56 protein-coding genes and 1 tRNA gene (2 of these 57 running past the window's edge) are annotated in these 57,288 nt (G+C 50.0%); 32 read left to right on the top strand and 25 right to left on the bottom strand.

The genetic code is table 11. The features are described 5' to 3' along the window. The 3 genes from BMW93_RS18810 to BMW93_RS18800 form a co-directional block, all read right to left on the bottom strand. Nucleotides 1–559: the beginning of an arylsulfatase gene (locus BMW93_RS18810; RefSeq protein ID WP_218147709.1), read on the bottom strand. Its footprint begins 1,214 nt before the window's first position; 559 of the gene's 1,773 nt are visible here — the first part of the coding sequence; it begins with the start codon at nt 557–559; its stop codon lies beyond the left edge, outside the window. Between the two features lie 8 nt (nt 560–567). Further along, nucleotides 568–2,055 carry a sulfatase-like hydrolase/transferase gene (locus tag BMW93_RS18805; RefSeq protein WP_229240579.1) on the bottom strand — a complete coding sequence of 496 codons (1,488 nt, stop codon included), beginning with the start codon at nt 2,053–2,055 and terminating at the stop codon, nt 568–570. Nucleotides 2,056–2,180: 125 nt separating this feature from the next. Next, nucleotides 2,181–2,852 carry a CAP domain-containing protein gene (locus BMW93_RS18800; RefSeq protein ID WP_090379677.1) on the bottom strand — a complete coding sequence of 224 codons (672 nt, stop codon included), beginning with the start codon at nt 2,850–2,852 and terminating at the stop codon, nt 2,181–2,183. A 129-nt stretch (nt 2,853–2,981) separates the two neighbouring features. Between BMW93_RS18800 and BMW93_RS18795 the strand changes: the two genes are divergently transcribed. After that, on the top strand, nt 2,982–4,916 hold the full coding sequence (locus tag BMW93_RS18795) for a pectinesterase family protein (RefSeq protein WP_090379674.1): 1,935 nt from the start codon (nt 2,982–2,984) through the stop codon (nt 4,914–4,916). A 9-nt stretch (nt 4,917–4,925) separates the two neighbouring features. On the opposite strand, the gene BMW93_RS18790 is transcribed toward BMW93_RS18795, so the two are convergent. Further along, nucleotides 4,926–6,098 (bottom strand): sorbosone dehydrogenase family protein, encoded by a 1,173-nt coding sequence (locus BMW93_RS18790; RefSeq protein ID WP_090379671.1) that lies wholly within the window; start codon nt 6,096–6,098, stop codon nt 4,926–4,928. A gap of 168 nt (nt 6,099–6,266) precedes the next feature. Between BMW93_RS18790 and BMW93_RS18785 the strand changes: the two genes are divergently transcribed. The 5 genes from BMW93_RS18785 (at nt 6,267) to BMW93_RS18765 (ending at nt 9,785) form a co-directional block, all read left to right on the top strand. Further along, complete coding sequence (locus tag BMW93_RS18785) at nt 6,267–6,773, top strand: GbsR/MarR family transcriptional regulator (RefSeq protein WP_090379668.1); 507 nt, start codon at nt 6,267–6,269, stop codon at nt 6,771–6,773. A 56-nt stretch (nt 6,774–6,829) separates the two neighbouring features. Further along, nucleotides 6,830–7,657 carry a DCC1-like thiol-disulfide oxidoreductase family protein gene (locus tag BMW93_RS18780; protein WP_090379666.1) on the top strand — a complete coding sequence of 276 codons (828 nt, stop codon included), beginning with the start codon at nt 6,830–6,832 and terminating at the stop codon, nt 7,655–7,657. Further along, on the top strand, nt 7,654–8,577 hold the full coding sequence (locus tag BMW93_RS18775) for a TIGR01777 family oxidoreductase (RefSeq protein ID WP_090379664.1): 924 nt from the start codon (nt 7,654–7,656) through the stop codon (nt 8,575–8,577). Before BMW93_RS18780 ends, BMW93_RS18775 begins: the two co-directional genes overlap by 4 nt. Nucleotides 8,578–8,609: 32 nt before the next feature. Beyond that, nucleotides 8,610–9,179, top strand: a complete 570-nt coding sequence (locus tag BMW93_RS18770) for a Crp/Fnr family transcriptional regulator (RefSeq protein ID WP_090379661.1) — start codon at nt 8,610–8,612, stop codon at nt 9,177–9,179. Nucleotides 9,180–9,266: 87 nt separating this feature from the next. After that, nucleotides 9,267–9,785 (top strand): cupin domain-containing protein, encoded by a 519-nt coding sequence (locus BMW93_RS18765; protein ID WP_090379658.1) that lies wholly within the window; start codon nt 9,267–9,269, stop codon nt 9,783–9,785. Between the two features lie 3 nt (nt 9,786–9,788). Here BMW93_RS18765 and BMW93_RS18760 read toward each other — a convergent pair whose 3' ends face one another. Continuing rightward, the gene (locus BMW93_RS18760; protein ID WP_090379655.1) at nt 9,789–10,952 is read right to left on the bottom strand and encodes a DUF3095 domain-containing protein; all 1,164 of its coding nucleotides are present in this window, start codon (nt 10,950–10,952) and stop codon (nt 9,789–9,791) included. A 234-nt stretch (nt 10,953–11,186) separates the two neighbouring features. Here BMW93_RS18760 and BMW93_RS18755 point away from each other — a divergent pair, with 234 nt between their 5' ends. After that, nucleotides 11,187–12,533, top strand: a complete 1,347-nt coding sequence (locus BMW93_RS18755; RefSeq protein ID WP_090379652.1) for a WG repeat-containing protein — start codon at nt 11,187–11,189, stop codon at nt 12,531–12,533. A 299-nt stretch (nt 12,534–12,832) separates the two neighbouring features. After that, a complete protein-coding gene (locus BMW93_RS18750) occupies nt 12,833–13,111 on the top strand; it encodes a hypothetical protein (protein ID WP_090379649.1) in 279 nt (92 codons plus the stop codon). Between the two features lie 5 nt (nt 13,112–13,116). Here the strand turns inward: BMW93_RS18750 and BMW93_RS18745 are convergent, their stop codons facing one another. After that, nucleotides 13,117–13,671, bottom strand: coding sequence for a dihydrofolate reductase family protein (locus BMW93_RS18745; RefSeq protein ID WP_090379646.1), 555 nt, complete (start codon nt 13,669–13,671; stop codon nt 13,117–13,119). 33 nt (nt 13,672–13,704) lie between these two features. Continuing rightward, the gene (locus tag BMW93_RS18740) at nt 13,705–15,444 is read right to left on the bottom strand and encodes a gliding motility-associated C-terminal domain-containing protein (protein ID WP_090379643.1); all 1,740 of its coding nucleotides are present in this window, start codon (nt 15,442–15,444) and stop codon (nt 13,705–13,707) included. Nucleotides 15,445–15,743: 299 nt separating this feature from the next. Here BMW93_RS18740 and BMW93_RS18735 point away from each other — a divergent pair, with 299 nt between their 5' ends. From BMW93_RS18735 to BMW93_RS18715, 5 genes are all read left to right on the top strand, one after another. Continuing rightward, a complete protein-coding gene (locus BMW93_RS18735) occupies nt 15,744–17,081 on the top strand; it encodes an amidohydrolase/deacetylase family metallohydrolase (RefSeq protein ID WP_090379641.1) in 1,338 nt (445 codons plus the stop codon). Nucleotides 17,082–17,283: 202 nt separating this feature from the next. After that, nucleotides 17,284–18,960 carry a PLP-dependent transferase gene (locus BMW93_RS18730; RefSeq protein ID WP_090379638.1) on the top strand — a complete coding sequence of 559 codons (1,677 nt, stop codon included), beginning with the start codon at nt 17,284–17,286 and terminating at the stop codon, nt 18,958–18,960. Nucleotides 18,961–19,248: 288 nt separating this feature from the next. Further along, nucleotides 19,249–19,332 (top strand) — tRNA-Leu (locus BMW93_RS18725). Between the two features lie 235 nt (nt 19,333–19,567). Further along, nucleotides 19,568–19,903, top strand: a complete 336-nt coding sequence (locus tag BMW93_RS18720; protein ID WP_229240577.1) for a helix-turn-helix domain-containing protein — start codon at nt 19,568–19,570, stop codon at nt 19,901–19,903. A 102-nt stretch (nt 19,904–20,005) separates the two neighbouring features. Next, nucleotides 20,006–20,476: a hypothetical protein gene (locus tag BMW93_RS18715; protein WP_090379637.1), complete on the top strand. Its 471-nt coding sequence runs from the start codon at nt 20,006–20,008 to the stop codon at nt 20,474–20,476. 7 nt (nt 20,477–20,483) lie between these two features. Here BMW93_RS18715 and BMW93_RS18710 read toward each other — a convergent pair whose 3' ends face one another. Continuing rightward, nucleotides 20,484–21,098: a deoxynucleoside kinase gene (locus tag BMW93_RS18710; protein WP_090379634.1), complete on the bottom strand. Its 615-nt coding sequence runs from the start codon at nt 21,096–21,098 to the stop codon at nt 20,484–20,486. Between the two features lie 173 nt (nt 21,099–21,271). Here BMW93_RS18710 and BMW93_RS18705 point away from each other — a divergent pair, with 173 nt between their 5' ends. Further along, nucleotides 21,272–22,258: a rhodanese-related sulfurtransferase gene (locus BMW93_RS18705; RefSeq protein ID WP_090379631.1), complete on the top strand. Its 987-nt coding sequence runs from the start codon at nt 21,272–21,274 to the stop codon at nt 22,256–22,258. Nucleotides 22,259–22,263: 5 nt separating this feature from the next. On the opposite strand, the gene BMW93_RS18700 is transcribed toward BMW93_RS18705, so the two are convergent. Continuing rightward, entirely contained in the window at nt 22,264–22,758 is a 495-nt protein-coding gene (locus BMW93_RS18700; protein WP_090379628.1) for a GNAT family N-acetyltransferase, read from the bottom strand. 119 nt (nt 22,759–22,877) lie between these two features. Between BMW93_RS18700 and surE the strand changes: the two genes are divergently transcribed. Continuing rightward, a complete protein-coding gene (surE, locus tag BMW93_RS18695) occupies nt 22,878–23,645 on the top strand; it encodes a 5'/3'-nucleotidase SurE (protein ID WP_090379625.1) in 768 nt (255 codons plus the stop codon). Between the two features lie 14 nt (nt 23,646–23,659). Next, nucleotides 23,660–25,228, top strand: coding sequence for a GH3 auxin-responsive promoter family protein (locus BMW93_RS18690; RefSeq protein ID WP_090379622.1), 1,569 nt, complete (start codon nt 23,660–23,662; stop codon nt 25,226–25,228). A 1-nt stretch (nt 25,229) separates the two neighbouring features. On the opposite strand, the gene BMW93_RS18685 is transcribed toward BMW93_RS18690, so the two are convergent. After that, nucleotides 25,230–25,844 (bottom strand): LysE family translocator, encoded by a 615-nt coding sequence (locus BMW93_RS18685; protein ID WP_090379618.1) that lies wholly within the window; start codon nt 25,842–25,844, stop codon nt 25,230–25,232. A 2-nt stretch (nt 25,845–25,846) separates the two neighbouring features. After that, nucleotides 25,847–26,401, bottom strand: a complete 555-nt coding sequence (locus tag BMW93_RS18680) for an NUDIX hydrolase (RefSeq protein WP_090379614.1) — start codon at nt 26,399–26,401, stop codon at nt 25,847–25,849. Nucleotides 26,402–26,439: 38 nt separating this feature from the next. Here BMW93_RS18680 and BMW93_RS18675 point away from each other — a divergent pair, with 38 nt between their 5' ends. Together BMW93_RS18675 and BMW93_RS18670 are read left to right on the top strand one after the other, a co-directional pair. Beyond that, complete coding sequence (locus BMW93_RS18675) at nt 26,440–27,453, top strand: cation diffusion facilitator family transporter (protein WP_090379611.1); 1,014 nt, start codon at nt 26,440–26,442, stop codon at nt 27,451–27,453. A gap of 26 nt (nt 27,454–27,479) precedes the next feature. Further along, the gene (locus BMW93_RS18670; RefSeq protein WP_090379607.1) at nt 27,480–28,403 is read left to right on the top strand and encodes a sugar phosphate isomerase/epimerase; all 924 of its coding nucleotides are present in this window, start codon (nt 27,480–27,482) and stop codon (nt 28,401–28,403) included. A gap of 302 nt (nt 28,404–28,705) precedes the next feature. Here BMW93_RS18670 and folE read toward each other — a convergent pair whose 3' ends face one another. Together folE and BMW93_RS18660 are read right to left on the bottom strand one after the other, a co-directional pair. Continuing rightward, the gene (folE, locus tag BMW93_RS18665; RefSeq protein ID WP_090379604.1) at nt 28,706–29,395 is read right to left on the bottom strand and encodes a GTP cyclohydrolase I FolE; all 690 of its coding nucleotides are present in this window, start codon (nt 29,393–29,395) and stop codon (nt 28,706–28,708) included. Further along, the gene (locus BMW93_RS18660; protein WP_090379601.1) at nt 29,355–29,771 is read right to left on the bottom strand and encodes a 6-carboxytetrahydropterin synthase; all 417 of its coding nucleotides are present in this window, start codon (nt 29,769–29,771) and stop codon (nt 29,355–29,357) included. Before BMW93_RS18660 ends, folE begins: the two co-directional genes overlap by 41 nt. A 305-nt stretch (nt 29,772–30,076) precedes the next feature. Between BMW93_RS18660 and BMW93_RS18655 the strand changes: the two genes are divergently transcribed. From BMW93_RS18655 to BMW93_RS18645, 3 genes are all read left to right on the top strand, one after another. After that, the gene (locus BMW93_RS18655; protein ID WP_090379597.1) at nt 30,077–31,429 is read left to right on the top strand and encodes a Gfo/Idh/MocA family protein; all 1,353 of its coding nucleotides are present in this window, start codon (nt 30,077–30,079) and stop codon (nt 31,427–31,429) included. Nucleotides 31,430–31,496: 67 nt separating this feature from the next. Continuing rightward, nucleotides 31,497–32,723 (top strand): sugar MFS transporter, encoded by a 1,227-nt coding sequence (locus BMW93_RS18650; RefSeq protein ID WP_090379593.1) that lies wholly within the window; start codon nt 31,497–31,499, stop codon nt 32,721–32,723. Nucleotides 32,724–32,727: 4 nt separating this feature from the next. After that, a complete protein-coding gene (locus tag BMW93_RS18645; RefSeq protein ID WP_090379591.1) occupies nt 32,728–33,810 on the top strand; it encodes a galactokinase family protein in 1,083 nt (360 codons plus the stop codon). 38 nt (nt 33,811–33,848) lie between these two features. Here BMW93_RS18645 and BMW93_RS18640 read toward each other — a convergent pair whose 3' ends face one another. The 4 genes from BMW93_RS18640 to BMW93_RS18625 are packed head-to-tail and all read right to left on the bottom strand — an operon-like array spanning nt 33,849 to nt 36,506. After that, the gene (locus BMW93_RS18640; protein WP_143061674.1) at nt 33,849–34,220 is read right to left on the bottom strand and encodes a hypothetical protein; all 372 of its coding nucleotides are present in this window, start codon (nt 34,218–34,220) and stop codon (nt 33,849–33,851) included. A 53-nt stretch (nt 34,221–34,273) separates the two neighbouring features. Then, nucleotides 34,274–35,356, bottom strand: coding sequence for a T9SS type A sorting domain-containing protein (locus BMW93_RS18635; RefSeq protein WP_090379585.1), 1,083 nt, complete (start codon nt 35,354–35,356; stop codon nt 34,274–34,276). Between the two features lie 5 nt (nt 35,357–35,361). Then, entirely contained in the window at nt 35,362–35,766 is a 405-nt protein-coding gene (locus BMW93_RS18630; protein ID WP_090379582.1) for a hypothetical protein, read from the bottom strand. A gap of 5 nt (nt 35,767–35,771) precedes the next feature. After that, nucleotides 35,772–36,506, bottom strand: a complete 735-nt coding sequence (locus BMW93_RS18625; protein ID WP_090379890.1) for a hypothetical protein — start codon at nt 36,504–36,506, stop codon at nt 35,772–35,774. Between the two features lie 319 nt (nt 36,507–36,825). Between BMW93_RS18625 and ispG the strand changes: the two genes are divergently transcribed. Genes ispG through BMW93_RS18610 form a run of 3 tightly spaced genes read left to right on the top strand, consistent with a single transcriptional unit; the run spans nt 36,826 to nt 39,370 of the window. Beyond that, nucleotides 36,826–38,829: a (E)-4-hydroxy-3-methylbut-2-enyl-diphosphate synthase gene (gene ispG, locus BMW93_RS18620; RefSeq protein WP_090379579.1), complete on the top strand. Its 2,004-nt coding sequence runs from the start codon at nt 36,826–36,828 to the stop codon at nt 38,827–38,829. Between the two features lie 8 nt (nt 38,830–38,837). Next, nucleotides 38,838–39,017, top strand: a complete 180-nt coding sequence (locus BMW93_RS18615; RefSeq protein ID WP_090379576.1) for a DUF6728 family protein — start codon at nt 38,838–38,840, stop codon at nt 39,015–39,017. After that, the gene (locus BMW93_RS18610) at nt 39,014–39,370 is read left to right on the top strand and encodes an MmcQ/YjbR family DNA-binding protein (RefSeq protein WP_090379573.1); all 357 of its coding nucleotides are present in this window, start codon (nt 39,014–39,016) and stop codon (nt 39,368–39,370) included. Before BMW93_RS18615 ends, BMW93_RS18610 begins: the two co-directional genes overlap by 4 nt. Before the next feature lie 4 nt (nt 39,371–39,374). Here BMW93_RS18610 and gldC read toward each other — a convergent pair whose 3' ends face one another. Then, on the bottom strand, nt 39,375–39,716 hold the full coding sequence (gene gldC, locus BMW93_RS18605) for a gliding motility protein GldC (RefSeq protein WP_019943807.1): 342 nt from the start codon (nt 39,714–39,716) through the stop codon (nt 39,375–39,377). A 35-nt stretch (nt 39,717–39,751) separates the two neighbouring features. After that, nucleotides 39,752–40,477: a DUF4197 domain-containing protein gene (locus tag BMW93_RS18600; protein ID WP_090379570.1), complete on the bottom strand. Its 726-nt coding sequence runs from the start codon at nt 40,475–40,477 to the stop codon at nt 39,752–39,754. A gap of 107 nt (nt 40,478–40,584) precedes the next feature. Here BMW93_RS18600 and BMW93_RS18595 point away from each other — a divergent pair, with 107 nt between their 5' ends. From BMW93_RS18595 to BMW93_RS18575, 5 genes are all read left to right on the top strand, one after another. Continuing rightward, nucleotides 40,585–41,856, top strand: a complete 1,272-nt coding sequence (locus BMW93_RS18595) for a competence/damage-inducible protein A (RefSeq protein WP_090379568.1) — start codon at nt 40,585–40,587, stop codon at nt 41,854–41,856. A gap of 63 nt (nt 41,857–41,919) precedes the next feature. Next, nucleotides 41,920–43,227, top strand: a complete 1,308-nt coding sequence (locus BMW93_RS18590; RefSeq protein ID WP_090379565.1) for a dihydrolipoamide acetyltransferase family protein — start codon at nt 41,920–41,922, stop codon at nt 43,225–43,227. Beyond that, the gene (locus tag BMW93_RS18585) at nt 43,227–43,760 is read left to right on the top strand and encodes a 5' nucleotidase, NT5C type (RefSeq protein WP_090379562.1); all 534 of its coding nucleotides are present in this window, start codon (nt 43,227–43,229) and stop codon (nt 43,758–43,760) included. Before BMW93_RS18590 ends, BMW93_RS18585 begins: the two co-directional genes overlap by 1 nt. After that, nucleotides 43,757–44,434 carry a response regulator transcription factor gene (locus BMW93_RS18580; RefSeq protein WP_090379559.1) on the top strand — a complete coding sequence of 226 codons (678 nt, stop codon included), beginning with the start codon at nt 43,757–43,759 and terminating at the stop codon, nt 44,432–44,434. The genes BMW93_RS18585 and BMW93_RS18580 overlap by 4 nt, the downstream gene beginning before the upstream one ends. A 3-nt stretch (nt 44,435–44,437) precedes the next feature. Continuing rightward, a complete protein-coding gene (locus tag BMW93_RS18575; protein ID WP_090379556.1) occupies nt 44,438–45,820 on the top strand; it encodes a HAMP domain-containing sensor histidine kinase in 1,383 nt (460 codons plus the stop codon). 443 nt (nt 45,821–46,263) lie between these two features. Here the strand turns inward: BMW93_RS18575 and BMW93_RS18570 are convergent, their stop codons facing one another. The 3 genes from BMW93_RS18570 to BMW93_RS18560 form a co-directional block, all read right to left on the bottom strand. Further along, nucleotides 46,264–47,010: an acyl-CoA desaturase gene (locus tag BMW93_RS18570; RefSeq protein ID WP_090379553.1), complete on the bottom strand. Its 747-nt coding sequence runs from the start codon at nt 47,008–47,010 to the stop codon at nt 46,264–46,266. Between the two features lie 130 nt (nt 47,011–47,140). Continuing rightward, the gene (locus tag BMW93_RS18565) at nt 47,141–47,800 is read right to left on the bottom strand and encodes a DUF4159 domain-containing protein (RefSeq protein ID WP_090379887.1); all 660 of its coding nucleotides are present in this window, start codon (nt 47,798–47,800) and stop codon (nt 47,141–47,143) included. Nucleotides 47,801–47,850: 50 nt separating this feature from the next. Beyond that, nucleotides 47,851–48,573, bottom strand: a complete 723-nt coding sequence (locus tag BMW93_RS18560) for a 16S rRNA (uracil(1498)-N(3))-methyltransferase (RefSeq protein ID WP_090379551.1) — start codon at nt 48,571–48,573, stop codon at nt 47,851–47,853. A gap of 394 nt (nt 48,574–48,967) precedes the next feature. Between BMW93_RS18560 and BMW93_RS18555 the strand changes: the two genes are divergently transcribed. Beyond that, the gene (locus BMW93_RS18555; RefSeq protein ID WP_090379549.1) at nt 48,968–49,978 is read left to right on the top strand and encodes a glutamine synthetase beta-grasp domain-containing protein; all 1,011 of its coding nucleotides are present in this window, start codon (nt 48,968–48,970) and stop codon (nt 49,976–49,978) included. A gap of 124 nt (nt 49,979–50,102) precedes the next feature. Here the strand turns inward: BMW93_RS18555 and BMW93_RS18550 are convergent, their stop codons facing one another. Beyond that, the gene (locus BMW93_RS18550; RefSeq protein ID WP_090379546.1) at nt 50,103–50,654 is read right to left on the bottom strand and encodes a hypothetical protein; all 552 of its coding nucleotides are present in this window, start codon (nt 50,652–50,654) and stop codon (nt 50,103–50,105) included. A gap of 29 nt (nt 50,655–50,683) precedes the next feature. Further along, nucleotides 50,684–52,870: a glutamine synthetase III gene (locus BMW93_RS18545; protein ID WP_090379544.1), complete on the bottom strand. Its 2,187-nt coding sequence runs from the start codon at nt 52,868–52,870 to the stop codon at nt 50,684–50,686. A gap of 148 nt (nt 52,871–53,018) precedes the next feature. Here BMW93_RS18545 and BMW93_RS18540 point away from each other — a divergent pair, with 148 nt between their 5' ends. Together BMW93_RS18540 and mtaB are read left to right on the top strand one after the other, a co-directional pair. Continuing rightward, entirely contained in the window at nt 53,019–54,854 is a 1,836-nt protein-coding gene (locus BMW93_RS18540; RefSeq protein ID WP_090379541.1) for an LTA synthase family protein, read from the top strand. Nucleotides 54,855–54,890: 36 nt separating this feature from the next. Then, complete coding sequence (mtaB, locus tag BMW93_RS18535) at nt 54,891–56,219, top strand: tRNA (N(6)-L-threonylcarbamoyladenosine(37)-C(2))-methylthiotransferase MtaB (RefSeq protein ID WP_090379538.1); 1,329 nt, start codon at nt 54,891–54,893, stop codon at nt 56,217–56,219. A gap of 604 nt (nt 56,220–56,823) precedes the next feature. On the opposite strand, the gene BMW93_RS18530 is transcribed toward mtaB, so the two are convergent. Beyond that, nucleotides 56,824–57,288, bottom strand: the 3' end of a protein-coding gene (locus BMW93_RS18530) for an ammonium transporter (RefSeq protein WP_090379535.1). It continues 855 nt past the right edge of the window; only the last 465 of its 1,320 coding nucleotides appear in the window; its start codon lies off the right edge, out of view; its stop codon occupies nt 56,824–56,826.

Here is a 57,288-nt window from a genome sequence, read left to right as displayed (position 1 = left end):
TAAACCCGATGGCCTTGTTTGTTAAATCGTCGGCGATGTAGCCGGTGCTTTTCGCAGGCTCGCCGTTATGGTCAATGGTCGTATTGAAATAATTGGCGTAATGCCCGCTGAGCATGCCGTAAAACTCGTCGAATCCGCGGCCATTGGGATGGTAGGGATATTGGCTGCCATTGTGCCATTTCCCGAAGCAGCCTGTGGCGTAACCGGCGCTTTTGAGCATATCGGCCAGGGTAACTTCGTCCAGGTTCATAAATTCCCGCGAGTTGGATACGCCCCAGACGCCCGCGCGGTAATGATAGCGTCCCGTGAGCAGGCCCGCACGCGTGGGGGCGCACAGGGGCGAGACGTAAAACCGTGAAAACTGAGCGCCTTCCTTCCCGATCCGGTCGATATGCGGCGTGCGGACGTTGGTGTTGCCGTTAATGCTCAAATCGCCCCATCCCTGATCGTCGGCCAGAATGAGCACGATATTAGGTCGCTTTTGGGCATTCGCATTCAAAAACAATATCGTAAGCAATGCCAGGAGCATCGCGCGGACTGAGAGGGTGTTTTTCATCATTGCAAAAACTACTTTTTATAATACCTGTCCTGCGTGTATTTCGGCTGGAACTTGTCCATGGTTCGCTCGAATTTTTCCGGCGCGTATTTCATCGGAAGAATCGTTTTCGCAGTATAAGCCACGGTGTCGCCGGTTTGCTGCTGCCATTGGACCAGCAGTTTTTTCAAACGCTCCTCTTTTTGCCGGTACTCGGCTTTCCCCGACAGGTTTTCCAGTTCCAGCGGATCTTTTTTGAGATTGAAAAGCTGGGTATAATCGCGGTTAGGGTAGCGGATCAGCTTCCATTCATCGTCCCTCACTGCCCTTATCAGGTTGCGGTAGGCGGTAAAACTGCTTTCCCGGACACCTTTGGCTTTTCCGCTGATCACCTCCGCGAGATTTTTGCCATCCACTCCTTCGGGTTTGGGAAGCCCCGTTGCGGATGCCAGCGTAGGGAAAATGTCGTAGAGGTACACCAATGCATTCGATACCTGGCTTTTTGGAATACCGGGCCCGGTGATGATGAACGGCACTTTCATACTATGCTCGTAAAGGCTCTGCTTGCCGAGCAAGCCGTGGCTGCCTACCGCCAGACCGTTATCGGCGGCGTAAACGATAATGGTGTTCTCATATAGCCCCTTCTCCTTCAACGACCGGATAATGTCGCCCACGCGCGTATCCAGATGACTGATCAGCCCGTAATAGTCCGACAATGTGGCTTTGACGATTTCCGGCGTGCGTGGCCAGGGGGCGAGGTTCTCATCACGGACCTGCGCTTCGCCGTAGTCGAACGGATGCACGGGTTTGAAGTTGCCCGGCAGTGGAATATCCTTTTCGGGGTATTTGCCGATGTAATCCTCACGCGGCGAGCGAGGGTCGTGCGGGGCGGTGTACGCGATGTAGCAGAAAAACGGGCTGCTCTTTTTGCCTTTGGCATATTCATCAATGTAAGAAAGCGCCGCTTCTGTAAAAATGTCGGTAGAGAAGCCTTTCGTTACCGGCTCGCCGAGTTTGCCATTGTTCAGATCCCGTACAGGTACCTGAAAATGGTCGCTCATGCCACCGAGCATAACGGCCTTCCCTTTCTGAAATGAAGCCTCGAAGGTTTGAGCGCCATTGTGCCACTTTCCGGTACCGAACGTTTCATAACCATTTTCCGCGAAATGCTGCGGCATGGTATGAACGCCATCGAGCACATCGTACACGTGAAAAAGGCTTTTCCCGCTCATGAGCATCGCCCGGCTGGGGGCGCATATGGCCCCGTGGTGCCCGCCCATGACATAGCAGTTCGCAAACCGCGTCCCCGATTTCGCCAGCTGGTCGATGTTCGGCGTTTTTACGACCGAGTTCCCGGCTATCCCCAGGGCATCGGCACGCTGATCGTCGGCGAAAATGAAAAGGATATTGGGTTTTGCGGCGGGCTTCGGTGCCGGCTGCTTTTCAGGAAGATATTGCAGGAACAACGGCGCGGCCAGCAAAACGGCCCACAGCCAGCGCAGACTTGTAAAACTTTTCAAAGCGGGTTTAATTATGATTTAGACTCAAATAAAAGGTTGGGCGCTAATTTACATACTTATCCCACCATTTTACTCGGGTTTATAAACCGTAGCATGACGATTAGGGTACCTTACCACCATTCCATTCACTGTTCCCCTCCGAAATTTTGAACCAGACTCGCGTAAGGTGCTTTTTTATGAAGATAAGGTTCGGGCGACAGCCGCGCGGCGCAACCGAGGTAAGTATAGGCGGGATTCATCAGGTTTTTGCGGTGCGGCGGCGAAGCCATCCATTGCTCCACTACAAACCTCGCATACTCCGCATAAGTGAACGGCTTGCAGAGCTTGTGGTCGCTTTCATTTAAGAACTCATATTGGTTTAAACGACGGTCCCAGCGTGCGATCATAAAATCACCACTGACCAATGTCTGGTATTTACCGATGTTTTCGCCTACCCTTTTAAATCTCTTGGTATACAACTCCACCCGTCGCTGAGCGGTGCGTTCGTACGGGCTATAAGGATTGATGTGATTGAAAAACATGCGAAACACCATCGCAGTGGCATGTCCGGACGATGCCAGGTATAAACCCGGGTCATATTGAAATGGCGACAAACCGTATTTTTTCCGCACTTCATTGCTCGCGTGAAAAACAGCGGCATCCAGAAAAAGCGTATCCGGGTTCTGCAACCGGATCAGCTCATTGGATTTGGGCAATGCAAAAAAAAGGTTGTCTTCCACTGCATAATATTGATTTTTATGCAAGTCGATTCCTAAATGCGAATACAAATAGAGGGCGAAAACAATCAGGGTTTCCATGGCGTTGCAAAATGAATCCAATCATTTAGAACAATATACATGAAAAATAATAATAAAATAATATCCAAAAAACTTTGCGGTGTGTATATGCCCTGGTTGACTGCATTTAAAAAAGCAAACTTATAAAACATGTCAACAAGAATCGGTCTGCTGCTTGCCTGGCTTTTATTTCACCTGAACGTGCACGGGCAAGTACAGGCCATCGAACAGCATTTCACTGTCTCCCAGGACGGAAGTGGTGATTTCAGAACAATCCAGGAGGCCGTGAATGCCGTCCGCGACCATTCGCAGATCCGTGCCACGATACGCGTAAAAAACGGGATCTACCGCGAAAAACTCGTCATTCCCGCCTGGAAAAAGAACATTACACTGATCGGCGAGAGCGCACAACACACCATTATCACCAATAATGACTTTTCCGGCAAGGATTTCCCGCAAGGTGATTTTACCGGCAATGCGAAATTCAGTACCTATACTTCCTATACGGTGCTCGTGCAGGCCAACGACTGCACGCTGCAAAACCTGACCATCGAAAATACCGCGGGCCGCGTGGGCCAGGCCGTAGCGCTGGCCACTGAAGGCGACCGCATCGAGGTATACAACTGCCGCATTCTGGGCAATCAGGATACCTTATATACTTCCAAAGACGGCCGCAATTACTATAAAGACTGCCTCATCACAGGCACTACCGATTTCATTTTTGGCGAAGCAACCGCCGTTTTCCAGAACTGTACGATCCGGAGCCTCACCAGTTCGTACATTACCGCCGCCTCCACCACCCGCGAGCAGGCATACGGTTATGTGTTTTTCAATTGTAAACTCGTAGCCACCGACGAAGCGACCAGGGTATACCTCGGGCGCCCGTGGCGACCATATGCCAAAACGGTTTTCATAGACACCGAAATGGACGGGCATATTGTGAAAGAAGGCTGGGACCGGTGGAAAGGCGACAATATGTTCCCGGAGAAAGAAAAAACCGCATTCTATGCCGAATACAATAGCACCGGCCCGGGCGCCAACGCGAATGCCCGTGTTGCCTGGTCGAAACAGCTTACCGTACAGGAAAGAGAAAAGTACACACTCGAAAACATCCTTTCCGGCTGGGTTCCGGGCAAAACGCTGCGTTTGCAACCCTCGGGTACACCCGACACCAGCTTTTCGGTAAAAGGCTCCTACCGGCACGAAATCGCCCACCATCCAAACATCCGCATCGCCGATTCCACCATGCCGGCGTCGGTTCAGGTAGTTCGGAACGTCGTTTACCGTACCACCCCGGGCGGAAAAACCTTGCTGCTGGATATTTACAAAACCAAACGAAAGGCAAAGACCTTGCAACCAGCCTTGCTGATGGCACACGGCGGAGGCTGGCGCTCGGGCGACCGCACGCACAACAACACGCTCGCACGCAAGCTCGCAGCCATGGGATATGTTTGTATCACAGCCGATTACAGCCTATCCACCCACGCCCTCTACCCTGCCGCCGTCCATGATCTGAAGGCCGCCATACGCTGGATGCGTTCCCACGGTAACGAATATGGCATCGATACGGCCCGCATGGCCATTTTGGGTTTCTCGGCGGGCGGCGAATTGGCCGCATTCGTCGGTGCTACGAACGGGAATCCGAAATTTGAAGGCGTAGTCCGAGAAAACGAGGGTTCGAGTACCGTGCAGGCGGTAGTCGACATTGACGGCACGCTGGCATTCATCCACCCCGAATCGGGCGAAGGCAATGATTCCAAATCGATTTCAGCGGCTACCTACTGGTTTGGCTATCCCAAAGCAGAGCGCCCCGATATGTGGCACGAAGCCGCCCCGCTTACGCACGTAAGCGCGAAAACGCCGCCGTTTCTGTTCATCAACAGCTCGATAGACCGTATGCACGCCGGAAGGACGGATTTCATCCAAAAATTGAATGCATTCGGCACGTACAGCGAAATCAAAACATTCCCGGACGCACCGCATACGTTCATGTTCTTCGATCCGTGGTTCGAACCTACGCTTGCCACGATTTCCGGATTTCTGAAAAAGGTTTTGCCGGATAAGGGAGTGGCCGCCCGTAAATAATATGCCGCATTAGGGCTGGGTCAGTTTCATGATCTTGCCCGTGCCGTGGTTGCAGATATAAAGCTCATGGGACTGGTCGGTGCCGAAGGCCGAAATTTGCCCTACACCTTCCGCGATAATGTTGTTTTGCACGGCTTTGCCATTTTTGGTTTCGAGCGCGAAAAGCCGGCCGCTGACGTAATCGCCGAACACGTATTTGCCTTCCAGCGACGGCACCGCTTTGCCGCGGTACACAAACCCGCCCGTGATGGAATGCTCGCCGTTGGCCTGCGGCAAATCGATCACGGGATCGATCAGCCCTTCTCCTCCGCAATCGCGCTTGGGATTGTAGCAGTCGATACTTTCTTTCAATCGCCAGCCATAGTTGCCACCCTTGACGATAATATCGATTTCCTCCCGCTTGTTCTGGCCCACATCCCCGGCCCAGAGCGTGTTGGTAACATCATCGAAGCTGATCCGCCACGGGTTTCTGAGTCCGTATGCATATATTTCCTCCCTATAACCTTCCTTGTTACCCGCAAACGGATTATCTGCCGGTATGCCATAGTTCCCTTTCGTTTTACTGTTCACATCCACTCTCAGGATCTTGCCCAGCCAGGCGTTTTTGTTCTGGCCATTATTGCTCGGATCGCCCCAGCTACCGCCGTCACCGGTGGAAATGTAGAGATAACCATCCTTCCCGAATTTCATCCCTCCTCCGTTGTGGTTGTCATAGGGCTGATCAAATGTAAAAAGCACCGTCGCGCTGGCCGGGTCTGCCTGGCTAGGGTCGCTGGCGCTGACTTTGTAGCGGACAATGGCCGTTTCGAGTTTACCGGAAACCTTCGTCATGTAATTGAGGAAGAAATAGCCGTTGTTTTTATAATCGGGATGAAACGCGAGGCCCAGCAACCCGGCTTCGCCTCCATAGCTCACCAGCTTTTTAATATCCAGAAAAACCTTTGAAGATGAGGTTGTTGAAGCATTTTCAAAAACACGGATTGTCCCTTCCTGTTCCAGCACAAAGAGCCGGTTGGTTCCGTCGTTCGCATGCGTGAGGTCAACGGGCAGGTCGAAATGCAGCTTGGGAAAAGCCTCCACTACCTTCACCGTCGCCGCGGCGCCCGGACCATGCGGTTTCGATGCATTGCAAGTGATTAACAGCGCAAGCCCTGCGAGGCCGTTTATGACGAAACGTTTCATGGAAAATCTGGTTTTGGGTTAAAAGTGGCAGTCTGTCCTCTGCCCGCTTTACAAGTCGAATGCATTTGAGATTTACTCTCAACGCTCCTGAGCCCGGCCTTGGAGCGTTCTAAATATTTAAACTTTCAAAAAGTTTTGAAAGTTTAAATACATTCTTACCTTTGAAACATGGAACTCGAAGAAGCAAAACGGAAATTTATCGAATCATGGGGCAAACTGGGCTCTGAATGGGGCATCAACCGCACCATGGCGCAGGTACACGCATTGCTCCTGATCGCTCCCGACCCGCTGACGACCGAGGAAATTATGGAAATGCTGAGCATTTCGCGCGGCAACGCCAATATGACCCTGCGCGACCTGATCGGCTGGGGGCTGATCGAAAAGCAGCACAAGCAGGGAGAACGGAAGGAGTATTTCTTCGCCGACAAGGATGTCTGGAACATCGCTAAACAGGTGGCCAAAGAACGCCGCAAACGCGAGTTGGAGCCCGTTATCAAAGTACTCGATGAACTGTCGAAGGTTACCGGCGACGCCAGCGACCCCGAGTTCAACACATTCAATAAGTCGGTGACGGACATTAACAAACTGGCCAAAAACGTAGATAAAACCCTGGAAACCATGCTGGGTGCGGAGGAGAGCTGGTTTTGGGGCGGTATTTTTAAACTGTTCAAGTAATATTTTTTTACATTAAACTTTCAATTTTTTCTGAAAATTCAAAATATATTAAACAAATGAAAACATTACATAACCACATCATCCTCTACGACGCCGAATGCCCGATGTGCAACCTGTATACCGACGCATTTGTACGGAACGGCCTGCTCGAAACCGATGGCCGCGAGGCCTATCAGCAATATGCCGGGGCTGCCTGCCCCAATCTGGACTGGCAGCGGGCCGTCAACGAAATAGCGTTGGTGAACCAGGAGACCGGAGAAGTAACTTATGGCATCGATAGCTTACTGAAAGTATGCAGCAATGCGATGCCGCGGCTGGGTGCATTGTTCCGCTGGAAGCCGTTTTTGTGGCTGGCCCGCAAATCGTACGCATTCATTTCCTACAACCGCCGCGTGATCATTCCGGCACCGGCTTCTGAAAACCAGTTTGGGTACCAACCTTCTTTTAATGTAAAATACCGCATGGCCTGGATCGTATTCGGATGGCTCGTGACGTCTTTGATACTGGCTTCCTACGCGAATTTGCTCGCAGATATAGTAGGAAAAGATGCGTTCTGGCGTGAATTCCTTATTTGCGGCGGGCAGTTTCTCTTTCAGGGCGCGGTGATTGTCTTGTACAAAAAACATAAAGCATGGGATTATTTGGGTAACCTCACGACAATTTCCCTGGCCGGCGCATTAGGTTTGCTTGGATTTATGCTCATTTGTACCTTGTTTAGCCCGGGCTGGCTGATTTCCGCATTGTTTTTTATGCTGGTGGTATTGCTGATGTTCCTGGAACATTTGCGGAGATCCAGGCTGCTGGGATTCGGTTACCTGCCGAGCGCCACCTGGGTTTTGTACCGCGTTATCATTCTGATCATATTGTTACAGCATTTGCCATGAAATACGACAAAATTGTGCTTGCCGGCGGCAACGGTTACCTTGGAAAAGTATTACAGGAGTATTACAAACCGCTTGCCAGGGAGGTGATCGTCCTGAGCCGCAAACCTTCTCCTTCGTTTGAAAACATCAGAACAATCAGCTGGGACGCACGCACGCAGGGCGAATGGGTGGAATGCCTGAACCACGCCGATTTGCTCATTAATCTTTGCGGAAAGAATGTCAATTGCCGTTACACCCCCGAAAACAAAGCCGAAATCATCAACTCGCGCGTTACCCCAACCACCTTACTCGCCCATGCGATCCAGTCCCTTGCCGTACCTCCGCGGCTCTGGATCAACGTTACGTCCGCAACCATTTACCGGCACGCGGAAGACCGCCCGCAGGACGAAGATACCGGCGAAATCGGCTACGGATTTTCCATAGATGTGTGCAGGAAATGGGAAGAAGCATTCTTCGAAAACCCGACACCCGGCACGAGAAAAGTAGCATTGCGGATGGGGGTCGTGTTCGGGAAGCGCGACGGCGCATTTCCCCGCCTGCTCGCGCTCGCACGGCTCGGCCTGGGCGGGAAACAGGGCAACGGGCAACAATATATGTCCTGGCTGCATGAACAGGACGCCGCGAAATGCACCGAGTGGCTTTTGCAAAACGAAGCGGTATCGGGCATACTCAATTGTACTTCACCCAATCCCGCAAAAAACGAAGTGGTCATGGCGGCCCTCCGCAAAGCCTGCGGCATGCCGGTCGGTATTCCCGCTCCGGCCTGGTTACTGGAAATAGGCACGAGGGTGATCGGGACCGAAATGGAACTGCTGCTCAAAAGCCGATGGGTATTGCCCAAACGCCTGTTGGACCACCAGTTCGAATTTAGTTATCCCGAGATCGGGCATGCGGTCAACGACATTGTCTGGCAGCCTTAAAGCATTATATTTCAGCCAAAACTTGCTAAACAATGGAACAACTCCGCGCGAAATTTGCCACTTACGGCACGCTTTCGGAAGAGACGATGGAGGATATGACGAAACTCCTGCGGCCGCATTCGTATGCGAAAGGCGCGTATTTTTTGCAGGAAGGCCAGATGGCTAAAAATATCGCAATTGTCGTGAAAGGGCTTTTCTCGCAATATTACGTTTCGCCGGACGGGGATGTCGTGATCAAAAGGTTTTTCCCCGAAACCTATTTTACCGGTTCCTTACCCGCAATGCTCACGCATTCGCCGAGCATGTTTGCGATCCGGGCGCTGGAACCGACGGAGACATTGGAATACAATTTCTACGAATTTAAATCGCTGACCGAGAAACATCGCGACCTCGCCGCATTCTACATCAGGTACATGGAGATCCATTGGATCATTGAAAAAGAGCCTTTGGAAATTTCGTTCCGGTACGACAATGCGAAGACGCGCTACATCAATTTCCTGAAAGAATATCCCAACCTCGAACCGCGTCTTAAACAGCACGAAATCGCTTCCTACCTCGGCATTACTCCTACCCAGCTCAGCCGTATCCGCGCGGAAATGTAATTTTTCAAAGCCTCAACATTTGTAAATGTTTTCAGTCCCGGCGCGCCCGACATTTGTGTTGTTCAATTCAAAACAATAACAAATGCTATGAAAAATGAAACCGACTTTCTCTCTGATACTATTGATAATAAAGCCATTATGTTCGGCCCGGGCGAGGGAGAAGTGCTCGCCATGGGTGGCAACAGCATTACATTAAAGGTAACGAGCGACATTTCGAACGACCAGCTGGGCGTTTACGAAATCAAACTCGCTCCTGCTACGATCGGTGCGAGATTGCACTATCACCGTTTTATGGACGAGACTTTCATCGTCCGTAAAGGCACGCTGACGATCGACCTGGCCGACGGCCCGGTCCTCGCGCACGAGGGCGCGGTGGTGTACGTACCGCGCATGACCGCGCACGGGTTTGCGAATCATTCGACAGAAGAGGTAGTTATCAACCTGATCTTCAATCCCGGCCAGCAACGGGAAGGCTTTTTCCGCGGCCTGAAATCGATACTGACCGAACCGGTGATCGATCCGGCGAAATACCTGAAACTGTATCAGAAATATGACAGTTTTCCCGTGGACGTGCAGAATATGCTGCCGGTAGGGCCGTCCCGGTAGCCGCTACACCTGCGCACTGCGCAACTTCTGTTTCAGTATACCTGCCGCTTTGGTATAACCTCCTTCCGCCCCATCGACGAAATGGATATGGCCCTCTTTGAGGTCATGCACGTAGCACGACATCACGGATTCGCCGCTCACATGCAACCCGTAATGGATTTCGCGGGCTGCTTCCATACCGTCGAGGGCGGCTTGGAGCTGTTCCCGCTGGCGCGGGGTGCCCGTAATGACGGTATTGATCTTCCCGTCGATCACCAGCGTATCCGACATTTCGACGAGGCTGTTGAGGTAGTTCCTGCCCTGTGACGTTCTGAAATATACGTAACCTGCAAGCCAGGCGATCCACGACGCGGCCAGGCGAAGGATATTGATGCGGCCATTCCTGACCAGCATTTCCATCTCCATTTTCTTGAAAGTCGTTTTCCAGATCAGCTTCGGCACAGAAATGGGCTGCCGTCGCGGAAACGGGCCGTAAATGCCGTCGACATGCTCCATTACCCTGGCAAACAGCTGCGCCTGGTGTTTACCGGCCGGCACGCACACGAGCAGCGTCACTACTTCCTGGTCCGTTTCCGGCGGCCCGATTTTATCCCAACGGCATTGCATACCGCTCAGGTCCAGCTCGTCTTCCGGCTTGGGCTCGTAATCGAACCGGTAATGCTCGTTTTTTACTTGTTTTTCCGCGTAATACAGCCCGTCGCCGAGCACAACGGGAATCGAGAATGCGCCGGAAACTGTCAGTTTGCTCAGTTTGAGTTCGAAACCTTTCGTATAAATATCACTTACCGCAACGGTCCCGATGCGAAGGTCGAGCCCGAAATTCTCTTTCGTATTTTTTCTGAAAACGGCCAGCGCACGCATAGCCGCGTCGGCGATCGTCGGCGGGACGATGAAAGTAGCACCGTCGCCGCCGAAAAAGAACGGAACGGTAATGCCGGCCTTGAATGCAATGTTGAGCACGCTCACGATACTGCCCGTCGCGATAAAATTGACCGTTTCGTGCATTCCGCCGGCAACGGCGCCCGTCGAATTCCGGATGTCCGTAATGACCACGTGCCACGATTCCGGCACATGGTAAAAAAGGTGCTCTTCCGTCAGCAGTTCGCCCAGCGAGATGTGGTTGGCAGGCAAACGTGAATAAAACTGTTCGTTCCGGGCCAGCGACATGGTTTTTAAAAGTTCAAGGTTAAAAGTGGCGGCGGATTGGAACGCGGACCGCGCTCCGTGCGCATTCTGGTACGGAATTTAAACCAATTTTCTCAAATAATTACCCGAAGGAAAATCGATAATCCTGTCAAGTTTTTGTTTTTTGCAAATTGAAATTGAATGCCTCCCGCGTTCCGGGCCATGCCTACCATACTTTGCCATGGCTCCGATTAACCTGAAACCTGCGTTTTTTGAATGCTTCGACCGACTTTTCATAGCCTGATACTCCTGTTCTTGTTGTTGCGACCTGCCTGGGCGAAAGCTCAGATGAAGCCCGCAGGCAACAAAGCATGGCTGAAAGAATACAATGAGTACCGCGAATATGACGATATCTACGTCGTCAAGCAGGTGAATGTCCCCTGCCGCTCCTATGAGACATTCATTACCGACAAAAGCGGCCGGAAACTCACGCCCGCCTACCGCGACATCGGCGATTTTGCAGAGGGCGTAGCCGAGTTCGTGCCGATGGAACTGAATTCCGAAGGACACGGCCTCCACGGGTTCATCGACAAACACGGTAAAATTGTGATCGAACCTAAATACACTTCCACCGACCGGTTTCGCGATGGTAAAACCTGGGTTATATACCCGTCGGGCAAACATTACGGGCTTTCGTACATTGATCTAACCGGCAAAGAGCTTTACCGGATACCCATTGAACATTTTACCAAGCATTATCTGATCAAAGATTCGGATATCGATTTCCTGTGCAACCACGATACGAAAGAAGACGTGCTATGGTGGATACAAAGACCCACGGATTTTCATATTCTGAATTTCAATTTCAGCCGCTTTATCGAAAAGGAAATCAAAGCATCTAAATTTATTTACCATTTCCTTTACAAAGGCAAATACGGGATCATCGATAAGAATATGATGTTGAAAGTCCCTGTGGCGCTCGACGATATCGACCCCGAGTACAAATATTCCGGCCAGGGAATGGAACGGGTACAATATGGCGATAAGTACGGTTATATTAGTCCATTCACCGGCGACCTCATCGTTCCCTTCGACTACACCGACACCCGCAAGCCTACCAACGGGTTATTCTGGGTTAAAAAGGACGGCAAATGGGGCTGTATCGACAAAACCGGCAAGCTTCGCATCCAGCATTTGTACGACGAAGCCACCGGTTTCACCGCCGAAAACCGTTCCGCCGTCGCCATCAATGGCAAATTCGGCCATATCGATAAATCCGGCAAAATACGGACGCCGTTAAAATATGATTTCGCATCGTATTACAATCATGGAATTTCTATGATCCGTATCGATGATAAGTATGGTTATATGGACACCACCGGCCACTTCATCACGGAAATCATTTACGACGAAGCACTTCCATTCGACCGCATTACCACCATCGTGGAGCGTTCCTGGCTACGTTTCGAGCTTTCATTAAACGGTAAGGAAGAATTCGTAGGTTTTTCTTACAAATTGAATGCCGTGTTTATCATTATTGGTGTAATCATTTTTATTTGGTTGAATAATTTGTTTTATCAGCGAGTGTTGAAAAAGCGGTTGGTTAGAATTACTAAAAAGTAGATCAAGGGACAAGTTCAACGCGTTTGCACGCGTAGAGGCCGCGCCGCCCGCTCGGCGTTCATGCCTCCGCTTGATTCGTAACGAAACAAATTCTATCTTTAAGTTTCGTTACACACATTATTACAATGCAAGAATTTCACCTCCGCATGCAGCTAGCAGCGCTTCGGCAATATCTTCGCGACCGTCAGGATTCTATGACGCAGCGGGAGTTAGATGATGTGCTGGACCTGATAGCCTTAATTCAGAAAGCATTAAGTGAAGGCGATAGCAACGACACTGATTAATCCGGGCAAGAAATCATGACAACAGAAACAAATCAGTCAGAGCTAGAAAAGTTGCTTGCGGATAGTAAGCAAGCATTAAAGGATTTCTGCGAGTACAAAGGCATACAATACCCAATGGATCAATGGGTTACTATTTCTGAGTATTGCAAGCGATTCAATATCCCTAACACACAGACAGTTACCAATTGGATTCAACGTGGCATCGTGCCGAAAGAAAACATAGTCGTCATCCCCGAATACAACAATATCCGGCTGATCAAGGCTATCCCCTACCACAACAGCCAGTCGTCCTAAGCATTTCAAACCACCTCATAACTCAGCAACACCACCCCGCTCTTAAACACCCGGTGGTCAACTAACTTCAAATCCAGCTTCCCGGTCAGGCCCTGAAACGACGGCGTGCCTTCGCCGATCGCAACGGGGTCGATCATGAACTGATATTCGTCGATCAGGCGGGCTTCGGCGAGTTGGGCGATGATGCTACCGCTGCCGAGGATGGTCATTACTTTGCCGGGGATAGCTTTGAGTTTTCGAACGGCTTCTACCAGATTATCTTTGACGAGCGTGGTGTTGGCCCAGTCGGTGGTATCGAGGGTGGTGGAGAATACGATTTTTTCGGCCTCGTTCATGCCTTTGGCGACTTCGGGCATGCTTTCGATCGCCATAGGGGTCGGCCAGAAACCGGCCATCATTTCATAGGTAACCCTGCCGAATAGCAGCGTGGCTTTCGCTTCGAGGTTGTCGGCGGCGAACCCGCTTTCCTCTTCGCCGTGCCGGTGCCAGCTGATATCGTTGTCGGGGCCTTTGAAATAACCATTGAGCGTCGTGAAGTTGTAGGCGATGAGCTTTCCCATGGTGGTCTGTTTTTGAGATGAAAATCGTTTCTGCTACCGCAGCAGGTTCACTACTCCTTTGTAGCTCAAAAACTTACCGTTGGTCAATTCTACCCTGATTTTGTAGGGATAAATACCCGGCGCGGTCTTTTCGCCGTGATACGAACCATCCCAGCCGGCCGACGGATCGGAAGCGGCGAAATTGGATTTCCGGTAAATCACTTCTCCCCAGCGGTTGTAAATAAACATTTCGCGCACCAGTTTCACGCAAGGATTGCCATACACATAGAATACCTCATTCAACTGGTCATTATTCGGCGAAAAAGCGTCGGGCACTTCGATACCGCAGGGCTTCACGTACACTTGCACCCGCGCCTGACGTGTGCAAACTTTGTCCGGGTCAGTCACTTCGAGCTGGTATAATGTCGATTGCTGGGGCGATGCCCAGGGGTCGGGGCAGTCGGTACAGGATAAGTCCGCCTGATTCCAGTGGTAAGTATAACTGGCCGCCGGTTCAACGAGCGGTTCCACATGCACACTGTCGCCTTGCGTGATCGAAAGCGTGGGCGTGACGGACAGATCGATCTTTACCACTTCGAGCACGGTCGTTACGACGCTGTCGCAACCCGTCATCTGCTGAATATGCTGGATGTAAGTCCCCGCCTCCGTGTAAGTACTATCTCCCACCTTCACGCTTTCTCCTTCGCAAATGCGGAGGTTTTGGGTAAACTTTCCAACCGGGTTCACGGTGAGTGTCAGGGTTACGGTGCTGTCGCAGACATTGCTTTTACTCACATTCCGGACGTAGATACCGCTCGTTTTCAGCAAAGTATCGCCCAAAGCAAATGCATCGCCATCACAAATAGCCTGCGCCAGGACAGCCGTCTTCTTTTTAAAACCAATTGTAAAATCCAGTCCCAATGCGCACGACTCGTCCAGACTGCCCCGCGGTACCATTTCTACATGAAATTTATCGCCTATATTGGCTTTGATGTGGATTTGCTGCGAGGTTTCACCATTATTCCAGCTATATTTTCCAAATCCCTCGGGCGCCGCCAGCGTAATGTAGCCGTCCGCATCCGGGCAATCGGCCACCTGTCTGATCTCCGATTTCAGGCATTCGGCATCGAAATATGCATAGCCGAAATGCCTCATACGCGTGCACCCGTGGGCGGTTACGACGATGGTCAGCTTTTTACCTACAAAATTCCGTAAATCGATCGCGCCAACGGTCCAGTTGCGGTACTGAATATCCCCCGAAGCCTGGAAACCTTCTACGGTATTGGCGCCTTCGAGTTGAATATCGTAGCTGCTGCAAGGCAATTCCTCGCCATTACTGTCGAATATCAGGATATTGAAGCCCGGCTTCTGGAAAGGCTCGTGATTAGCCCGGCCATCGGCGCCGGTATTCTGCAAAATGACGGCGAATTTGTACTGAAACAGTGTATTATCGGCCGTAACGGTGTATTCGGTATGAATGCGGCTGAAATGTCCGCCCTCGGTCACATTGCCGATCCGTATCGAATGCGTGCTACCGGGCGCGACCATCGGGATCGACGGGATTTTCGGGTCGTTGCCGTCCGTGAGGCTGGTAATATAATGTTCGCTGTTTTGCGTGCCATTCTGTTCGTTCTGAAAAACGGTTTCCTGGTTGGCGTCGGTCACCGCGCCGTAGGTAAGCTTCCACCCATTGGCATTTCCCTGCTCGAAGCCCACATTACTGCAATCGACCTGCGCGTGGGCGGCTTTGAGAAAAAGGCAGAAAATGAGGATTGAACGTAAAAAATGCTTCATAAGGGTCCGAGGTTCGTTGCAACATTTTACGCTATAAAAATGAGTGCCGTTGCGTGGCCGGAGCAATCTTTTTGCATTATCGGCGATGCATATGCCTGCGGCAAAAAAATACGGTGTTTTGAGCTGGTTACCAGCGTAAAAGCGACGTTGTTACTGCTTTTACCAGCGTGTATCGACGGTTGAAAATATTTACGGCGGATGATGAGGGGATTTACATTAAATATTTGTCTTCATCATATATGCCGCCTGTTTGCATTCCCGTTGAGCGAAAGCATTTACTATCCTAAATCCTTAACATTATGAGAGTTTTCTCCCTTTCAGCCCTGATGATGCTTTGTATCCTGTGCCAGCCGGCCTGGTCCCAGGACAAGAAATACAGCATCGTGATCAAAGGCGGGCACGTGATCGACCCTAAAAACAACATCGACGCCGTCATGGACGTGGCGGTGGAAGGCACGCCGGGCGGCGAAGACGGTAAGATTGCCTTGGTTGCAAAAAACATCGATCCCGCATTGGCTGTGCAGGTTGTGGATGCCAAAGGGCTCTACGTTACGCCGGGTATCATCGACATTCACGTACACTTTTTCTGGGGTACCGACCTCAAAGGCACCTACCGCAACGGCCCGAATGGCCTGCCCGCCGACGGTTTCACATTCCGCTCGGGTGTAACCACCGTGGTGGACGCGGGAAGTTCCGGGTGGAAAACCTTTGAAACATTCAAAAAACAAACCATCGATCTTTCCAAAACCCGCGTGCTCGCATTCCTGAACATTGTCGGGGAAGGAATGGCAGGCGGGAAATTCGAGAACAGCCTCGATGAAATGGACGCCAAAGCGACCGCGGAAATGGCTAAAAAGTATCCCAACGACGTCGTAGGTGTAAAACTGGCACATTTCGTGGGTCACGACTGGACGCCTACCGACCGTGCGTTGGAAGCCGGTACCCTTGCCAACATCCCTGTCATGGTCGATTTTGGAAGCGCCAACCCGGTTTTGTCCCTGGAAGAATTGTATTTGAAAAAATTCCGTAAAGGCGACATTTACACGCATTGCTTCGGCGGAAACAGCAATAACAGCGGTCGCGGCCGCGAGTCTATCGTGGATGTTTCGACCAATAAAGTGAAACCTTACGCCATAGAGGCACAAAAACGCGGGGTGATCTTCGATGTAGGGTTCGGTGGGGCGAGTTTCCTTTATTCCCAGGGACAACCAGCGATCAAACAAGGCTTTTTCCCTAATTCCATTAGCACCGACCTTCACACGAGCAGCATGAACTCGGCCATGAAAGACATGAACAACATTATGTCGATGTTCCTGGCCATGGGTATGGATTTCAAAAGTGTAATCAAAGCCAGTACCTGGAACCCCGCGCAGGAGATCCGCCACGAAGAACTCGGTAACCTCTCCGTAGGCTCGCCCGCCGACATCGCGGTATTGAACCTCCGCGACGGTAACTTCGGCTACTACGCCCGCGACGGCAAGATTACGGGCAAGAAACGCATCGAAACCGAAGCAACGATCCGTGGCGGCAACATCGTGTACACGCTCAATGCGCGCGTGGAGCCGGTTAACCTGCCCCGCCCCGAGCGCCCGGCCGCGAGCCAGGGCCAGCAAGGCCAGGGAGCAGGCCCAAGATGATTAAAAAGGAAGATATTTATTCCAAAAAAAGGGTATTCCAAATCAAATCAGGCATCCTTATAACAATATCAGGCAAAGTCCGGCGATACCTGACTAAACCTGACAATGCCTGACCACACCTGACCACACTGACTATACGGTCCACCCGACCATTCCCCAACAAAGCCCTTTAACCATTCAAAACCCCCATACCTTAACACCAATGAAACGCAGAGAACTTTTAAAAGATCTTTCCCTGATCCCGCTCGCGGGAGGCGTTCTGAGCACGTCGGCGGCATTTGCCGAAAGCAGCAAACCGAAATGGTTCCAGAAAGCCGCGGCGGCAGTATCAGCTCCGGGACCATTGAAGGCCGGACCGCAAATCTATCAGTCGATCGGTGTGGAACCGATCATCAATTGCCGGGGGACATTTACGATTATCGGCGCGTCCATCGAGCTGCCGGAAGTGCGCCAGGCGATGGAATATGCCTGCCAATACAATGTGCAGATCGACGAGCTAGCATTCGGCGTAGGCCAACGCCTGGCTGAGATCGTCGGCTCGGAATGGGGCATGGTGTCATCGGGTTGCGCGGCAGGGATGAACGAAGTTACAGCGGGCATTGTCGCCGGTGGTAACCCCGAAAAACTGATCCGTATTCCTAATCTGGAAGGTTTCGAAAAAACAGAGGTGATTATCCCCCGCTCCTCGCGCAACGTGTATGACCACGCGATCCGCAACGTGGGCGTGAAAATCATTACGGTAGAAACGATTGAGGAACTGAAAAAAGCCATTACCCCTCGCACGGCGATGATCTACATGATGCCGGGCGACGAGCCGTGGACTGTGAAAGCCGTGGCGGATATCGCCAAACCAGCCGGCGTGCCATTGCTGGTAGACGCAGCCGCCGAACGTTTGACCATCCCGAATATCCACCTGCAAGCCGGGGCATCGGTCGTTGCTTACAGTGGTGGTAAAGTAATCCGCGGGCCGCAATGTGCTGGCCTCATGCTGGGCAGCAAGGACGTCCTGATGTCGGCATGGCAGGCCAGCGCACCGCATCACGGGCCTTGTCGCAATAACAAAGTGGGCCGCGAAGAAGTGATAGGCATGCTCGCGGCCGTGGAAGCGTGGGCTACCCGCGACCACAAGGCAGAAATGAAAATGTGGGTGTCGTGGCTGGATACCATCACCAAGAAACTGAATGGCATTCCAAGCGTTCAACTGGAAGTACGTGAGCCCAAAGAAGGCGCTCTGGACAATGCTACCCCGACATTGACGGTTACCTGGGACCCGACCAAGCTGAATATCACCGGCCAGGAAGTAGCCGACGAGTTGCAAACGACCAAACCGCGCATAGCAGTGGGAACCGGTTTCCGAAGAGGCCAGGCAGCGGCACAATCGGGCCCTCCTACCACGTCGATCACCATCGCCGCCTACATGATGGGCCCAGGCAATGACAAGATCGTAGCCGATCGCGTGCACGAAATCCTCACGCGCAAGCGCAGCGCGCCCAAGGCCGAGGCGACTATGAAAGCACCGGCAGCCGAAATCGCGGGACGTTGGGATGTAAGCATCGAATTCTATACCAGCGCCAGCAAGCATACTTTCATTATCGAACGGCAGGACGGCAATTACCTCTATGGTACGCACAAGGGCGAATTCGCCACGCGCGAACTGTTCGGTAATATCGATGGCGATGAAGTACGCTTCCAGAGCCGGTTTAGCGTGCCGGGCGACAACCTGACGATGACATTCTACGGAAAGCTCTCCGGCGACACTATTACCGGCGAAATCGATATGGTGGAATATGTGAATGCGAAGTTTGTTGCCAAAAAAGCGACCTTCCCGAGCAACCGCCAGCGGATCAATATCCCTGCCGGCCGCCCATTGTCGACCTAGGTCAGCGGATTTCACATAACGGTAATTAACATAAAAAGCCTTGGATCGATGCCAGGGCTTTTATGCTAATTACTAAATCTAAAATTTTTAATATTTCGAAGCCTTTGTCCTACGAAAGGCTGAACGGTCTGATCCTGCGGGCACTAACCCGTTTTCGAGCCGCGAAACTACGACCAAATCGCACAAATACGAAGGTTTTTTCACGCAATCGGCAATATTTTCTCAAAAAAAACGGCGCAGAACTGTTGCGTCGTATCATTTAAATACTACTTTTGCATCACGATTGACGGCCAGGTGGTGGAATTGGTAGACACGCTACTTTGAGGGGGTAGTGCCCGTTCGGGTATAGGAGTTCGACTCTCCTTCTGGTCACATCGAAAAGTGCGTTTGGAAACAACCAACGCACTTTTTTTGTGCCTTTTCGGCTGCTACCCACCTTCCCGTATTCCCCGCCCCGGGCTGCCTTTTCGTCATCGCTTCTATCTAAGTGACGCTACTTTTACTATATTTACATAACGCGCTTAACCTAGACATTTTGTACATATAGCATTCTATCCGGAGTTTCCCAAGCCGTGGGCAATGCTGTGTTACAACAGAACCGACAGCAATGATAGAAGTTGCAAGAATAGCGGCACTCATGAAAGCACACCACTTGAACACAAGCGAACTGGCTGAGATCGTGCGCTTATCCCCATCCAAAATTTCAAAAGTTCTCGCAGGAGACCAAAAATTTACTTCCGATGCCGTCGGAACCCTGATTAAGGAGCTCGGTGTTCACCCTAACTGGCTTTTCGGTTATGAAGGCAAGCCGGAGACTGTGATATACATGAAAGACCTCGTCCACAAAAGCGAAGTTGAGAAGCTGGAAACGAAAATCAGGGAATTAAAAGACGAACTTGGAGAAGTTTACAAACAACTGGCAGAGGAACGAAGAGTAAAATAGCCTTTTCCCTTTACCCTGTTGCATTCTACTTATCAGGCGATTATCTTTACAAACGTTTGAATAACCCCGAAATCTCGAAAAGTGTTGAATTACGCCCTCTGCATGAAGTCCGCTTTCCTGCTTGGTGTAGCCGGTTTACTGATGGTTGAAGAAAACAAGTCTTTTGCCCAATGCAAAGAAACCATCAGCCCGTCGAATCACAAGAAGGTTCACTACCACATTGTTCCGCTCTCCGGGACGAAAGAATACTTTACACTTACCAAAACCGGCGAGGAGCGGGTCCTCAACTACCATAACGACGAGTTTGGCCAGGTGTACCATGTCCAGATGTTTACCGAAATTAAATTTTCATCCGCCAAAGGCAATTTTTCCCTCTATACCACCATCAGCTCCACCGACCGCAGCAACTGGCAGAGCGAGTTCATCCTGTCGACCCCGATCGAGCCGAAAGAGCTTGAAAAAATGAAGGGAACGGTGCAGATCGAAATACTGCTGCCGGATGACAAGCGGACATTCAAGGTAGATACAAAAAAGAATCAGCTACTCCACAAGGCCATCGCCTGCATGTATTAGGCGCACATTACACGTAGAACAACTCTTTGTTGAGCAATGTAATAATGTGCTCGAAATCCTTGGGATTAGATTCAAAATCCATGTTGTTGACATCTATTTCAAGGATTTTACCATCTTCATAGTTCTGCACAAAATCTTCGTAATAGCGATTGAGGTTCGTCAGATAGTCTATCGAAATATCCGATTCGAACTCGCGGCCGCGCTTTTTGATCTGCGACACCAGCTTGGGAATATCTGCTTTGAGGTAAATCAGCAGATCGGGTTGGGAAACGGTGCGGATAATGGATTCGAACAGCAGCAGGTAAGTCTGGTAGTCGCGGTCGGTGAGCACGCCGGATTCGTACAGGTTGCGGGCGAAAATGTAAGCGTCCTCAAAAATAGTACGGTCCTGAACGATCGTCGAGTAAGTCGTTTCGCGGATCCGCTGGACCTGCGCGAAACGGTTGTTCAGAAAATAGATTTGCAGGTTGAACGCCCAGCGATCCATATCCATATAAAAATCAGCTAGATAGGGATTCCCTTCGACAGCCTCGTACATCACTTCCCATTTGAAATAATCCCCCAGCATTTGGGTCAATGTGGTCTTACCAGCGCCGATATTACCGATGATAGCAATGTGCATAAGAAAAGTAGGATGAGTTGAGTAGATGAACGAGTGTTCACAAAAATATGTATTTCAACGGATAACCGCTCTGCTACAAAACTGATTTTCGGCATTTTCTTAAAACTTGCATTATTCGTATATTTGCGGCTCAATTCCACACTTTTCTCATTGGAATACTTAATCGACAACCGATGAAACCTTACCGGGTTATCCTATATTACTATTACACGACCATCGCCGATCCTGACACTTATCGCGATGAGCATCACCTCTTTTGCGTTGAAAACAACCTCCTGGGCCGCATTATCGTGGCGCCGGAAGGCCTGAATGGCACGGTTTCGGGCACGCCTGAGCAATGCGAGGCTTATATGAATTATGTCCGTTCGGATGCGCGCTTCGCCGGTGTCCAGTTCAAAGTGGAGGAGTCGGACCATATTGCATTCCAGAAACTGCACGTACGCGTGAAGGACGAGATCGTGAACTCCGACCTGCCCGTAAACCCGCTCGTACGCACAGGAAAGCACCTCGAACCGGCCGATTTCAAAGCGATGCTGAACGACCCGGATGTGGTACTGGTCGATATGCGCTCGGATTACGAGCATGAAGTAGGCAAGTTCAAGGGCGCGATCACTTTCGATATGCATAACCTGCGCGAGTTGCCCGACCATATGCACGAGATCGAGCATTTGAAAGACAAGAAGGTGGTTACCTATTGCACCGGCGGCATCAAATGCGAAAAAGCGAGCGCCTACCTGCTCGACCAGGGCTTTACCGACGTTTACCAGCTACACGGAGGCATTATACGTTACGGTCTGGAAGAGGGCGGAGAGAACTTCGACGGCAAATGCTACGTATTCGACAACCGCATTACCGTGGATGTGAACAGCGTGAACCCCACGGTGATTTCCAAATGCCATATCTGCGAAGAACCTTGCGACCGGATGGTGAACTGCGCGAATGCGGAATGCAACAACCATCTGCCTATCTGCGAGAAATGCGGCTGGGAAATGGAAGGCACCTGCTCGGCGGAATGCAAATCTCACCCCGGCAAACGTACTTACGACGGCACGGGGTACTATGTGGTGAACAGCAACAACTACAATCCTTTGCAAGGCCTCAAAAGCCAGCAAAAGAATATCAAGAAAATGAAGCTTGCATTGAAAACTGAATCGGCCTAGCCGGTTCAGTTTAATACCTTTTCGAGGATGTAGTCGTTCATCCAGTAAGGCCCGATGGGAATATCCTGCTCGTCCACGACATGGAAGTCCATTTTTTCATAAAACGTTTTGGCCTTATTGTAGCGGTTCACATTCAGCGACAGCACTGTTCCTCCCGCCGACCTCACGTAATTTTCAGTTTCCTGCAAAAGGTATTTACCCGCGCCGGTTCCCTGCGTGGCTGGAAGCACGTATATTTTGTGTAATTTGAACTTCCCGGATTTTTCCTCGGACACCGACGAAAAGCCGACGGGCGTTCCGTCGCTCAGCAGAATCATGAATTGCTGCCCGGATTGCATCTGGTGCGTGAGGGATTCGGGAGAATATATTTTTTCGAACATAAAATCGATCTGCTCCTTGCTAAGGATGTCACGGTAAGTCGGTTCCCATGTTTTTTCCTGGATTTCGATGATGGTCGGAATGTCTCCGACGTAGGCTTGCAGTGTTGCGAATGAAGGCATATTGCTTAAATTTGGCAGCTTAAAAAGCGCAATTAAATATTTATTCACTTAAAAACCATGTTACTGAGCCGGCAGACCATATCGCACGAAGCAGCTAAGCACCCGATCAGTAGAAATATATGAAACCCCTCATTTTAGTTACAAATGACGACGGAATAACGTCCAAAGGAATCCGAACACTGGTTGAAATCATGCAGACGCTGGGCGAAGTGATCGTGGTCGCTCCCAACAGCCCGCAATCCGGAATGGGCCATGCCATTACCATCGGTGAACCGCTCAGGCTTTATTCCACCCATATTTTTGATAATGTGACGGAATACGAATGCTCGGGAACACCGGCCGACTGCGTGAAACTGGCTAAAAACTACGTGTTGCAGGACCGCAAACCCGACCTTGTAGTAAGTGGTATCAACCACGGGAGCAATAGTTCGATCAGCGTGCTGTACTCCGGCACGATGTCGGCGGCCATCGAGGCAGCGATCGAGGGCATTCCGGCGATCGGTTTTTCGCTTTGCGATTTCAGGGAAGATGCGGATTTCAGCCACGCAATTCCCTATATTAAATCTATCACGGAAGAAGCATTGAAGAATGGTATTCCAAACGGCATTGCATTGAATGTGAACATTCCTGCCAAAACCGACCTGGCTTTAAAAGGTGTGAAGGTTTGCCGCCAGGCGCATGCCAAATGGCAGGAGAAATTTGATTACCGCGTCGACCCTAATGGTCGCGGCTACCTTTGGATGGCCGGCGAGTTTATCAATTTCGATACGGAAAAAGAAGATACCGATGTCTGGGCACTGGATAACAACTATATTTCAGTGGTGCCATGTCAATATGATCTGACAGAGTATGAAGCGTTGAAAAAGCTATCGACCTGGGATTTGTAATTTAACCAACAGCTATGGCATTAGTAGGCAGTTTATTAAAGAAAGGCATCCATTTCAGCAACATCGTTGCCAACCGCCGCAAGGCAAGTTTACACCAGCAACAGAAGAAAACCCTGGCCAAATTGCTGGCCAAGGCCAGATATACCGAGTTCGGCGAGAAATACAATTTCGACGAGCTCCTTTCCACCATTCTTTTTGGTGAAAAAGGCGCATTTTACGAGCTATACAAACGCACGGTACCTGTTTATGATTACAACAAGATATTCAACGAGTGGTGGCACAAATCACTCGAAGGCGAGAAGGATGTATGCTGGCCGGGCACCATTAAATACTATGCCCTGAGCTCCGGGACGTCGGAAGCGGCTTCCAAGCAGATTCCGGTGACAAAGGCCATGACCAAGGCCATCCAGAAGACCAGTATCCGCCAGATTTTGTCATTGGGTTATTACAAAGATCTCCCGCCGGATTTGTACGAAAAGGGTTTCCTCATGCTCAGCGGCAGTACTAACCTGAACCCGCACGACACGGGTAGCCTGGCAGGCGATTTAAGTGGTATCCAAATCCAGCAGATCCCGCGCTGGTTCCGCCCGTATTACAAGCCGGGCCAGAAAATCGCGGCGCAGCGCGACTGGGGTTTGAAACTGGAAGAAATCACGCGTGTAGCCAGCGAATGGGACATTGGCTTCGTGGTAGGCGTTCCGGCGTGGATACAGTTGCTTTTCGAAAAGATCATCGCGCATTATAATGTAAAGAACATTCACGAAATCTGGCCGAATTTGCAGGTTTTCGCACATGGAGGCGTTTCGTTTGAGCCTTACCGCAAAGGTTTTGAGAAACTGCTCGGCAAGCCGATGACTTACATTAATACCTATCTCGCTTCCGAAGGTTTTATCGCGTACCAGTCGCGGCCAGGTGCGGAGGGTATGGAGCTGGTGTGCGACAATGGCCTTTTCTTTGAATTTATCCCTTTCACCCCAAAAAACTTCGATTCCGACGGCGTCATGCTCGATAACCCGGAAACGTTGATGATCGACCAGGTGGAAGAAGGAAAAGAATACGCATTGCTCCTCTCGACTTGCTCGGGCGCGTGGAGGTACCTGATCGGCGATACGCTGAAATTCGTCGACAAGGCGCGCGGCGAGATTGTGATTACCGGCCGCACGAAGCACTACCTGAGCCTTTGCGGAGAGCATCTTTCGGTGGATAATATGAACAAAGCGATCGACCTGGTGTCGCGCGAGATGGGTATTTCGGTGAAAGAATTTACCGTTTGCGGCATTGAGCACGGCAGTTTGTTCGCGCACGACTGGTACGTGGGCGTGGATGAATCCAATGTGGATGCGGAAGTTTTGAAACAGAAACTCGACGCCAAGCTCGCCGAACTCAACGACGACTACGCCGTGGAGCGCCGCCACGCATTGAAAGAGGTATTTGTAACCGTGTTACCCAACCAGGCATTCTACAATTGGATGGAATCCAAAGGCAAGCTCGGCGGACAGAACAAATTCCCGCGCGTTTTCAAGAAAGATCTGATCAGTGACTGGAAGAATTTCCTGAAAACAGAAGGTTATATTAAAGAATAGCCTACTTTAAAAAGTTGGTATAGGCAATCTGACAGGCGATTAGGATAAAAACTACGCCTGTCACTTTGTTAAACAGGGTCACTACTTTCGGTGTAAACAGCTTTTTGAGCCTGTGCGCAAAAACGGCGATAGCGCTTTCTACCAAAAATACCGCAATGACACTCGCGGTGAAAAACAATATTACCTGGTTGAGATCGTAATGCAGGTTCGTGCGGATGTATGAGGCAATGGTTACCCAACTGATGAAGTTCACGGGATTCAGGCCATTCAGCAGGAAACCGGTTGTGAAATAATACAGGAAGTTTCCAAAACGCGTCTGCGGCTCGGCGATCTGGGGCTGACCTTTGACGATATTGCTCAAACCTAATGCAGTCAGGAAGACTACACCGGCACCGGCCATCCATTGCTGGAAATGCGGAATGTCGGGCAACAATGCCGTCCCGAAAATGGCGAAGAAAACGAAGATAATATCACATATGAACACGCCGAATGCGATTTTAATACCCGCGCGGTAACCGTTGTCGACGCTGTTTTGGACCAGGGAAAAGAATACGGTCCCGAAAGTAAGGCACAATGCGACGCCCGTCAGCGTCCCGTACAGTAGCGCTTGCAGCATAATTAAATACCTTTCAGTCTGGCAGTCATCAAAATGCCCGCTACCGACAGTGAGTCGGTAATTTCGGAGCGCATGACCATTTCTACTGCTTCCGCCAAAGGTAATTTCCATACCTGCAAATCCTCCGTGTCTTCCGGCTCGGCCTGATCTTGTGTAAGTTCTTCGGCAATGAAGAGAAAGCCTTCTTCGTTGGTAGCCGAGTTAGAGGTGTGAATGCGGGAGAGTTTTGTCCATTTGCCGGCCAGTAAACCGGTTTCCTCTTTCAGCTCGCGCTTGGCGGCGTCGAGCGGATCGGCACCGAGTGCGCCGCCGCCTTCCGGGATCTCCCAGGAATATTCGTCGATCGCGTAGCGGTACTGGCCTACGAGGTAGATGTTGTTGTCGCTGTCCACCGGGATCACCCCTATTGCCTGGTTTTTGAATTTAACCAAACCGTAAATGCCTTTGTTACCCGACGGGTTAATCACGTCACGGTGACTGAGTTCCAGCCAGGCATTCTCATAAACGGTTTCCGACGATAGTGTTTTCCAGTTATTTTCAGTGGATATAACCCGCATTTTCTTAGTATTTTTGGCCTTTCATTGACAAATCTCAAATGCAAATAAACCAAAATAAGCTTAAACAACGTCTCATCATGCTGTCTTTTATGGCCAGCATTCTGTTGACAGGATTGAAGTTTTTTGCATTCTACCTCACTTCTTCCAACGCGATTCTGAGCGATGCGCTGGAATCGATCATCAATGTAATTGCCAGCGGGTTTGCGTTTTACAGCGTTTACCTTTCATCCCAACCCAAAGACCGGAACCATCCCTACGGCCATGGCAAAGTCGAGTTTTTCTCGGCCGGTTTTGAGGGCGCATTGATTATCATCGCTTCGATATTCATTGTAGTGGAAGCCATTAAAAGGCTAATGGACCCGGCTCCGATCGAAAATCTGGCGCAGGGTTCCGTTTTTATTGTTTTTACGATTTTTGTCAACACGGCCATTGGCTATAAACTGCTCACCGAAGGTCGACGCGCCAACTCCCTGGCATTGGTCGCGGATGGGAAGCATCTAATGTCCGACAGCATCAGTAGCGTCGTGCTGATTTTGAGTGTTGGGTTGATCATGCTGACGGGCTATGTCTGGATCGACAGCGTCGCATCGCTGCTTTTCGGGCTTTTCCTGGCTTACAGCGGATCGCAGTTAGTGAGTAAATCCGTAGCCGGATTGATGGACGCCAGCGACGAGTTGCTGCTCGACAAGGTGATTAAGGTTTTGAACGAGAACAAGAAGGATGAGTGGATCGATGTACACAACCTCCGCGCCCAGCAATATGGCTCCGATCTGCATATCGACTGCCATTTGACATTGCCTTACTATTGGGAATTGCAAAAAGTACACGAAACGATCCACGATTTCGAGAACATTCTGAAAGGCTCGCAGCCGGGCGAAACGGAAATTTTTGTCCACGCCGATCCGTGCGTATACCAATGTTGCTACTTTTGCAGGATCGACAATTGTCCCGTTCGCCAGCATTCATTCGTGCAGGACATTGAATGGGACGCAGCCAAGCTCACCAAAAACGAGAAGCTGTACCGCGAAGCCAGAATTAATATTCAGGAATAATAATCAAATCTAAATTCTAACCAATCATGGACTTTTCTCGTCGCGATTTCCTTAAAAAGGCCGGAGCCACTGCGCTTGCTGCCTCTGCATTCACCGATCTGTTCGCCGAACCGGCTGCCAAAAAGCTCTGGTTTGACATTTCACTGGCCGAATGGTCGTTGCACAAGGCTCTTTTCGCGAAAAAACTCACCAACCTCGATTTCCCAGAACTGGCTAAAAAAGAGTTCGGCATCTCGATCGTGGAATATGTAAACCAGTTCTTCAAAGACAAAGCAGAAGATAAAACTTACCTCGCCGAGCTGCTGAAAAGAGCGAAAGACAATGGCGTAACCAACAACCTGATCATGATCGACGGCGAAGGCGGCCTTGGCGAACTCGACGCTGCGGTGCGTAACAAAGCGGTTGAAAACCACTACAAATGGGTGGAAGCTGCAAAATACCTCGGATGCAAAACCATCCGCGTGAATGCATTCGGTAAGGGTTCTGACGAAGAAATCGCGAAAGCTGCGGTAGATGGTCTGGGTAAATTGGGTGAATTCGCCGCAAAAACCGGCATTAATGTGATCGTTGAAAACCACGGCGGTTCTTCTTCGAACGGTAAATGGTTGTCGGGCGTGATGAAGCAGGTGAATATGAAAAACGTAGGCACCCTGCCTGATTTCGGCAACTTCTGTATCAAACGTTCTTCTACCGGCTGCGAAGAGTCTTACGACCGCTACCTGGGAACGCAGGAACTGATGCCTTTCGCAAAAGGTGTGAGCGCAAAAACTTACGATTTCGATCAAAACGGTAACTGTATCGAAACGGATTATGCTAAAATTCTGAAAGTAGTGAAGGCGGCTGGCTTTAAGGGTATTGCCGGTATCGAATATGAAGGAAGCAAGCTTTCGGAATATGATGGTATTAAGGCTACGAAGGCGCTGTTGGAGCGTGTGGGGCCGACGGTGTAGTTTCGTATGGTATGTAAATGGCAACGCCTGGCAATTTTTGTCAGGCGTTGTCATTTATGGTCAGATGTTGTTGGATGGGGTATTGGGGTGTTGTTGGGCTTAATCGGATTGAAGTTGACGCAGTCGACTGAAAGTTGGGCGTAGTCTGCAACTACGTCCGAGTGTGTGCCGGTCTCCGACCGGTTATGTGTGATGTTGCGGTCAGAGACCGCCTGACGCACGGACGTAGTCGGCGACTACGCCCAACTTTTATCCTTTAACTTTTATCCCCAACTTTTATTCTCCGACTTGCCTTCACAAAATCACATCCCTAAATAGCTCAAAAACTCTTTCTTGGTCATCTCCTCTTCAAACTTCCCGCCATAATAAGCAGTAACCGTCGAGCTACCGGAGTCCCTTATGCCGCGTGACTGCACGCACATGTGCTGCGCGTCGATGACTACCGCCACGTCTTCCGTTTGCAGAGCCTGTTTCAATTCATTGGCAATCTGAACGGTCAGGCGCTCCTGCACCTGCGGGCGTTTGGAATAATACTCGACAATGCGGTTCAGTTTCGACAAGCCGATCACCTTCCCGCTTGAAATATAGGCTACGTGTGCTTTGCCGTAAATGGGTACAAAATGGTGCTCACAGTTCGAAAACACCGAAATATCCTTTTCAACCAGCATTTGGTTGTATTTATACTTATTGTCGAAAAGCGCGATTGCAGGCTTGTTTTTAGGGTCCAGCCCGCTAAACACCTCTTTGATATACATTTTCGCAACCCGTTTCGGAGTACCTTTCAGGCTGTCATCGGTCATATCCAGACCCATGATCTCCATAATATGGCGAAAATGCTTCTCGATAAGCTCCATTTTAAGCTCGTCCTCCATTGCGAATGCGTCCTTGCGGAGGGGAGTCTCTATTCCTGAAAACAAATGATCGTCACCAACCTCTTCGATGTCCAAAGCTTCACTGGACTGGATACTCGACAAAATTCCGTTCTGTTTCATATAATCTGATTTTCAGGTCGAGGCCTGCTTCAATTTTGGGTCTTACAATTGAATAAATGACGATCGCGATGTTTTCCGCGGTCGGATTAAGGGTTTTGAATTCTTCAACGTCGAGATTGAGGTTCCGGTGGTCAAACCGATCGATAACGGATTCCTTCAATATGGCGCTTAACACTTTCATGTCGATCACATAGCCGGTTTCGGGATCAACCGGACCCGTTACCTGTACGATCAGCTCATAATTATGCCCGTGAAAGTTGGGATTGTTGCACTTTCCGAAAACTTCCCCGTTCTTTTCCTCCGACCATTCCGGATTGTGAAGACGATGGGCTGCATTGAAATGCTCCTTCCGGAACACCGCCACCTTTTGCACCATATTTTAAACCACTTAAAATTTTCGTTTGCCTTAAATGTCGTTACAAAGTTTGTGTCCAACACATTTAAGGGTTCGAGCATGCTTTGAGTCGCTCTCAGAAGTCTCTTGCTTTGGGTAAACGCTGTAAGCTAGTAAATTGTTCACCGCATTATCATTTAGTGTTATCGGAAAGCGTCCGCAATGTCAACTTTTAATTAATAAAAAAATTTAAAAATCTGGCTTTTGCGTGTAAATTGCAGCCCCGGACCGGCTAAGACCAAATAATCTTCTACCATCCGTGCCGCAAACTTTCAACAGATTCTGATATGGATAGACGTGATTTTCTGCAAAAAACAGCACTGGCCGCACCCGTCGCAGGGATTATTCCATCGCTTCATTTGAAAAAAGAAAAACCGGCAGGAAATGTACGTTTAGGTTTTATCGGGGTCGGGCTGAGAGGCCGCAACCATGTGGAGCAGGCGCTGTTCCGCCCCGATGTCGAGATCAACGCGATTTGCGATATAGACCCCGAGGCCGTCAATATCACGCTTGATAAGATCAAAAAAGCAGGGCGCAAAGCACCCGTAGTATATTCCAAAGGCGAAGAGGATTTCATGAACCTCGTGAAGCGCGACGACCTCGACGGTGTGCTCATTGCCACACCCTGGCAATGGCATGTTCCGATGGCCCTCGCGTCGATGAATGCAGGAAAGTATACCGCGGTAGAGGTTTCTGCGACTGTTACTTTACAAGAATCCTGGGATCTGGTTAATACCTTCGAGAAAACCGGCTCGCATTGCATGATCCTTGAAAATGTGTGCTACCGCCGGGATGTGATGGCGATTCTCAAAATGATCCGCGCAGGGATGTTTGGCGAAATGACCTACGCTCATTGCGGGTATCAGCACGATTTACGGGGTATCAAGTTTAATACCGGTAAAAGTAATGCAGGCCACGGCGTGGAATTTGGAGCAAAAGGCTTTTCCGAAGCCAAATGGCGCACCCAGCATTCCGTTGACCGCAACGGCGACCTCTACCCCACCCACGGGCTCGGCCCCGTGGCGCATTGGCTCGATATTAACCGGGGCAACTGTTTTACACATCTGACGTCCATGGCCACCAAATCGCGTGGATTGCATAAGTATGTGGTGGATCATGGAGGCAAAGACCACCCCAACGCGAAAGTCAATTTCAAACTGGGCGATATCGTAACCACGATGATCCAGTGCTACAATGGCGAAAACATCGTACTTATCCACGATACCAACTCGCCGCGCCCCTACTCGCTCGCGTTCCGCGCGCAAGGGACCGAAGGAATCTGGATGAACGACGGCCATACGATTTACCTGGAAGGCGTATCACCCAAAGAGCACATCGGCGAGCCCGATAAGCCTTACCTCGACAAAAATGACCATCCGCTTTGGGCAAAATATGCCAAAGAAGCCGAGAATGCAGGTCACGGCGGGATCGATTACTTCGTACTGCGCGGATTTGTGGAGGCCATCAAACGCAAAACCGCCCCGCCGATAGACGTGTACGACGCGGCGGTATGGAGTGCCATCAGCCCGCTGTCCGAACTTTCCATCGCCCGTGGAAGCTCTCCCGTTGAAATTCCGGACTTTACCCGGGGAAAATGGCGAACAAATCAGCGGATCTTTGGCCTGAATGACGAATATTGAGTATTATAACAAAACCAAATATATACCAAGACAAATAACCCGAACAACCTAATCCAATACGACTTAAATGAGCAAAAAGAACAGTTACCTGGGTCCCCTCTTCATTATCGGCATTCTATTCTTTGTGATGGGTTTCGTCACATGGGTTAACGGAACACTGATCACCTTCTTTAAAAAAGCATTCTCACTCGACAACACCAGTTCCTACCTGGTTACGTTCGCGTTTTTCATTTCCTACACCGTCATGGCGATCCCGTGTTCGATGGTTTTGAAAAAAACCGGTTTTAAAAACGGTATGTCGCTCGCATTGGGCGTAATGGCCGTGGGTACGCTGATTTTTATCCCGGCTGCGGAAATGGCTTCTTATCCGCTGTTCCTGGTCGGTTTGTTCACGATCGGTATCGGACTTACCGTACTACAAACCGCTTCCAACCCTTATGCTACGATCCTCGGGCCACGCGAAAGCGCTGCGCAGCGGATCAGTATTATGGGTATTGCCAATAAAGGCGCTGGTATTATTAGTCAGATTGTAATCGGTAAAATTTTACTAGCGGGAGCGACATCTTCTGATCCAAAAGAAGAACTTGATAAAGTTGCAATGCCCTATATGATACTTACCGCGATTCTTATCGGCCTTGCTTTGTTAATCAAATTCTCAAAAGGATTGACAGAGGTAAGTGAGGAAGAAGAAGAGGATTCGAGCGAGGCAGGAAGCCATGTAAATGTCGAAAAATCAAGCGTTTTGAAATATCCGAACCTGGTACTGGGTGTGCTTGCAATTTTCTGTTACGTAGGCGTGGAGGTTTTGGCCGCGGATACAATTATTACATACGGAGTTTCATTAGGATTCCCGGAAACCGAAGCAAGTTTCTTCGGAACTTACCCACTTGTCGGAATGCTGATTGGCTACTTTCTAGGAATCGTTTTAATCCCAAAATTCGTTTCCCAGCAAGCCTATCTCATATTTAGCGCAATCTTGGGAATGGTAGCAGCATTGTTTGCAATTTACTCTCCCGGGTTTACTTCAATTATTTGTTTGGCCATCGCTGGGTTTGCAAATGCCGTAATTTGGCCCGCTCTATGGCCTTTGGCGCTGCATGGCCTTGGAAAATTCACCAAAATCGGCTCGGCGCTCCTGGTTATGGGTATTTCCGGAGGAGCTATCATTCCTGTTGCCTATGGTAGAATTGCTGATTCGATTCAAAGTACGCAGCACGCTTACTGGATTATGATTCCTCTATATATCTTTATACTTTATTTCGGTCTCGTAGGCCACAAAAAGAAAAGCTGGTAGTTCAATGAGGATTTCAACTCCCGGCCGCATTTGCTTTTTCGGGGAACACCAGGATTACCTGGGGCTCCCCGTGATCGCGGCGGCCATATCGCGTAGGATTAGCGTTGACGGTGGTTATCGCGATGATCAAAAAATAGTATTGCACTTGCCCGATCTGGGCTCCACAGAAGAATTTTCCCTGGATACGACTTTTCCATACATCAAGCCGCGCGACTATTTCCGCAGCACGATTAATGTGGTTAAAAGAAAGGGACTGACATTCTCGAAAGGTTTCGAAGCCACTATTCACGGCAATATCCCCATCAATTCAGGGACATCCAGCTCCTCTGCGCTGATCGTCTCCTGGGCGAAATTTCTGGATCAGCTAAGCGATAATCCGCTGAATTTTTCCAAAAAAGAACTCGGGGAAATCGCCAATGCGGCCGAAGTGCTCGAATTCGGGGAGCCGGGCGGGATGATGGACAATTATTCCACGGCCATTGGTAATGTCATTTACCTCGAATCTACGCCTGTCATCAAAGTGGAGGCATTAACTCCTAAACTCGGCACATTCGTCCTTGGAGACTCGCTGGAACCGAAAGATACGCTGGGCATTATAGCCCGCTGTCGGTATGGAATGGAGGATGTAATCAAAATCGTAACCGATTACGATCCCTCTTTCTCTATTTTCACGACACCGATCGAAAAATTGGCAGATTACAAATCAGTGCTATCCAACGACCAGCTAGGCCTTTTGAACGCCAACATCGAAGACCGCGACATTCTGGTGGAAGGCAAAGCACTCCTGATCGACAGCGCCGAAAACCACGCCAGTGAGCATTTCGACAAGCATTTCGGTAGCCTGCTCTACAAGCATTACCAAAACCTCCGCGACCACAAACGCACCTCCACCCCGAAAATTGAACGCATGATGAACGCCGCACTCGGTGCCGGCGCATTAGGCGGCAAGATCAACGGCTCAGGCGGGGGCGGCTGCATGTTCGCCTACGCGCCTACACATGCACAAGAAGTGGCCGAAGCCATCGAACGCGAAGGTGGGAAGAGCTATATCATTACAGTGGACGAAGGCACCCGGATTGAAGGATAAGCTTCGATCCGGGGCGCTTGGTCGCTATTCGCCTTCTATTATTTCGGCCCGGTCAAAACCGCGGCAAGCTTCCTATTATTCTGGAAATCAATATAATCGATTTCCAATGAATCCAGCGGCACGCCCGCACAGTTGAAGACGTGCCCGAGTGGCGTACAGCCGAATGGCGTCGTTATCGCCAAAAATTGTTGGTCGTGATAAATGTAGACTTCGGCATGATATCCTCCTCCGTTCGGTAAGGTATATTTTGTCAAGTGGTCGACGATCCATGGAACCGTTTCTAATGATTCTTTCGTAAAACAGGGTTGCCCAATGTACTCGAAACCGTCATTTTCTACGCATGCAATGGCTGCCAGCAACGTACACATTAATATGATGGGCATCTTTATCCGAGCTGTTGTTTTGTTCATGGCTGGTTAGGTTTTAAGTGGCAAATTCATCGACTTTTCCATTGCAGACTCCCTCATTTCCCGATTAGAATCCGTTTCGTCTGTACCGTACCATCCTCGAAAGTTGCCTTTAAGAAGTAAGTCCCCTTCAAACCGGCATTCAATTTCACAGTCGTGACGTTGCCTTCTGTATTTGGCAGGTAGTCTTGCAGAACCCGTTGCCTTTCATCTGACAGGCAAATTCTAGCTATTCTATTAACTTGATTATCCATATTGACCGCTTGAATATCCTCGCCGGAGTCTGACGAAATGGTAACCACATCCTCGTCCTTAGCGGGATTAGGATACACCTGCATTTTCGCGCCGCTCAGTTTAAAGAATGTAAACGAATACCTCGGCGCACCGCAGAATGCTATTGAAAGGCCGCCATTGTTGGAAGGGCCATTAAAAGCAAAATTCACTGTTCCGGAGCTCTGATTGTTGACAATCGTACTTCCGGCCGTAGAACTGAATGTCGGCCCCGTATCCGGGTCGAGTCCCCAGAAAATCTGCATATTATGCGAACCCCAGGTGGTGTTTTGGAAGCTACCGGAAATGAGGTTACCGTCCAGGTAGACGCTTGTCAAGGGCGGAGCGTATTTACACGTCCAGTAAGACGCAGGCACTCCGTAACCTGGCGGAACGTCACCAGTATTGTGCTTGACCAACGGGCCTGCGCCCCACTTTGAAATGAATTTTCCCAGATCATAAGTTGTAACCGCCGAATGGTCACCCGAATACCGTACGCGCAACTTCCCTGCCGTTCCGTTGTAACTTGTCTGCGTGTAACTTGGATTCACTCCGGCAACATAAGGTGTCACACCTCCGGCATCGGCCTTGATTCCGATTTGATTGCCACCCGTAGATACGTGCCAAGCATAACCATGACAATTGTATTGCCTGGTATAGTCGTTCAATACAATGCAGCTAGGTCCGTAAAAACCGTTTTTGATGTCATTTTGAAATGATTGTAGTTGTGCATTTGTATTTGGCCAAGCATCCAGATATGTAAATAATGCAGCAGGCGGCACCTGTACGCCATTAGGAGTGTTAACTTGTGCCCGGGCCCCCGACATAAAGAACCCAGCAAATAAGGCGAATGCTGTAAAGTATCTCATATTGATCAATATTTAGCTTCCAGTACAACTGCCAGCAATTCGTTACCACCGTAGAATTCTTCATACCAAATACCCAATTCTTCAATTTTCTTTCCCTGACAGCTAAATATGTAAGACATCGGAGACGAAAGGGATGGATTTTCAAATGCAAGAAAATCCTGACCGCGGTACCGGTAAACGGCCACACGTAATGCACCCTGTCTGGGCATTTGAAAAAATGCCAGTTGATCTTTCACCCAAGGTTCATTTTCCAGAAACTCTTTCGTGAAGCACGAACCACCCGGCTCGTACTCCTTTATTTCTCTTTGATCGCAAGATTCACCGAACAAAAGGATCGATAAAATTAGAACAGCCAATAACCGGCTTACACCGAGGTTTTGATTTCCATGGAGAATTTTAAATGTTTTCATGACTTTTAGTTTTTAATGTTTCTGACAAATTCTTCAAACTTTGCAAGCAGCCTTTCCAGCTCATCGGCATCCCTGACAATCAATCTGTTCCGAAATTGATCGGCACTTTGCTGGCTGAATGCATTTTCCAGGACATTCACATTCAAGGTCTTCATCACCTTGTAAAAGATGTAGGCGCTGACAGCGTCCGAAATGCCGCCAAAAACAATGCTGTACTTTTGCTTAACAAGCAACTGCGAATGCAAGCGCTTCAAAAATCCGGCTTTCTCGTCGGACGACATCTGGTTCAATAGCGCTTCGTCGCCCATGATCAGCTCTGCTCCTATCCATTTCAGCGAATAAGCTCCCATTTGAGCACTGTCTGGCATTGCCAGGATCGTGTTGAAGTCCTCCCTGAAATAGACATCGCGCAGCGCCTTCATCGCATCCGGCCGTCGTTTGAACTCCGCAAGGCCGTTGAAACCCTCCAATGCGAAACCCAAACCCTCGATCGGACCGTCGTGTGCGATGTAGCTCCGAAAAAACGGGTGCTCCATTGTAATCAGCAGCAATTCTTCGGTACTCAAAGTGCTCAGATCAATTCCTTTGATCTGGCAGGCTTCCTGTCGTTCTCCGACGGACGTCAATGCATTCCAGCATTCGGTGCCGGGTTTGCACGGGTAGTTCCAGCGTAATAGTGCCTGCCCCGATGCGTCGAATGAAAGTATTACGATCATTAAACATAAACTGGCTTTCGTCATATTGTCCTGGTTTACATGGTGAATAAATGCATGCAGAAGCCGCACTTCCGGGCGGCTGTTACCGGGAACATTGAGTGATAATTTTTCCTGTTAGCAATCGGGGTAGCGGGAGCAAATATTTGACTTTTCAAATACAAAACATAACCATTTTGATAAGCAATGAATAACCGGCTGGGATTAATATGGGAACGGTAACCGAGTTGAAGACCTACTACACGTCAAGCAATGGTTACAAACCGCCAGGCGGCAATGGAAAAATGCACCATTGGCATTCCAATTGTGTTTTAGTTTTAAGACCTTTGTCGATATTGACCATTCAATGACCGTGATCACAGCTTCTGAACAAAAAACCAATATTTACTGCCCGTCGCTAACGGCCTATGAACGGCGCAAGACGATTTCCATCAACATTGGCGGCGTGCCGATGGGCTCCGATTACCCGATCCGCGTGCAGTCGATGACGACCGTCGATACGATGGATACGCAGGGATCGATCGACGAGGTGATCCGGATGGTAGATTCCGGTTGCGAGTATGTGCGCATTACGGCGCCGAGCGTGAAAGAGGCCCAGAATCTCGAAAATATTCGTAATGGATTGCATAAGCTGGGCATTCAGGTGCCTTTGATCGCCGATATCCATTTTACACCCAATGCCGCCGAATTGGCCGCCCGCATCGTTGAAAAGGTGCGCATCAACCCCGGTAACTATGCCGATCGCAAGCGTTTCGAGGTAATCGATTATACCGATGCCTCCTATGCTGCCGAGCTGGAAAGGATCCGGGAGAAGTTCATTCCGCTGGTGAAAATTTGCAAGGAATATGGCACGGCCATGCGCATAGGCACCAACCACGGCTCGCTTTCGGACCGCATTCTAAGCCGTTATGGCGATACGCCGCTGGGTATGGTGGAGTCGGCGCTGGAATTTTTACGGATTTGTGAAGAGTTGAATTACTATAACATCGCATTGTCGATGAAATCCAGCAACACCCAGGTGATGGTTGAAGCCTATCGCTTGCTGGTGCAACGGCTGGATGAAGAAGGTTTGAAGCCCTACCCGCTGCATTTGGGAGTTACCGAGGCCGGAGAGGCAGAGGACGGCCGCATTAAGTCGGCGGTCGGGATTGGTACTTTGCTGGAAGACGGCCTGGGCGATACGGTGCGCGTTTCGTTGACTGAGGCGCCTGAAAAAGAAGCGCCCGTGGCCCGCGCGCTGATCGAGCGGTACACATCGCGTGCGATGCATGCGCCTATCGAACCGATCGACCATTGTCCGATCAACCCGTTCCAATATACCCGGCGCGATACGCGGGAAGTTTATAATATCGGTCATTTGAATGTACCAAGAGTGATCGCCGATTATTCAGATATTGAGGTTCAGCAACTCGAAGACCTGAAAAGTATCGGGCATTTTTTCCTGCCGGTTCCTGACAAATGGGCTATGAACGACCAGGGAGCCGATTTCATTTACACAGGTCAAAAACCGGTGCCTTTTATGTTGCCAAATGGCCTGCGCGAGATCCTCGACCATGCCCAATGGCAGGTTCATGCCGAAAAGCACAATAAATTCCCGCTATTGGATGTAGCGGAATGGACCGCGGCGACCGATATTTCTCCCGAACTCAATTTTATCAAAGGAGATATCCACGCATTCGACGATGCATTTCTGAATGCGATTGCCGACAAAAACAATGTCGTGCTCGTGCTACACACGCACAATGCGCACGCGATGCCGGAAATGCGGCGGTTCTTTTATAAACTGACGGAACTGCACATCAAAGTGCCGGTAGTTATCAACCGGAGCTATGGAACAGACCTTGGCGACAAGCTCACATTGTACTCCGCAACAGACATTGGCGGTTTGCTGGTGGACGGTTTCGGTGACGGAACGTTACTTTCACCTGAATCTGCGGACGGTACGGAGCACGCGGAGAAATTGAAAGCAGCAGCTTCCTATAACAGCATTGCATTCGGTATCTTGCAGGCCGCGCGCACGCGGATGTCGAAAACAGAATACATCTCCTGCCCTTCCTGTGGTCGCACATTATTTGATTTACAGGAAACGACGGCGATGATCCGAAAGCATACGGAGCATTTGAAAGGTGTCAAAATCGGCATTATGGGCTGTATCGTGAACGGTCCGGGCGAAATGGCGGATGCCGACTATGGTTACGTGGGTATGGGCAAGGATAAAATTGCCTTGTACCGGGGACAGGAAGTGATCAAGCGGTCGGTGCATTCGTCCAAAGCGGTGGAAGAGCTGATCGAACTGATCCGGGAAGACGGCCGGTGGATTGAGCCGGAGGAACGTGAAATTTTGGTTTAACAAATACAATGAAAAAATACTTTCAACTGGGTGAGGTGTTTTCCTACTTCATCCGCGTCTTCAAAAAGCGCGACCCGAATAACCCCGATTCGTTCAATCTGCGCATGATGCACGGGATCAACCGCATCTCGATCGTCATGTTTTTGATTTGTGTCATCATCATGATCGTCAGAGCCTTAACACGATGAACCTCGAAACACTGCGGGATTACTGCCTCAAATTACCCGGTGTAACGGAAGAATTACCATTCGGTCCGGATACGCTGGTTTTTAAAGTGCTGGGAAAGGTATTCCTGCTCACGCCGCTGGATACGCCGCAGCATTCGTTCAATGCGAAATGCGACCCGGAAAAAGCGGAAGAGCTGAGAGAAAAATATCCCGACGTGAAGCCGGGATATCATATGAATAAAAAACACTGGAATACCGTGTACGTAACGGGCAGCATTCCGAGCGAAGAGCTATTTGGCTGGGTAAAAGACTCCTACGACCTGGTGGTAGCGAGTTTACCGAAAAGAGCGCAAGAGGAATTAAGGAACCAATAGACCGCTATTTCGCTGCTTTCATCTCCTCATCCAAACGCTTGCTCAACGTATCGCAAACCCCTTCGATCAAATCAGCCATGCTGCGATCGTTGGTGGCGGTGAGCAGGGTATCCGCAATGCCGCTCATGAGTTCGATGTAGAAGCGCTTCATTTCAAAAACCTCCATATCCTTTGTCCAGAGGTCGATTTTCAGTGTTCCGCGGTGGTAATGGTCCCAAACACCGATCGCGATCGCGCGCGTGTCGTTGATACCCTCGTTAGGGTTGTCGGTCGCATCCCAAAAGATCTTCTCCGGTATATTTTTTTCGTCGAGTTCAACGGTGAAATGTATTTCTGACTTTTTCATATTGAGGTGTTAATTTTTACAAAAGTAAGCAAAACTCACTTGCCTGCCTGACTGAACACTTTTTTCAGCAAATCAGTCACCCGCGCACCCGGATTCTCGCGAATTTTCTTTTCCTCTTGCGCAATCAGTACGTACATACCGTCGATTGTCTTTTGCGTTGCGTACGCTTTCAAATCGGGGTTTACCTTTTTAACCAGCGGAATCTGGTTGTAGGTTTTGACGATGTCGGCGTAGTATTCCGTGGCCTTGTTGAGGTTCAATGTGCTGTCGACCACGGGGAAAAACGTTTTGAAAAGCTCATCGTTGGTCGATTTTTTCAAATACTGCGTCGCCGCGTCGTCCTGGCCTTTTAGAATGCCCAACGCGTCGGGAACGGTCATGGACGTGATCGCCTTGACAAAAATCGGTTTGGATTTCTTGGCGGCATCTTCGGCCGCGCGGTTGAGCGACAATGTAAATTTATCGACCTCAGCCCCCAAACCCATTTTACGCAACGCATCCGCTACTTTTTGAGCTTCCGGCGGTACCGCTATCTTAATCAGTTCGTTTTTGAAGAACCCGTCCACCCTGGAAGCCGATTCCGAACCGTTGCTGATGCCCACGTTCAATGCCTCTTTCAGACCCAGAACGATCTCATTCTCACTGAGTCCGCCACTCTTGCCACTCCCTTTTCCAAGCAGTTTTCCGAGGTTGAACTGAGCCTGTGAAGTGTGTCCTAAAATGAGCCAAAACAGCGTTAACGAAAGGATTTTGTATTTCATTACAATAGAGTTTGTTATTATTTCACTACGGTTCAAACGTACTCAATAACGATTAATTTTACTTATTTTTGGGAAAATAACAGTCCCATTAAACCTGTTCTAAACCTATGATTTCCTCTGCCAGGGCTGAAATAATCACGATCGGTGACGAGATTCTTTTTGGTCAGATCGTCGATACGAATACACAATGGATTGGCACCCAACTGACTGACATCGGTATCCGTCCGGCAAGGAAAACATCCGTTGGTGACAACAGGCAGGACATTCTCGACGCTTTCACGCAGGCGAGCCAGCGCGTGGACGTCGTGATCGTGACAGGAGGCCTCGGGCCCACGCGCGACGACATTACCAAGCACACCTTCTGCGAATATTTCGGTACCGAGCTGGAAATCAACGAGGAAGCACTTGCATTGATCACCGAGTTTTTCGCAAAACGCGGACGTGCCATGACCGAGATGAATATCCAGCAGGCGGCACTTCCCAAAAACTGTACCTACATTCCAAACCTCTGGGGGACGGCTCCCGGTATGTGGTTCGAAAAGGACGGGGTCATTTACGTTTCGTTGCCCGGCGTGCCTTATGAAATGAAGAGTTTAATGGAGTTTGAAATCCTGCCGAGATTGAAAGCCCGGTTTTCGACCCATATTATTCAACATAAATCCATCCGGACCATCGGCATCGGCGAGTCATTTCTTGCGGAGAAAATTTCGGCATGGGAAGATGCATTACCTTCGCATATCAAACTCGCCTATTTGCCGCATTTCGGGCAGGTGAGGCTCAGGCTTACCGGCACCGGAACGGATCAGGAGGTTTTGGAAAAAGAACTCGCCGAACAAGTCGCATTAGTATTACCGCTGATCGAAGAGCATGTTTTCGGCTATGATTCGGATGAACTGGAAACGGTGATCGGGACATTGCTTGTGAACAACAATGCGACCATAGCGACCGCCGAAAGTTGCACCGGAGGTTATGTAGCCAACCAGATTACCAGCATTCCGGGATCATCGCGCTATTACGAAGGCTCGGTAGTAAGTTATAGTAATGCCGTTAAAATGAATATCCTGGGCGTATCGCCCAAAACGCTGGAAGCCTACGGCGCGGTAAGCGAACAAACCGCCCGCGAAATGGCCGAAGGGGCCCGGCGCGTGCTGAATACGACATTCGCCATTTCCACGACGGGTATTGCGGGCCCCGACGGCGGTACACCCGAAAAGCCCGTGGGCACCGTGTGGATAGCATGCGCTACGCCCGAGGAGACATTTACCCAGTTGCTGACATTAAGGAACAACAGAAAAATCAATATAGAACTCACCTGCTCTTACGCACTTAACCTGCTGAGAAAAACCATTTTGAAAACCTCTCTTACGGTTAAAGGGTAAACGAAGATCAGGCCATGGAGGTAACAAACGCACGTTTTCCTTACCTTCGAAAAAACACCATTTATGAAAATAGTTGAAATGGTAATGCCTCCGATGGGGGAAAGCATCATGGAATGCACCGTGCTACACCTGCTTGCAGAAGAGGGCGCGAAAGTGCGGATCGATGACTCCATCCTCGAAGTTGCTACCGATAAAGTAGATACCGAAGTCCCCTGCCCTTACGAGGGAACACTCACCAAATGGCTCGTCCAAGTAAACGACGTCGTGCCGATCGGCAGCGCGGTGGCGCAGATTGAAGTAGCCGACGACGTGGTGGCCCAGGATGCCGGTGCGCCGCTGTTAGTAGGGGTTGAAGAAGAGGCAGAAGAGGCGGTGGCAGCCACTGCGGCAGTGCTTGAAAAGGACTTTCAAACGGCTGTAAGCAGAACGCCGGAGGTAGTTTACGAATATGCACCGGCTAATGCATCGGTCAATTCTTTCTATTCGCCGTTGGTGCTCAGCATCGCGCGCCAGGAACAAATTCCGGTGGACGAATTGAAAGTAATTAAAGGAACGGGGCTTGAAAACCGGGTGACGAAGGACGATATACTTTCCTATGTCGAACATCGTCGCACAAAAGGGCCTGCGATTGCGCCTGCTCCCGCTACTTCGCTGAACGGCAGCAACGAGATCATCGAAATGGACCGCATGCGGAAGATGATTTCCCAGCGGATGGTGGAGTCGAAGCGGATTTCGGCGCACGTGACCTCATTCATCGAAACGGATATGACACCGGTGGTGGGCTGGCGCGAGCATGTAAAGGCCGAGTACCGCAAGAAAACCGGCGACAGCATTACGTTCACCCCCATCCTGATCGAGGCGGTTGTCAAAGCCATCAGGGATTACCCGATGATCAATATTTCGGTCGAAGGGGACAAGATCATCAAGAAGAAAGACATTAATATAGGAATGGCTGTGGCGCTGCCGGATGGTAATCTGATCGTGCCGGTGATCCATAATGCCGACCGCTATGACCTGCCGGGCCTCGCGCGCAAGGTGAACGACCTCGCGAAGCGCGCACGTGAGAACCGCCTCAAAGCCGATGATCTCGCCGGAGGAACCTACACCGTTTCCAACATCGGTGCATTTGCGAATCTGATGGGCACGCCGATTATCGTGCAACCACAGGTGGCGATTATGGCATTCGGGGCGATCAAAAAGAAGCCTGCCGTGATCGAAACGCCGCAGGGAGACCTGTTAGGTATCCGCAGCATGATGTTCGTCTCGCATTCATACGACCACCGCGTGGTGGACGGCTCGCTGGGTGGCTTGTTCCTGAAACGTGTGAACGATTACCTCGAAAACTTCGACATTAGCCGAACGATAATCTGATGCTGAGATTGACCCTCGACATGGACGATGTGCTGGCGAATACCCACGAAAAGCTGGTCGACATTGTCCTCGCCGACTTTTCGACCACCTTGAACCGCGAGGACTTCCAGGCCAAGGGTTTGAGGGAATTACTACATCCGAAACAGCTCTCGAAGCTGCACAGGATCATGGATACGCCGGGCTTTTTCGCGGATATCGGGGTGAAAGAAGGGGCCATCGACACGGTTCACAGACTTTCGAAATACTATGAGCTGTTCGTAGCGACGGCCTGCATGGAATTCCCGAATTCGTTCCGCGACAAGTTTGATTGGCTTAAAAAGCACTTTCCATTTATCCCGTGGACCAATGTAGTTTTCTGCGGATACAAAAGCATTATCCAGTCGGACTACCTGATCGACGACCATGTGCGTAATCTGGCGGCATTTAAAGGCAAAGGCATTCTATTTTCATCTCCACACAACCTCCGCGAAACGGCCTACAAGCGCGTTTCGAACTGGAAGGAAGTGTCGGAATTATTTTTGCACAGCGTATGAAACTGTTACTGATAGAGGACGAGCCAAAAACATTGCAGTCGATACGGCAGGGGCTGGAAGAGAATGGATATGAAGTAGATATCGCCTACGACGGGCTGATCGGCAAACAGCTGGCACGCAGCAATATTTATCAGCTGATTATCAGCGACATTATCATTCCAGGCATCAATGGAATTGAACTTTGCCGCGAAATCCGCAGCTGGGGCGATGATACGCCGATATTAATGCTCACAGCCCTTGGCACTACCGACGACAAAGTAACAGGGCTCGACGCCGGTGCGGATGATTATCTTGTTAAACCATTTGAATTTAAAGAACTGCTCGCACGCGTACGTGCGCTCACGAAGCGCGGCTCGACGGTTTCTCATACCGCGCAGGTATTGAAATTTGCCGACCTGGAAGTTTCGCTCGATGCTAAAACTGTTTATCGTTCGGGTAACAAGATCAATCTGACGGCGCGGGAATTTAACCTGCTCGTGTATTTGATCCGCAACCAGGGTCGGGTTATCTCAAAGGTCGAGATTGCCGAGCAGGTCTGGGACATTGGTTTCGACACGGGCACCAATGTGATTGAAGTATATGTAAATTACCTTCGCAAGAAGATCGACAAAGATTATCCCGTGAAACTCATCCACACGCAGTTTGGAATGGGTTATGTGCTCAAAGTAGAATAGGTTATGCAAATCCGCACCCGACTTACGGTTCAGTTTTCCTTGCTGGTAAGCGGTATTTTGCTGGTCACCTTTCTGGCCGTCTACTTTTTTACCTATTATAATGTTACCGAGGATTTTTACGACCGGCTGCGTTCCAAGGCGAAGTCGCAAGCAGAGCTGTTGCTAAAAGTACAGGTTCCGCTCATCAATGCGGAAGTATTGAAAGCCCTCGACGAAACCAATCGCGACCTGATCTACGACGAGAATATCTTCATTTTCGACGAGAAGAACCGCCTCATTTACAGCAATTCCACGACCCCGCAGCTGAAAGCATTGCACGTTTCGAACTACTGGCTCGACGAAATCCGCAAAGCCGGGCAGATCCGGTACGACGACGGCGACTATAAAGTGGTGGGACTTTACTACAAATATCCCTTCAATAAAGCCGTCGTAATGCTCGGCGCGAAGGATTTGTACGGGCAAGCCAATCTTTCGAACCTGAAAACACTGCTGACGGTACTGTACCTGATCGTGACGTTCGTCGTCGCTATTGTAGGCTGGATATTCTCCAAGCGTGCATTAAGGCCCATTTCGAAGGTAATGAATGCGGTGGAAGGCATTCTGCCGCAAAAACTCGATACCCGCCTCAATGTACCCAACCAGAAGGACGAGATCGGACGGTTAACGGTCACATTCAACAAACTTCTCGACCGCATTGAAACGGCATTTCAAATGCAAAAGATATTCGTTGCAAACGTATCGCACGAGCTGAAAAACCCGCTCACGAAGATCAAATCGCAATTGGAAGTAAGTATGCTGAAAGAGCGGAACGCATTCGAATACCAGATGACGATCCGCTCGGTATTGGAAGATATCCAGGAGCTGGGCCAGCTTTCGAACACATTACTCGAACTCGCCAAGGTAAGTGAAGACCAGCGCGACCTCCTTACCGAGCTTATCCGCGTAGACGATCTCCTGCTCGACTGCCGTATGAACCTTGCGGAAGCGAATCCGGCCTATAACATTCAACTCAACTTCGACGAGCTCCCGGAAGATGATACCTGGCTCGAAATCACCGGCAATTCGACGTTGCTCAAAACCGCCTTCCTGAACCTGATGGACAATGCGTGCAAGTTCTCGGAGGATAACACGGTAAGCGTTTCGCTGCACCCGTCACGCGGGCAGCTGGGGCTTACGTTTTCCGACAATGGAAAGGGAATTCCGGATAAGGACAAGGGCCTCGTTTTCCAGCCATTCTACCGGTCCGACAACACGGCGAATATCAAAGGCTATGGCATCGGGCTCTCGCTGGTGGAGCGTATCGTCAAGCTGCACAACGGCAGCGTCAGCATTCAATCGAATATTCCCAAGGGCACGACTTTCCGCCTGATTTTTTTACGCCTTTAAGCAAATTCTAACTTTTTATTAACGCCTTTTTAAGTATTGTTGATCTTATTTGTATTGTCGACAGGGCGAAACAACCGCAAGTTGGCAAATACAAAGGATTTCATTTTTTGTGGTGTTAATAAGCAAATAGGCAGGCGTCATTCACGTCTGCCTATTTTTTTGTCACGTGTGGTCAGGTATTGTCAAGTGTAGTCAGGTATTGTCAGGTGTGGTCAAGTTTGGTCAGGTATTGTCACGTTTGGTCAGGTGTAGGTTGGGATAAAAAAAAGAGGGGAGAAATTGGCCGACCGACCAAATTCTCCTCCCACTCTATCAATGACTATCTCTGACTACCTGACAATACGTGACTAAACTTGACAACACGTGACTACACCTGACTAAACTTGACAACACCCGACCACACGTGACAATACCTGAACACTAAACGATCAGAACATCAAGCCTTAGTGCTTCTTTCGGATCTCGATAATCTTCAACCGGTTCAGCAGCTTGATCACCGGGTAGGTCGGATCTACTTCGAACCATTTCGAACCGAAGTTGATCGAATTCGGGCGTTTGTGGTGGTTGTTCTGGAAAAGCTCTCCCATCATCAGGAAATCGAAGATCAGCGAGTTTTTGGATTTATCGTCGTTATCGAAGTTCTGGTAACCATATTTGTGTCCGCTCCAGTTGACGATCGCTCCGTGGATCGGGCCCATCAGGAAGTGGATCGGCAGCAGGAAGAAGAACGCCCAGTGCATATCCAGGTAGATGTAAGCCAGCACATAGAACACGATGTACAAAACAGCCCAGCCCGCTCTCGAAATCCAAGAATCACCCAGTTTTTCGATCAACCTCCATTCCGGATAATTGCGCTCGAAGCGGTTTTCGATCGCGCGTTTGCGGTTCAATACGGCATTGTAAATGTTCTTGGTTTCCCACATCATCGTAAACACGTTTTTGGTATGGTGCGGAGAATGCGGGTCTTTATCGGTATCGCTGAACGCGTGGTGCATGCGGTGCAGGATCGCATACGCACGTGGGCTCAGGTAAGAAGAACCTTGTGAAAGATAGGTGAGCAAATAGAAGAACCGTTCCCACGGCTTGCTCATAATGAACATCTTATGAGCGGAATAGCGGTGCAGGAAAAAGGTTTGACAGAATAGTGACAAATACCAATGTACAACAAATACAATCAGGACTATATACATGGAACGGCGGAAAATTTTAATATGCTAAACTTTGTACAAAAGTAAGTGCGAAAGGTTAGAAAACCGAAATTTCCCAAACTAAATTTGGAATATAGCCATAGAACTTACCGGCATTCCGGCCGCCGCCTGCCTACTCGATCATGAATGCGTAGCTGAGGAGGTTTGCACCCATTTGCAGCGCTTTGCGGCGCATTTCTTCGGGGTCGTTGTACACACTCTGATCCTCCCAGCCGTTACCCAGATCGGTTTCATAGCTGTAATAGCAGATCAGCCTTCCCTGCCAGATCAACCCGAAACCCTGCGGTTGCTTGCCGTCGTGCTCGTGTACTTTCGGAAGTCCATCGAGAAAGTTGTATTTCATATGGTAAACCTGGTGGTCGTAGGGAAGTTCTACGAACGAAAGTTCGGGAAAAACTTTCTTCATTTCGCGTCGGATAAACTGGTCGAGGCCGTAGTTATCGTCCACATGCAAAAAACCGCCCGAGAGCAGGTAATTCCGTAAGTTTTGTGCCTCGGCATCACTGAACACGACATTCCCGTGCCCGGTCATATGCACAAACGGGTAGGAGAAAATGTCCGGGCTACCCACTTCCACCACATCCTCAACCGGGTTAATATTCATTTTAAGCTCCGCATTGCAGAACTTGATCAGGTTAGGCAGCGACGTTTTATTGGCATACCAATCGCCCCCGCCCCCATATTTGAGCTTGGCGATCTTCAACGACGACTGTCCCTGCGACGTAATGGCGGCACAGAGCAGGAGGGCGATAACGAGGAGTCGGGCGTTCATAATTTTGAATGATTGAATGATTGAATGACCGAATGAGTGAATGACCGAATTCATTCAAAATTCATTAGCAAAACCTGCGCCAGGTTAACCGCATGGCATCCTGCCACAGCGGCAGTTTCGGTCCGTAAACGTGTTGGGCCCAGCGATACCGTTTGAAAACCATTTTCCAGCGCCAGCTCTACTTCTTTCGGGCTAAAATCGCCTTCCGGGCCGATCAGCAATGTGGTGTCTGTGCCTTTCTTTATTTTATTAAAAACATGTTCCACCGTGTTTTGTTCCGGGACGTAGGCAATCAGGCGAGTGGCGTCAGCTACATTTTTAATAAACGGCTTGTACTTGTTATTTACTGTAATAACGGGCATATAATATTGTTGCGACTGCTTCATGGCGGCGGCGGCAATGCGGTTCAACCTTGTCAGGTTCACGACGCGGTTCAGAGTCTCCGGGTTGGTGTGTTCCGTCACGACGAAATCGATGCGCTCCACCCCTATTTCAGTCATTTTCTCCACCATCCATTCGTTCCGTTCGGCCTTGCGCGTGGGTGCGATGGCCATATTGACGGCGAAATTTCTGCGCTCCGTCATTTTGGATTCTATCACTTCGTACCCTACTTTTCGTCCCTGAATGTTGAGCCGGCATTTTTGCAGCAGGCCTTTGCCATTTGTGACGTAAATCATCTCGCCGGAACCCAGCCTCAAAACCTTCGAACTATGCCTTGCTTCCTCTTCGTCGAGTTCAAAAACGTGAGGGTCAGGCTGGTAAAACAAATGCATTTTTCCAATATTGTGATAATGTGAGCAACTGGTGCCGAAACCTTCAAAAATATACAAAATATCGGCAACGGCACAAAATTTACAATCCCCGCAGAATTCTATCCGCCCCTGGATTAAAAAATCGCGGTTTATAGGATATTATAGGCATTTTATAGTTTCAAAGGCATATTTTCAACCTGTTTCAGAGTTTTTAGCAAAAAATTCCCGCGAAACACCGGTTTTTAAAACACACTCATTTTATTAGAAAAGTACATTTTTTACTGACAATACTACCACGAACGCAATAATATTTTGTGGAAGGTTAATTTTTCCTAACATTTATTTTTTGTAAATACATTTTTGCATTAATATTGTGCCGTTATAATTATTCGTCACCACTTTATCTAGTACTATTATGTCAAAGTCCAAGCTGGAATATATTTGGTTGGATGGCTACAAGCCGACCCAAAGTTTACGCAGCAAAACCAAAATTGAAAACGATTTTAGTGGAAAACTGGAAGATTGCGCAATGTGGTCGTTTGATGGCTCGTCAACTGAGCAGGCTCCCGGCGGTTCTTCCGACTGTTTGCTGAAACCGGTTTACATTATTCCTGATCCACAGCGTAAAAATGGCTACCTGGTAATGTGCGAGGTATTGAACGCTGACGGAACTGCTCACGAATCGAACGGACGCGCAACTATCGAAGACGACGATAACGACTTCTGGTTCGGATTTGAGCAAGAATATTTCCTTTGGGACAACGAAACTAACAAACCGCTTGGCTTCCCGGCTAACGGCTACCCTGCTCCGCAAGGACCATACTATTGCTCGGTAGGCGCGAAAAACGCTTACGGTCGTGAGATCATCGAAGAGCACCTTGACGTTTGCCTTGACGCAGGTTTGAATGTAGAAGGTATCAATGCAGAAGTAGCAGCAGGACAGTGGGAATTCCAGATTTTCGCAAAAGGTGCGAAAGAAGCTGGTGACCAGATCTGGCTTGGCCGTTACCTCCTCGAAAGAATCGGTGAGAAATATGGTGTTTCTATCAACTGGCACTGCAAGCCCCTGGGCGACCTCGACTGGAACGGTTCAGGTATGCACGCTAACTTCTCAAACGGTGTTTTGAGAACTGCCGGAAGCAAAGCTACTTTCGACAAAATCTGCGAAGCATTCCGTCCGGTAGTGAAAGAGCACATCGAAGTTTACGGTGCTGATAACCACCTGCGTTTGACTGGAAAGCACGAAACTGCTTCTATCCACGATTTCAGCTACGGTGTTTCTGACCGCGGTGCTTCTATCCGTATCCCTGTTATGGTTCCTCAAAAAGGATGGAGCGGATACCTCGAAGACCGTCGTCCAAACTCGGCTGCTGATCCTTACAAAGTGGCAGCTCGTATCATCAAGACTGTTAAATCTGCTATCTAATTCGCAGAACAACATATTTTCCAAAACGGCCGCCCCAAAAGGTGGCCGTTTTTGTTTATCAGCGATTATACATTAAAAAAGCGCCTTCGGTTAAAAAGGCGCTTTCCCATTGCTATCGTTTTGATCAGTCTTCGTCCTCGCTGCCGGTGAAGGAGTACAATGTTGGATCTAGCTCTACATTGCCTGCGGTATAGGCTTTGATAAAGTCGCTGATCACCTTGTCGTCGATCTCCGTTTTGTTCAAACCTACTTCCAGACCAACGCCGTATTCAAACTGATCGTCGATTTCGATATGTTCGCGGACGGTGATTTCCTCCCCTTCCTCGATTTCTTCGATAAATTCCGTCAGCAGCAGTTCGGCTTCGTCTTCCTGCTCGTCGGTGGTCTTGTAGTTCGCCGGACGCTCATCCGGTGACAAATAACCCGGCATTTCCTTTTTCAGACGTTCCAGCGCCTCGTCGTACACGAGCGTGGAGTGGTGCAGGCGCAATGTGTAAACCAGCGCATCGAAAATAACCTCCTGGTTTTTGTAAGTACCTACAAACTGCACGTGCGCGTGCTCATTGTTATCGTCGTCGTCCTCGAACTCGTCTTCTACATATATAAAATTCGAATTCTCGGCCTTGCATTCGGCTTTGAGCTGCGCGATTTCTTCTGGATCAAATCCGGGATTCATATGCTATGTTGTTTGATTCAATTGCAAAACTACTCCAAAAATAGCATTTCACGGTATTTCGCCAATGGCCAATCCTCATCATCGATCAACAATTCCAGCTTGTCTACATGATAACGGATCTGATCAAAGTAGCCCTTCACCTCCGATCCATAGCATTTGGCACGCTCGAAAAGCTCTTCGATATTGTTGGCCTTTTTGCGGCTTTCGGTCATTTCATGTACCAATTTCTTGATCACCACCACGTGTGAAGAAATGTCACGGATAATTTCCTTGATCGGCTCCGCTTCTTCAAGCATTTCGAGGTCTGTCAGCGAGCGGGCTGTCTGCGCGAGTTTGAACTGGTATTTCACCACCGTCGAAACAATGTGGTTCAATGCCAGGTCACCGATTACCCGCGATTCGATCTGCAATTTCTTCACATAATTTTCCAGTTCGATCTCGTAACGTGCGTGCAGCTCGCGGGAGCTCAGCACGCCGGTTTTTTCAAAAACCGTGATGGTCTTGTCTGTTTTGTAGGCATATAATGCATCGAAAGTCTCGCGGATATTGCTCAGACCGCGATTCGCAGCTTCTTCAATCCACTCATCCGAGTAGCCGTTTCCTTCAAACAGGATATTTTTAGATTCAAGGAAATAGCGTTTCAGTATCTCCACGGTCGCCACTTTCTTCTCCTCACCTGCTGCCAGGCGCTCATCCATTTCGCGTTTGAAGTCGAGCAGTTGGTTCGCCACGATCGTATTGAGAATGATCATCGGCGAAGCGCTGTTTTGTGAACTTCCTACGGCACGGTATTCGAATTTATTTCCCGTAAAACAGAACGGCGACGTCCGGTTGCGATCGGTATTGTCGCGTTGGAGGTTGGGAATGCGGGAGATACCCAGTTTATAATAGAAGTTCTCCCCTTTTTCCAGCGTGATCTCCCCTTTGCTCACGAGCTCTTCCAACATATTGGTCAAATCCCCGCCCAGGAACACCGACACGATCGACGGCGGCGCCTCGTTCGCACCCAGGCGATGCTCGTTTCCCGCGGACGAAATGGACGCGCGCAACAGGTCGGCGTGGTCGTGAACGGCTTTCACGACATTCATCAGGAAGGTCAGGAAACGCAGGTTTTCTTTCGGTTTCGAAGTCGGTGCGAGCAGGTTAATGCCCGTATCCGTCGAAAGCGACCAGTTGTTATGCTTTCCGCTTCCGTTAATGCCCGCAAACGGCTTTTCATGGAACAGTACCTGGAAATTATGCTTGTCGCCGATCTTTTGCATTAAATCCATCAGCAATGCATTGTGGTCGATAGCGAGGTTAACCTCTTCAAACGTCGGTGCGCATTCGAACTGACCGGGCGCTACTTCGTTGTGGCGGGTACGGACCGGAATACCGAGTTTCAACGCTTCGAATTCGAAATCCACCATAAATGCATTCACACGCGGCGAAATAGAACCGAAATAGTGGTCGTCGAGCTGCTGGCCACGTGCAGGATTGTGTCCAAAAACGGTCCGGCCAGCCATTAGCAAATCGGGACGGGCGTAGTACAACGCCTTATCGACCAAAAAATACTCCTGCTCGATCCCGAGCGTGGGTGTTACTTTGGAAACATCGCGGTTGAAGAACTGGCAAACGCCCGTGGCGGCCTTGTCGAGCATCATCAGCGAGCGTAAAAGCGGCGCTTTGTAATCCAATGCCTCTCCATTGTAGGAAATGAAAACTGAAGGGATACACAATGTCTTTCCACCTGCACCATTATCCATCAGGAATGCCGGCGAGCTCGGGTCCCAGCCGGTATAGCCCCGCGCCTCGAACGTCGCGCGCAAGCCTCCGCTGGGGAACGAGGAAGCATCCGGCTCCTGCTGCACTAACGCGCTACCTTTGAATTTCTCTACCGCTTTCCCGTCCATCGTCAGGTCGAAGAACGAATCGTGCTTTTCGGCAGTGGTTCCGGTCAATGGCTGGAACCAGTGGGTATAGTGCGTCGCACCTTTGGAAATAGCCCACGATTTCATGGCAGCTGCCACTTCCTCGGCCACTTCCCGGTCGATCGTCGAGCCGGAGCGGATCGCGTTGGAGATTTTGGTATAAGCCTCTGCGGAAAGCAGGGTTTTCATCACATCATCACTGAATGTATTGCTGCCATAGAGGTCGGCTACTTTTTCTGTGGGAGGGGTCAAAACAGGCGAGACGCGGCCTTGCGCGATCTCAAAAGCTTTGGAACGAAACGTCATGTATTTATTGATTTATATTAATTCTCCCCAAAATTATTTATTTACCGATACGAACCACAATTCCTCTCTACATTTTCATAATAGCTGTCCGTCGGTTACCACAGGTTAGCGCATTTTTAAGAACTTTGCAAATTGTTCAAAGACACCAATGCGTAAAAGACTTGAATTTATTGCCTTGTACGGGCTGGCCTGGGTCGTCATCTTCCAGTTTTTCCGGCTCATTTTCCTGGCATATCATTATAAAAAAGCGCTCGAACTCCCCTCTTCGCTGTGGGTTGCGAGCGCGGGCCACGGGCTGCCGATGGATATTTCCTTTGCGTCCTATATTCTGGCGATCCCGACATTATTAATGATGTTCACCGGCCAGCGCTGGGACTGGTACCGGAAGACTTTGTCGGTTTACACGACCGTTATCGTAACCATCATCACGCTTCTGACGGTCACAGACCTCGAACTGTTCCGCGCCTGGGGTTTCCGCATCGATGCCACCTCGCTGCATTACCTGGAAACCCCCGCCGAAGCATTCGCCTCGATGGGTGCGGCGCCGGTATGGCAGCTGGTATTGTTGTTAATTGGATTGATTTTTCTCGTTAACCGTATTTTGCAGACCATTATACGGCGCATTACGGGCTCGTTCCGGCGATCCCCGCTTTGGTACACCATACCGGCATTCCTCGTCATCGCGGGTAGCCTTATCATTCCTATTCGCGGCGGCTTCCAGCTGGCGCCTATGAATGAGAGCGCGGTGTTTTTCAGCGACAAGAGCTTTGCGAACTACACGGCCGTCAACGTGCCGTGGAATTATATGCGGTCGGTGATCAGCGAGGGGTATTCCAATGAAAACCCGTTTAAATATGCCGAAGACGGCGAAGCCGGAAAGACGATCACGAATCTGTACCAGGCCAATGGGGCAACCGAGCAGGTGATCGATACGGTTGGCAAAAAGAATGTTCTGGTGATCATCTGGGAAAGTTTTACTGCCAAGGCCGTCGGGTCACTGGGTGGTTTGAAAGGCATTACCCCCCAGTTCGACCAGATTTCAAAAGAAGGGCTGCTCTTTACCAATATATATGCAAGTGGCAACCGCAGCGACAAGGGAATGGTGGCCATTTTGAGCGGTTACCCCGCCCAGCCAACCACCTCCATCATTAAAATACCCAAAAAAACTGCCTCCTTACCTTCCCTACCGACCATTTACAAAGAACGGGGCTGGCAAACCTCCTTCTATTACGGCGGTGAAACCGAGTTTGCCAATATGAAGTCCTATTTCCTCCAACAGGGCTTCGACCGCATTGTCGATATCAACGATTTCGATTCGAAGGATATGAATTCCAAATGGGGCGCACATGACCATGTGGTTTTCAAACGGCTACTGGATGATCTGGACAAGGAAAAGCAGCCGTTTTTCTCGACTATGTTCACGTTGAGCAGCCACGAGCCATTCGAAGTACCTACCAAAACGGTAATCCAGGGAAACGACCCGGAGCATTTGTTTTTGAACGCATTACATTATACTGATGAATCACTAGGCGCATTCCTACGCAAAGCCAAAACCAGACCCTGGTGGAAAAATACGCTCGTAGTCATCATCGCCGACCACGGCCATCCCATGCCGGAAACGCGGAAAGACAAGCCTTCGGAGTTCCACATTCCCATGCTCTGGCTCGGAGGGGCGCTCACGGCCGCACCCGCTCGTGTGGACATCCTCGCGTCGCAAACCGACCTCGCCGCCACGATTCTGAACCAAATGCACCTTCCTTCCGGAACTTTTGCGTGGAGTAACGACATTTTCAGAAAGGGCCGCCACGATTTTGCCTATTTCGCGTTCAATAACGGCCTCGGCTGGATGCGTCCTGACGGATTCCTCGTACGGGACAACATCGGAGGCAATATCACCGAGAAAAACGGCGCTTTACCGCCGCAAGAAGAAGCCCTCGGCAAGGCTTACCTGCAATCTTCTTTTGGGGATTATTTAAAGCGTTGATAATAAAGGTGTAATTTTGCAGGATATTTAAAAACAATGAAAAAAGTCGCTTTCTATACATTAGGGTGCAAGCTGAATTACTCGGAAAGCTCTTCGATCGGACGCATGTTCGAGGATAAGGGTTATACCAAAGTGGAGTTCAACGAAAACCCGGACATATTTATCATCAACACCTGCTCGGTCACCGAGAATGCGGACAAGAAATGCCGCAAGATCGTGCGAGAGGCCCAGAAGATCAATGCGGACGGCTATGTGGCGATCATCGGTTGCTATGCGCAGCTGAAACCGAAGGAAATCTCTGAAATACCAGGCGTAGACGCTGTTTTGGGTGCGGCGGAGAAATTCCGGCTCGTGGAACTGATCGATACATTCGAAAAAGCGCCCTCCGGCCAGCCCGCACAAGTGATAGCTTCGACGATCGACAATGCAGTCGAATACCATACCTCCTACTCGCTCAACGACCGCACGCGTACGTTCCTGAAAGTGCAGGACGGGTGCGACTATCCGTGTGCATATTGCACGATCCCGCTCGCACGCGGAAAGAGCCGGTCGGATAGTATCGACAACATCATAAAGGCAGCCCGCGACATCGCCGCGCGCGATGTGAAGGAAATCGTACTGACCGGCGTCAACATTGGTGATTTCGGCCTGCGCAACGGTGTCCGCGAAGAAACTTTCCTCGACCTGATCACAGCATTGGACGAAGTGGAAGGCATCGAGCGTTTCCGCATTTCTTCTATTGAGCCCAACCTGCTCACGGACGAGATCATCGAATTTGTAGCGCAATCCAAACGCTTTGCCCCGCATTTCCATATTCCACTACAATCGGGTTCGAACAAGGTGCTCGGCTTAATGAAGCGCCGCTACAAACGGGAGCTCTACGCCGAGCGCGTAGCCAAAATCAAATCGCTGATGCCGGATTGCTGCATTGGCGTGGACGTGATCGTGGGACACGCCGGCGAAACGAAGGAGCTTTTTGAAGAGACTTATCACTTCCTGAATGAGCTGGAAGTATCCTACTTGCACGTGTTTACGTATTCGGAGAGGGAAAATACGACCGCATTAGCCATTCGCCCGGTTGTTCCAAAAGCGGAACGGGCCGAGCGTTCCAAAATGCTGCATATTCTCTCGGACAAGAAGAAAAGGTTTTTCTACGAAAGCCAGATCGGCAAGGAAGGCAAAGTCCTTTTTGAAGATGAGGTACAAAACGGGCAAATGCTCGGCTTTACCGGCAACTACGTGCGTGTGGCCGTAAAATACGATCCGCTGCTGATTAACGAAACGAAAGAAGTGCGCTACGACCACATCAACGCCGAAGGCTTGATGGAGATCACCGAACTCCACGAAGAGATCCTGACTCACTAGTCTCCGCGCGATCGGCTTGGGCTGAAGCCCCATCTCCGGACAGTCGCCGAACCCCAGGCTTAAGCCTGGGGTTGAGGAGTACCCCAGCCAACCGCGAGGCAGTCCCAACCCTGGGTTTCAACCTGGGGGTAGCGGGAGCCAATCCATCCGGCGGCGTCATCTGACAGCGAGACCTCAAACCCAGGCCTCGGCCCGGAGGCAGTGCGAGAGTCAATCCATCTCATCTGGCTACCCCCGATAGAGACATCCCCAACCCCAGGCTTCAGCCTGGGGACAGCACGGAAGCCAATCCATCCGGTAGCACCCTCGGATAGCGAGCCTCCAACCCCAGGCTTCAGCCTCGGGACAGCGCGGAAGCCAATCCTCCGGCAGCACCCTCAGATAGCGAGCCTCCAACCCCGGGCTTCAGCCTGGGGACAGCGCGAGGGCAATCCTCCGGCAACAATCTCCCATCGCGAGAGCCACAGCCCCAGGCTTCAGCCTGGGGACAGCGCGGCAGCCTGGGGGCAGCGCGACAGCCAATCCATCCGGCTTCAGCCAAAGCACAACAGCAAAAAAGCCCGGCAAATTTGCCGGGCTTTCGTATTTATTCAGTTAGTTTAGATTAAGCCTCTACAAGGAACTCATCGTGCTGGCTCACGTCCAGACCTACTTTCTCATCTTGCTCAGATACGCGGAGTGGCAGGATCAGGTCGGTGATTTTCAGGAGCAGTAATGAACCTGCGAATGCGAATACCGATACGCCTACCAGTGCGATCACGTGGTTGATGAACAGCTTGGTTTCGCCGAATGCCAGACCTTGGTCTACTACCAGTGAGTTAACGCCGCTGGTTGCGAAAATACCGGTCATCAGCATACCTACCATACCACCTACACCATGGCAAGGGAATACATCGAGTGTGTCATCCAATGTCGAACGTGTACGCAGGTGAGCGATGTAGTTAGAAGTGATCGCAGCGATGGTACCGATGAAAAGTGATGCGGGAACTGTTACGAAACCGGCAGCAGGTGTGATCGCAACGAGACCAACTACGGCACCGATACAGAAACCGAGTGCAGAAACTTTTTT

The sequence above is a fragment of the Dyadobacter sp. SG02 genome (assembly GCF_900109045.1).
In the GTDB taxonomy this organism is placed as follows: Bacteria; Bacteroidota; Bacteroidia; order Cytophagales; family Spirosomataceae; genus Dyadobacter.
This window is presented reverse-complemented; position numbering and strand designations above follow the sequence as displayed.

Coding starts and splice junctions, on each gene's coding strand:
- BMW93_RS18800 (WP_090379677.1), bottom strand. CDS start 2,852: ATGGAAACCCTGATTGTTTTCGCCCTCTATTTGTATTCGCATTTAGGA.
- BMW93_RS18795 (WP_090379674.1), top strand. CDS start 2,982: ATGTCAACAAGAATCGGTCTGCTGCTTGCCTGGCTTTTATTTCACCTG.
- BMW93_RS18790 (WP_090379671.1), bottom strand. CDS start 6,098: ATGAAACGTTTCGTCATAAACGGCCTCGCAGGGCTTGCGCTGTTAATC.
- BMW93_RS18785 (WP_090379668.1), top strand. CDS start 6,267: ATGGAACTCGAAGAAGCAAAACGGAAATTTATCGAATCATGGGGCAAA.
- BMW93_RS18780 (WP_090379666.1), top strand. CDS start 6,830: ATGAAAACATTACATAACCACATCATCCTCTACGACGCCGAATGCCCG.
- BMW93_RS18775 (WP_090379664.1), top strand. CDS start 7,654: ATGAAATACGACAAAATTGTGCTTGCCGGCGGCAACGGTTACCTTGGA.
- BMW93_RS18770 (WP_090379661.1), top strand. CDS start 8,610: ATGGAACAACTCCGCGCGAAATTTGCCACTTACGGCACGCTTTCGGAA.
- BMW93_RS18765 (WP_090379658.1), top strand. CDS start 9,267: ATGAAAAATGAAACCGACTTTCTCTCTGATACTATTGATAATAAAGCC.
- BMW93_RS18760 (WP_090379655.1), bottom strand. CDS start 10,952: ATGTCGCTGGCCCGGAACGAACAGTTTTATTCACGTTTGCCTGCCAAC.
- BMW93_RS18755 (WP_090379652.1), top strand. CDS start 11,187: ATGCTTCGACCGACTTTTCATAGCCTGATACTCCTGTTCTTGTTGTTG.
- BMW93_RS18750 (WP_090379649.1), top strand. CDS start 12,833: ATGACAACAGAAACAAATCAGTCAGAGCTAGAAAAGTTGCTTGCGGAT.
- BMW93_RS18745 (WP_090379646.1), bottom strand. CDS start 13,671: ATGGGAAAGCTCATCGCCTACAACTTCACGACGCTCAATGGTTATTTC.
- BMW93_RS18740 (WP_090379643.1), bottom strand. CDS start 15,444: ATGAAGCATTTTTTACGTTCAATCCTCATTTTCTGCCTTTTTCTCAAA.
- BMW93_RS18735 (WP_090379641.1), top strand. CDS start 15,744: ATGAGAGTTTTCTCCCTTTCAGCCCTGATGATGCTTTGTATCCTGTGC.
- BMW93_RS18730 (WP_090379638.1), top strand. CDS start 17,284: ATGAAACGCAGAGAACTTTTAAAAGATCTTTCCCTGATCCCGCTCGCG.
- BMW93_RS18720 (WP_229240577.1), top strand. CDS start 19,568: ATGATAGAAGTTGCAAGAATAGCGGCACTCATGAAAGCACACCACTTG.
- BMW93_RS18715 (WP_090379637.1), top strand. CDS start 20,006: ATGAAGTCCGCTTTCCTGCTTGGTGTAGCCGGTTTACTGATGGTTGAA.
- BMW93_RS18710 (WP_090379634.1), bottom strand. CDS start 21,098: ATGCACATTGCTATCATCGGTAATATCGGCGCTGGTAAGACCACATTG.
- BMW93_RS18705 (WP_090379631.1), top strand. CDS start 21,272: ATGAAACCTTACCGGGTTATCCTATATTACTATTACACGACCATCGCC.
- BMW93_RS18700 (WP_090379628.1), bottom strand. CDS start 22,758: ATGCCTTCATTCGCAACACTGCAAGCCTACGTCGGAGACATTCCGACC.
- surE (WP_090379625.1), top strand. CDS start 22,878: ATGAAACCCCTCATTTTAGTTACAAATGACGACGGAATAACGTCCAAA.
- BMW93_RS18690 (WP_090379622.1), top strand. CDS start 23,660: ATGGCATTAGTAGGCAGTTTATTAAAGAAAGGCATCCATTTCAGCAAC.
- BMW93_RS18685 (WP_090379618.1), bottom strand. CDS start 25,844: ATGCTGCAAGCGCTACTGTACGGGACGCTGACGGGCGTCGCATTGTGC.
- BMW93_RS18680 (WP_090379614.1), bottom strand. CDS start 26,401: ATGCGGGTTATATCCACTGAAAATAACTGGAAAACACTATCGTCGGAA.
- BMW93_RS18675 (WP_090379611.1), top strand. CDS start 26,440: ATGCAAATAAACCAAAATAAGCTTAAACAACGTCTCATCATGCTGTCT.
- BMW93_RS18670 (WP_090379607.1), top strand. CDS start 27,480: ATGGACTTTTCTCGTCGCGATTTCCTTAAAAAGGCCGGAGCCACTGCG.
- folE (WP_090379604.1), bottom strand. CDS start 29,395: ATGAAACAGAACGGAATTTTGTCGAGTATCCAGTCCAGTGAAGCTTTG.
- BMW93_RS18660 (WP_090379601.1), bottom strand. CDS start 29,771: ATGGTGCAAAAGGTGGCGGTGTTCCGGAAGGAGCATTTCAATGCAGCC.
- BMW93_RS18655 (WP_090379597.1), top strand. CDS start 30,077: ATGGATAGACGTGATTTTCTGCAAAAAACAGCACTGGCCGCACCCGTC.
- BMW93_RS18650 (WP_090379593.1), top strand. CDS start 31,497: ATGAGCAAAAAGAACAGTTACCTGGGTCCCCTCTTCATTATCGGCATT.
- BMW93_RS18645 (WP_090379591.1), top strand. CDS start 32,728: ATGAGGATTTCAACTCCCGGCCGCATTTGCTTTTTCGGGGAACACCAG.
- BMW93_RS18640 (WP_143061674.1), bottom strand. CDS start 34,220: ATGAACAAAACAACAGCTCGGATAAAGATGCCCATCATATTAATGTGT.
- BMW93_RS18635 (WP_090379585.1), bottom strand. CDS start 35,356: ATGAGATACTTTACAGCATTCGCCTTATTTGCTGGGTTCTTTATGTCG.
- BMW93_RS18630 (WP_090379582.1), bottom strand. CDS start 35,766: ATGAAAACATTTAAAATTCTCCATGGAAATCAAAACCTCGGTGTAAGC.
- BMW93_RS18625 (WP_090379890.1), bottom strand. CDS start 36,506: ATGACGAAAGCCAGTTTATGTTTAATGATCGTAATACTTTCATTCGAC.
- ispG (WP_090379579.1), top strand. CDS start 36,826: ATGACCGTGATCACAGCTTCTGAACAAAAAACCAATATTTACTGCCCG.
- BMW93_RS18615 (WP_090379576.1), top strand. CDS start 38,838: ATGAAAAAATACTTTCAACTGGGTGAGGTGTTTTCCTACTTCATCCGC.
- BMW93_RS18610 (WP_090379573.1), top strand. CDS start 39,014: ATGAACCTCGAAACACTGCGGGATTACTGCCTCAAATTACCCGGTGTA.
- gldC (WP_019943807.1), bottom strand. CDS start 39,716: ATGAAAAAGTCAGAAATACATTTCACCGTTGAACTCGACGAAAAAAAT.
- BMW93_RS18600 (WP_090379570.1), bottom strand. CDS start 40,477: ATGAAATACAAAATCCTTTCGTTAACGCTGTTTTGGCTCATTTTAGGA.
- BMW93_RS18595 (WP_090379568.1), top strand. CDS start 40,585: ATGATTTCCTCTGCCAGGGCTGAAATAATCACGATCGGTGACGAGATT.
- BMW93_RS18590 (WP_090379565.1), top strand. CDS start 41,920: ATGAAAATAGTTGAAATGGTAATGCCTCCGATGGGGGAAAGCATCATG.
- BMW93_RS18585 (WP_090379562.1), top strand. CDS start 43,227: ATGCTGAGATTGACCCTCGACATGGACGATGTGCTGGCGAATACCCAC.
- BMW93_RS18580 (WP_090379559.1), top strand. CDS start 43,757: ATGAAACTGTTACTGATAGAGGACGAGCCAAAAACATTGCAGTCGATA.
- BMW93_RS18575 (WP_090379556.1), top strand. CDS start 44,438: ATGCAAATCCGCACCCGACTTACGGTTCAGTTTTCCTTGCTGGTAAGC.
- BMW93_RS18570 (WP_090379553.1), bottom strand. CDS start 47,010: ATGTATATAGTCCTGATTGTATTTGTTGTACATTGGTATTTGTCACTA.
- BMW93_RS18565 (WP_090379887.1), bottom strand. CDS start 47,800: ATGAACGCCCGACTCCTCGTTATCGCCCTCCTGCTCTGTGCCGCCATT.
- BMW93_RS18560 (WP_090379551.1), bottom strand. CDS start 48,573: ATGCATTTGTTTTACCAGCCTGACCCTCACGTTTTTGAACTCGACGAA.
- BMW93_RS18555 (WP_090379549.1), top strand. CDS start 48,968: ATGTCAAAGTCCAAGCTGGAATATATTTGGTTGGATGGCTACAAGCCG.
- BMW93_RS18550 (WP_090379546.1), bottom strand. CDS start 50,654: ATGAATCCCGGATTTGATCCAGAAGAAATCGCGCAGCTCAAAGCCGAA.
- BMW93_RS18545 (WP_090379544.1), bottom strand. CDS start 52,870: ATGACGTTTCGTTCCAAAGCTTTTGAGATCGCGCAAGGCCGCGTCTCG.
- BMW93_RS18540 (WP_090379541.1), top strand. CDS start 53,019: ATGCGTAAAAGACTTGAATTTATTGCCTTGTACGGGCTGGCCTGGGTC.
- mtaB (WP_090379538.1), top strand. CDS start 54,891: ATGAAAAAAGTCGCTTTCTATACATTAGGGTGCAAGCTGAATTACTCG.